At 40.3% G+C, this 47,548-nt stretch carries 48 protein-coding genes and 2 pseudogenes (1 of these 50 cut by a window edge); 34 read left to right on the top strand and 16 right to left on the bottom strand.

Translation table 11 applies throughout. The annotated features are described in order from the left end of the window. Positions 1 to 106 precede the first annotated feature (106 nt). The 5 genes and pseudogenes from ACY8D0_RS27380 to ACY8D0_RS27360 all read left to right on the top strand — a co-directional run. A pseudogene (locus ACY8D0_RS27380) lies at positions 107 to 526 on the top strand (sigma-70 family RNA polymerase sigma factor); the annotation flags it as partial. Further along, complete coding sequence (locus ACY8D0_RS27375) at positions 501 to 1,535, top strand: DUF4179 domain-containing protein (protein WP_462413609.1); 1,035 nt, start codon at positions 501 to 503, stop codon at positions 1,533 to 1,535. The pseudogene ACY8D0_RS27380 and the gene ACY8D0_RS27375, both read left to right, overlap by 26 nt. Before the next feature lie 357 nt (positions 1,536 to 1,892). Further along, on the top strand, positions 1,893 to 2,015 hold the full coding sequence (locus tag ACY8D0_RS27370; protein ID WP_462413628.1) for a DUF6440 family protein: 123 nt from the start codon (positions 1,893 to 1,895) through the stop codon (positions 2,013 to 2,015). A gap of 288 nt (positions 2,016 to 2,303) precedes the next feature. Then, positions 2,304 to 2,895, top strand: a pseudogene (locus tag ACY8D0_RS27365) (GNAT family N-acetyltransferase). A 509-nt stretch (positions 2,896 to 3,404) separates the two neighbouring features. Continuing rightward, on the top strand, positions 3,405 to 4,562 hold the full coding sequence (locus tag ACY8D0_RS27360; protein WP_462413608.1) for a hypothetical protein: 1,158 nt from the start codon (positions 3,405 to 3,407) through the stop codon (positions 4,560 to 4,562). A gap of 304 nt (positions 4,563 to 4,866) precedes the next feature. Here the strand turns inward: ACY8D0_RS27360 and ACY8D0_RS27355 are convergent, their stop codons facing one another. From ACY8D0_RS27355 to ACY8D0_RS27345, 3 genes are all read right to left on the bottom strand, one after another. Continuing rightward, complete coding sequence (locus ACY8D0_RS27355) at positions 4,867 to 5,700, bottom strand: NAD(P)H-binding protein (protein ID WP_462413627.1); 834 nt, start codon at positions 5,698 to 5,700, stop codon at positions 4,867 to 4,869. Between the two features lie 49 nt (positions 5,701 to 5,749). After that, complete coding sequence (locus ACY8D0_RS27350) at positions 5,750 to 7,171, bottom strand: MDR family MFS transporter (RefSeq protein WP_462413607.1); 1,422 nt, start codon at positions 7,169 to 7,171, stop codon at positions 5,750 to 5,752. A gap of 110 nt (positions 7,172 to 7,281) precedes the next feature. Continuing rightward, positions 7,282 to 7,677, bottom strand: coding sequence for an ArsR/SmtB family transcription factor (locus ACY8D0_RS27345; protein WP_462413606.1), 396 nt, complete (start codon positions 7,675 to 7,677; stop codon positions 7,282 to 7,284). A 160-nt stretch (positions 7,678 to 7,837) separates the two neighbouring features. Between ACY8D0_RS27345 and ACY8D0_RS27340 the strand changes: the two genes are divergently transcribed. The 4 genes from ACY8D0_RS27340 (at position 7,838) to ACY8D0_RS27325 (ending at position 10,057) form a co-directional block, all read left to right on the top strand. Beyond that, positions 7,838 to 8,197: a winged helix-turn-helix transcriptional regulator gene (locus ACY8D0_RS27340; protein WP_462413605.1), complete on the top strand. Its 360-nt coding sequence runs from the start codon at positions 7,838 to 7,840 to the stop codon at positions 8,195 to 8,197. A gap of 67 nt (positions 8,198 to 8,264) precedes the next feature. Further along, positions 8,265 to 8,519 (top strand): hypothetical protein, encoded by a 255-nt coding sequence (locus ACY8D0_RS27335; protein ID WP_462413604.1) that lies wholly within the window; start codon positions 8,265 to 8,267, stop codon positions 8,517 to 8,519. Positions 8,520 to 8,732: 213 nt separating this feature from the next. Then, positions 8,733 to 9,719 carry a DNA/RNA non-specific endonuclease gene (locus ACY8D0_RS27330; protein WP_462413603.1) on the top strand — a complete coding sequence of 329 codons (987 nt, stop codon included), beginning with the start codon at positions 8,733 to 8,735 and terminating at the stop codon, positions 9,717 to 9,719. 209 nt (positions 9,720 to 9,928) lie between these two features. Beyond that, positions 9,929 to 10,057: a hypothetical protein gene (locus tag ACY8D0_RS27325; RefSeq protein ID WP_462413602.1), complete on the top strand. Its 129-nt coding sequence runs from the start codon at positions 9,929 to 9,931 to the stop codon at positions 10,055 to 10,057. Positions 10,058 to 10,170: 113 nt separating this feature from the next. Here ACY8D0_RS27325 and ACY8D0_RS27320 read toward each other — a convergent pair whose 3' ends face one another. Next, positions 10,171 to 11,499, bottom strand: a complete 1,329-nt coding sequence (locus ACY8D0_RS27320; protein ID WP_462410066.1) for an IS3 family transposase — start codon at positions 11,497 to 11,499, stop codon at positions 10,171 to 10,173. Positions 11,500 to 11,774: 275 nt separating this feature from the next. Next, on the bottom strand, positions 11,775 to 13,220 hold the full coding sequence (gene hpaB / locus ACY8D0_RS27315; RefSeq protein WP_462413601.1) for a 4-hydroxyphenylacetate 3-monooxygenase, oxygenase component: 1,446 nt from the start codon (positions 13,218 to 13,220) through the stop codon (positions 11,775 to 11,777). Positions 13,221 to 13,433: 213 nt separating this feature from the next. Between hpaB and ACY8D0_RS27310 the strand changes: the two genes are divergently transcribed. Both ACY8D0_RS27310 and ACY8D0_RS27305 read left to right on the top strand, forming a co-directional pair. Beyond that, complete coding sequence (locus ACY8D0_RS27310; protein WP_462413600.1) at positions 13,434 to 14,276, top strand: aldo/keto reductase; 843 nt, start codon at positions 13,434 to 13,436, stop codon at positions 14,274 to 14,276. A 98-nt stretch (positions 14,277 to 14,374) separates the two neighbouring features. After that, positions 14,375 to 15,034 (top strand): DUF429 domain-containing protein, encoded by a 660-nt coding sequence (locus tag ACY8D0_RS27305; protein ID WP_462413599.1) that lies wholly within the window; start codon positions 14,375 to 14,377, stop codon positions 15,032 to 15,034. Positions 15,035 to 15,149: 115 nt separating this feature from the next. On the opposite strand, the gene ACY8D0_RS27300 is transcribed toward ACY8D0_RS27305, so the two are convergent. Further along, on the bottom strand, positions 15,150 to 15,452 hold the full coding sequence (locus ACY8D0_RS27300; protein WP_462413598.1) for a hypothetical protein: 303 nt from the start codon (positions 15,450 to 15,452) through the stop codon (positions 15,150 to 15,152). A 431-nt stretch (positions 15,453 to 15,883) separates the two neighbouring features. Between ACY8D0_RS27300 and ACY8D0_RS27295 the strand changes: the two genes are divergently transcribed. After that, complete coding sequence (locus ACY8D0_RS27295) at positions 15,884 to 16,258, top strand: hypothetical protein (RefSeq protein ID WP_462413597.1); 375 nt, start codon at positions 15,884 to 15,886, stop codon at positions 16,256 to 16,258. A gap of 246 nt (positions 16,259 to 16,504) precedes the next feature. Here ACY8D0_RS27295 and ACY8D0_RS27290 read toward each other — a convergent pair whose 3' ends face one another. Then, the gene (locus tag ACY8D0_RS27290; RefSeq protein WP_462413596.1) at positions 16,505 to 17,182 is read right to left on the bottom strand and encodes a DUF421 domain-containing protein; all 678 of its coding nucleotides are present in this window, start codon (positions 17,180 to 17,182) and stop codon (positions 16,505 to 16,507) included. Positions 17,183 to 17,413: 231 nt separating this feature from the next. Between ACY8D0_RS27290 and ACY8D0_RS27285 the strand changes: the two genes are divergently transcribed. Continuing rightward, positions 17,414 to 17,554, top strand: coding sequence for a hypothetical protein (locus ACY8D0_RS27285; protein ID WP_462413595.1), 141 nt, complete (start codon positions 17,414 to 17,416; stop codon positions 17,552 to 17,554). A gap of 97 nt (positions 17,555 to 17,651) precedes the next feature. On the opposite strand, the gene ACY8D0_RS27280 is transcribed toward ACY8D0_RS27285, so the two are convergent. Continuing rightward, positions 17,652 to 18,089 (bottom strand): hypothetical protein, encoded by a 438-nt coding sequence (locus ACY8D0_RS27280; RefSeq protein ID WP_462413594.1) that lies wholly within the window; start codon positions 18,087 to 18,089, stop codon positions 17,652 to 17,654. A gap of 125 nt (positions 18,090 to 18,214) precedes the next feature. On the opposite strand from ACY8D0_RS27280, the gene istA reads away from it, so the two are divergent. The 5 genes from istA (at position 18,215) to ACY8D0_RS27255 (ending at position 23,646) form a co-directional block, all read left to right on the top strand. After that, on the top strand, positions 18,215 to 19,774 hold the full coding sequence (istA, locus tag ACY8D0_RS27275) for an IS21 family transposase (RefSeq protein WP_462413593.1): 1,560 nt from the start codon (positions 18,215 to 18,217) through the stop codon (positions 19,772 to 19,774). Continuing rightward, complete coding sequence (gene istB, locus ACY8D0_RS27270; RefSeq protein WP_462413592.1) at positions 19,771 to 20,538, top strand: IS21-like element helper ATPase IstB; 768 nt, start codon at positions 19,771 to 19,773, stop codon at positions 20,536 to 20,538. The genes istA and istB overlap by 4 nt, the downstream gene beginning before the upstream one ends. 879 nt (positions 20,539 to 21,417) lie before the next feature. Continuing rightward, entirely contained in the window at positions 21,418 to 22,281 is an 864-nt protein-coding gene (locus ACY8D0_RS27265) for a hypothetical protein (protein ID WP_462413591.1), read from the top strand. A gap of 292 nt (positions 22,282 to 22,573) precedes the next feature. After that, positions 22,574 to 23,341 carry a putative protein N(5)-glutamine methyltransferase gene (locus tag ACY8D0_RS27260; RefSeq protein WP_462413626.1) on the top strand — a complete coding sequence of 256 codons (768 nt, stop codon included), beginning with the start codon at positions 22,574 to 22,576 and terminating at the stop codon, positions 23,339 to 23,341. 107 nt (positions 23,342 to 23,448) lie between these two features. Next, positions 23,449 to 23,646, top strand: coding sequence for a helix-turn-helix domain-containing protein (locus ACY8D0_RS27255; protein ID WP_462413590.1), 198 nt, complete (start codon positions 23,449 to 23,451; stop codon positions 23,644 to 23,646). A gap of 168 nt (positions 23,647 to 23,814) precedes the next feature. Here the strand turns inward: ACY8D0_RS27255 and ACY8D0_RS27250 are convergent, their stop codons facing one another. Beyond that, complete coding sequence (locus tag ACY8D0_RS27250; protein WP_462413589.1) at positions 23,815 to 24,240, bottom strand: SRPBCC family protein; 426 nt, start codon at positions 24,238 to 24,240, stop codon at positions 23,815 to 23,817. A 227-nt stretch (positions 24,241 to 24,467) separates the two neighbouring features. On the opposite strand from ACY8D0_RS27250, the gene ACY8D0_RS27245 reads away from it, so the two are divergent. The 3 genes from ACY8D0_RS27245 to ACY8D0_RS27235 all read left to right on the top strand — a co-directional run bounded on the left by ACY8D0_RS27245 (position 24,468) and on the right by ACY8D0_RS27235 (position 27,984). Next, positions 24,468 to 26,534: a peptidoglycan D,D-transpeptidase FtsI family protein gene (locus tag ACY8D0_RS27245; RefSeq protein ID WP_462413588.1), complete on the top strand. Its 2,067-nt coding sequence runs from the start codon at positions 24,468 to 24,470 to the stop codon at positions 26,532 to 26,534. A 124-nt stretch (positions 26,535 to 26,658) separates the two neighbouring features. Next, positions 26,659 to 27,582, top strand: a complete 924-nt coding sequence (locus ACY8D0_RS27240; protein WP_462413587.1) for a GNAT family N-acetyltransferase — start codon at positions 26,659 to 26,661, stop codon at positions 27,580 to 27,582. A 51-nt stretch (positions 27,583 to 27,633) separates the two neighbouring features. Next, positions 27,634 to 27,984: a VOC family protein gene (locus ACY8D0_RS27235; protein WP_462413586.1), complete on the top strand. Its 351-nt coding sequence runs from the start codon at positions 27,634 to 27,636 to the stop codon at positions 27,982 to 27,984. A 414-nt stretch (positions 27,985 to 28,398) separates the two neighbouring features. On the opposite strand, the gene ACY8D0_RS27230 is transcribed toward ACY8D0_RS27235, so the two are convergent. Further along, positions 28,399 to 31,431: an efflux RND transporter permease subunit gene (locus tag ACY8D0_RS27230; protein WP_462413585.1), complete on the bottom strand. Its 3,033-nt coding sequence runs from the start codon at positions 31,429 to 31,431 to the stop codon at positions 28,399 to 28,401. Between the two features lie 176 nt (positions 31,432 to 31,607). After that, positions 31,608 to 32,480, bottom strand: a complete 873-nt coding sequence (locus ACY8D0_RS27225; protein ID WP_462413584.1) for a TetR/AcrR family transcriptional regulator — start codon at positions 32,478 to 32,480, stop codon at positions 31,608 to 31,610. 159 nt (positions 32,481 to 32,639) lie between these two features. Between ACY8D0_RS27225 and ACY8D0_RS27220 the strand changes: the two genes are divergently transcribed. From ACY8D0_RS27220 to ACY8D0_RS27190, 7 genes are all read left to right on the top strand, one after another. After that, complete coding sequence (locus tag ACY8D0_RS27220) at positions 32,640 to 34,151, top strand: MDR family MFS transporter (RefSeq protein WP_462413583.1); 1,512 nt, start codon at positions 32,640 to 32,642, stop codon at positions 34,149 to 34,151. Positions 34,152 to 34,326: 175 nt separating this feature from the next. Continuing rightward, positions 34,327 to 35,085, top strand: coding sequence for an alpha/beta fold hydrolase (locus ACY8D0_RS27215; RefSeq protein ID WP_462413582.1), 759 nt, complete (start codon positions 34,327 to 34,329; stop codon positions 35,083 to 35,085). Position 35,086: 1 nt separating this feature from the next. After that, positions 35,087 to 35,671, top strand: coding sequence for a TetR/AcrR family transcriptional regulator (locus ACY8D0_RS27210; RefSeq protein ID WP_462413581.1), 585 nt, complete (start codon positions 35,087 to 35,089; stop codon positions 35,669 to 35,671). A 132-nt stretch (positions 35,672 to 35,803) separates the two neighbouring features. Continuing rightward, positions 35,804 to 36,868: a hypothetical protein gene (locus ACY8D0_RS27205; RefSeq protein ID WP_462413580.1), complete on the top strand. Its 1,065-nt coding sequence runs from the start codon at positions 35,804 to 35,806 to the stop codon at positions 36,866 to 36,868. A gap of 133 nt (positions 36,869 to 37,001) precedes the next feature. Then, complete coding sequence (locus ACY8D0_RS27200; protein WP_462413579.1) at positions 37,002 to 37,550, top strand: sigma-70 family RNA polymerase sigma factor; 549 nt, start codon at positions 37,002 to 37,004, stop codon at positions 37,548 to 37,550. After that, positions 37,543 to 37,962, top strand: coding sequence for a PadR family transcriptional regulator (locus ACY8D0_RS27195; protein ID WP_462413578.1), 420 nt, complete (start codon positions 37,543 to 37,545; stop codon positions 37,960 to 37,962). Before ACY8D0_RS27200 ends, ACY8D0_RS27195 begins: the two co-directional genes overlap by 8 nt. After that, positions 37,959 to 39,227, top strand: coding sequence for an FtsW/RodA/SpoVE family cell cycle protein (locus ACY8D0_RS27190; RefSeq protein WP_462413577.1), 1,269 nt, complete (start codon positions 37,959 to 37,961; stop codon positions 39,225 to 39,227). Before ACY8D0_RS27195 ends, ACY8D0_RS27190 begins: the two co-directional genes overlap by 4 nt. 175 nt (positions 39,228 to 39,402) lie before the next feature. On the opposite strand, the gene ACY8D0_RS27185 is transcribed toward ACY8D0_RS27190, so the two are convergent. The 3 genes from ACY8D0_RS27185 to ACY8D0_RS27175 all read right to left on the bottom strand — a co-directional run bounded on the left by ACY8D0_RS27185 (position 39,403) and on the right by ACY8D0_RS27175 (position 40,808). Next, positions 39,403 to 39,624 carry a hypothetical protein gene (locus ACY8D0_RS27185; protein WP_462413576.1) on the bottom strand — a complete coding sequence of 74 codons (222 nt, stop codon included), beginning with the start codon at positions 39,622 to 39,624 and terminating at the stop codon, positions 39,403 to 39,405. Between the two features lie 152 nt (positions 39,625 to 39,776). After that, positions 39,777 to 40,289: a DUF1259 domain-containing protein gene (locus tag ACY8D0_RS27180; RefSeq protein WP_462413575.1), complete on the bottom strand. Its 513-nt coding sequence runs from the start codon at positions 40,287 to 40,289 to the stop codon at positions 39,777 to 39,779. Positions 40,290 to 40,397: 108 nt separating this feature from the next. After that, positions 40,398 to 40,808, bottom strand: coding sequence for a ribosomal maturation YjgA family protein (locus ACY8D0_RS27175; RefSeq protein ID WP_462413574.1), 411 nt, complete (start codon positions 40,806 to 40,808; stop codon positions 40,398 to 40,400). Positions 40,809 to 40,942: 134 nt separating this feature from the next. Between ACY8D0_RS27175 and ACY8D0_RS27170 the strand changes: the two genes are divergently transcribed. From ACY8D0_RS27170 to ACY8D0_RS27155, 4 genes are all read left to right on the top strand, one after another. Beyond that, a complete protein-coding gene (locus ACY8D0_RS27170; RefSeq protein ID WP_462413573.1) occupies positions 40,943 to 41,455 on the top strand; it encodes a hypothetical protein in 513 nt (170 codons plus the stop codon). Further along, entirely contained in the window at positions 41,448 to 42,488 is a 1,041-nt protein-coding gene (locus tag ACY8D0_RS27165) for an alpha/beta fold hydrolase (RefSeq protein WP_462413572.1), read from the top strand. The genes ACY8D0_RS27170 and ACY8D0_RS27165 overlap by 8 nt, the downstream gene beginning before the upstream one ends. A gap of 26 nt (positions 42,489 to 42,514) precedes the next feature. Further along, positions 42,515 to 42,700, top strand: coding sequence for a hypothetical protein (locus ACY8D0_RS27160; RefSeq protein ID WP_462413571.1), 186 nt, complete (start codon positions 42,515 to 42,517; stop codon positions 42,698 to 42,700). A gap of 226 nt (positions 42,701 to 42,926) precedes the next feature. Further along, a complete protein-coding gene (locus ACY8D0_RS27155; protein WP_462413570.1) occupies positions 42,927 to 44,465 on the top strand; it encodes a flavin-containing monooxygenase in 1,539 nt (512 codons plus the stop codon). 293 nt (positions 44,466 to 44,758) lie between these two features. On the opposite strand, the gene ACY8D0_RS27150 is transcribed toward ACY8D0_RS27155, so the two are convergent. Together ACY8D0_RS27150 and ACY8D0_RS27145 are read right to left on the bottom strand one after the other, a co-directional pair. Next, positions 44,759 to 44,941: a DUF1272 domain-containing protein gene (locus tag ACY8D0_RS27150; RefSeq protein ID WP_462413569.1), complete on the bottom strand. Its 183-nt coding sequence runs from the start codon at positions 44,939 to 44,941 to the stop codon at positions 44,759 to 44,761. Positions 44,942 to 45,405: 464 nt separating this feature from the next. Beyond that, positions 45,406 to 46,398: an LLM class flavin-dependent oxidoreductase gene (locus ACY8D0_RS27145; RefSeq protein ID WP_462413568.1), complete on the bottom strand. Its 993-nt coding sequence runs from the start codon at positions 46,396 to 46,398 to the stop codon at positions 45,406 to 45,408. Positions 46,399 to 46,633: 235 nt separating this feature from the next. On the opposite strand from ACY8D0_RS27145, the gene ACY8D0_RS27140 reads away from it, so the two are divergent. Continuing rightward, positions 46,634 to 47,275, top strand: a complete 642-nt coding sequence (locus ACY8D0_RS27140; RefSeq protein ID WP_462413567.1) for a cupin domain-containing protein — start codon at positions 46,634 to 46,636, stop codon at positions 47,273 to 47,275. A 155-nt stretch (positions 47,276 to 47,430) separates the two neighbouring features. After that, positions 47,431 to 47,548, top strand: partial view of a GGDEF domain-containing protein gene (locus tag ACY8D0_RS27135; RefSeq protein WP_462413566.1) — the 5' end (the start) only. Its footprint extends 965 nt past the window's final position; the window shows 118 of its 1,083 coding nt (coding positions 1-118); its start codon is at positions 47,431 to 47,433; its stop codon lies off the right edge, out of view.

The following is a 47,548-nucleotide window of genomic DNA, read 5'->3' as shown; positions in this document are numbered from 1 at the left end:
AGTAATAAAAGCAATAAATGGAGATAAACGGGCCTTACTGCTTTTACTGAAGGATGAACAGGAAAAATTATATCGAATTGCTTATACATAGGTAAGAAATGAAGAGGATGCAGTGGATGTGTTTCAACAAACGATCTTACTTGCAATAGAGTCGATCCATCAGCTCAAAGAGCCTAAGTATTTTTCCACTTGGTTGATAAGAATTTGTATCAATTTATCTATCAATGTGTTACGGAAAAATCAAAAAGTGATTCCCATCGGAAATATAAAAGTAGATGATGCTGTTGGTAAGAACGTGTCCATTGAAGAAAAACTCGACTTACTTGAGGCAATCTACAAGCTCGATGAAAAATACAAAACCGTGCTTATTCTTAGATATTATCACGACTTAACATTAGAACAAATTGCAATAAATATAAGTGAGCCTTTAGGTACGGTGAAAACTAACATTAAAAGAGGTTTAGAAAAGCTGAAGCCATTTTTAAAAGGGGCGTATGTAGATGATAGAACAAGAGAATCAAATTAAAACAGCTTTAAACCAAATTTCTGTGCCGCACGCTAAATTAGACTCTATTATGGATAATGCGTTTCAAGGGGAAAAGGCCCGGAGAAAGAAAGGGGTAGTTCCTTTTGTAAAATATATAGCTGCTGTTGCTGTGGTGGGTGTACTTACCTTCTCATCAGCCTTGGCATCCCCAACCTTTGCAAAATTTGTCACCCAGATTCCTGTTATCGGCAGTGTATTTCATTTTCTTGCTTTTGAGAAAGCCTATTACAAAGAATATAAAGACCTTAGTACAGATTTGGGAATGGTAGAGAAAAGCAACGGAATAGAAATGGTTATTGATCAAGCGATTTACGACGGAAATGTGGTGACTCTTTCCTATGTGTTACGAACAAATAAAGAGTTTAAAAAACAGCCGATGTTTGAAAGTTTACCGGTTGTTCAAGGGAATTTTAGTAATGCGGGTTATGGTACAGAGTTTGTAAAAGACGTTGGCTATGTAGGAGTTATGACATTATCCATGTTTGAAGATAGTAGAAAAACGGTCAACCTGGCATGGGAACCAAAGTCGATTTCGTTTGGTAATAAAACAATAAAAGGAGACTGGTCATTCAAATTTTCTCTTAAAGAACTCCCTAGTATTCATATTCCAATTAATAAAGAAGTGAGTGAAAGTGGTGTAACGGTTCGTTTAATTGATGCAGAAAAAACGGATGTGAATTTATCCATCCATTATTCCCAAGTGATTGACACTAAACTTTTAGACAGTTCAGAATACGTGGAAGCAGAGCTATATGCCATCGATAATTTAGGTAATGAATACAAGGTACCTTACAATGGCGGAGAAGGCATTGCTGGCAGTGATTCAAGCGAAGATCTCATGTGGAATGCAACCGTTCATGGATTAGACAAAAAATCTACTTCGATTACGTTCTACCCGTTTGCTCATATAAGTGGAGCTCCGTCAGGCCCAAACGAAACTAATTCTAATAGGATTGATTTTGATCCTATTACTGTCAATTTAAAATAAGAGGATTTATGTGAAGAAATGTATTTATAGTAACGGGAGCGTTCCTTAAAGAGGTGGCTGCAATTTAAATGCAGCTTTTCTTATTGAACGATAGGGTGAGTTGAGAAGGAATTTTTAGTTAACAAAAATGCTCAATAATAGGGCGTAATTCTTTAGTCAATGCGTCTTAAAGGGCCAGATTCTTGAGTAATAGCTTTAAATTGAGTGGCATATATTTGTTGAAATTAAGGTGGCTATCAAGAATTGTATTTAAATTAATGAATCACTATAGCGATTACCGGATTAAGGGAGAGTGGGGTAATGGATAAAAATCGTTTTGAAATTATTTATACTCAAGGAAAGCTAGAATTTTTTTAGATTATTCGTGATAACCAGACGGGGGTTCTATACATGTTGAATACTAGTGCTGTTGGCAGTGGATTAACCGTTATGGTTGATCCGGAAGGAAAACCTTTGGTAGATGAGAATTTAAAAAAATAGTCGAGGATGAGTTAAAGTGGCCATTTGGTAAATGCCTTTTCCGGAAATCAGGCGCTTTTCTTTAGTAAGAAGGCGTCTTTTTTATATGGTCCTAAACAAAGAATTGCGAATATTATCACTTAAACTATGGTGCTTATGTTTAAGATGTGATGGTTACGGCAATCCCGTTTTCTTATTGTAGTAACGGAGCAGGTTAGTGTAATTACTAGCCCAAATATGTACAAATTTTAATTTTCAGATAATTATGTTATTATGTTTAAAATAGAAAATGATAGGAGAACGAGTAATATGTTTGATGAATTGGTAGGAGAGAAAATTCGAATTGTTCCAATGGACAAGAATCATATACAGGGTTTATATGAAATTGGGAATGATAAAATGATTTGGAGTCACTTAACAAAAGCTATTTATACATTAAATGATATGAAGTCTTTTGTAGAAGAAGCATTATACAAAAAAGAAACGGGAATGGAATTTCCATTTGTTGTTATACTTCGTGATACCGATAAAATTATTGGCTCCACACGATTCCTGGATATTTCCACACCAAACAAAAGTTTAGAAATCGGGTGGACTTGGTATACCCCTTCAGTTTGGGGAACACATATTAATACAGAATGTAAATACTTATTATTAAAATATTGTTTTGAATCATTGAAACTTATACGGGTTCAATTTAAAACCGATGAACGAAATGTTAGGTCGCAAAAAGCAATAGAAAAAATAGGTGGGGTAAAAGAAGGAATTTTAAGAAATCATATGATTCGTAAGGATGGAACCTTCCGTAATTCTTTATTTTACAGTGTTATTGAAAGTGGAATGGGTGTCGGTCAAAAATAATTTAGAAAGTATATTAGAAATTCCTCAAAAACAGATATAATTTGAGGGAATAACTCATTATTTGTGAACCAATGTACTTAAACGAACGGGTGGTGGATTGGAGCTTATACGCTTTTAATGTTTGAGGAGGAGAGAATCCTTCGATCCTTTTATCTGATTCATAAAGCTCCCAGGCTTTTGATAATAACAATATAATTTCCTCCGTTTCGGTTAAATAAGAGGAATTATTGCCTTGATTTTTGAAATGGAAACGTGCAGATATTGAACTATCGGGGCAGGTTAGTTTTGAAAAAACTTTATTGTGATTTCCCGTTTTCAGCAACTTGTATTAGAATTAAACAATTCTGCAAAACTAAAAAATGCTTGTCACTGCAAGGATCGTACATAAACAAAATGCTGTTTTGTTTAATTTTTCAATAAAAAAATAGCTAGTTATATGCGTAATTTCTATTAATCTACTTATTTTCCACTATTTACACATGGAAATTATATTGGTAATTTTGGTAAATTAATATAGGAAAATATACATATAAAAGGGGCAGCTTAGAAATGAAAAAAGTATTATTTACTTTACTTTCTGTGTTTTTAGTCGCATTAGCTGGATGTAGTTCATCTGGAAACACGGGAGAAAAAAAGGCAGAAGCAAAGAGTGCATCAAGTACTAAGGAATCCGCAGAAACTGAGGAACAAATCGGAGAAGATACACCACCTGAAATTTCTATAACAGGTAAAGTTATTCAACTCGGAAATGAATCATTATCAAAAACAACAGAGGGTTATCCAGATACAGTTATCGGGGATAAAGATGGATATACATACATTGTTGAACCTGTTTATACATTTGTCGGCCATTATGAAAATTACGGTACTATTAGAACAAAACGCCCTTATTTCGGTGTATTACTATCTGTAGTAAAAGATAACAAATGGTTAATGAAAGAGAAACAGATTGATCTTTCTACTGACATATGGCCAGAATATCCTCTTAATCCCGATGGCGTTCCTTATATTTATGGTATGGACCTCGCCTTTAAAAATAATGGCTCAGAGGTATTCGTAATATCAAGATGGTACACTGAGGAAAATTCAAACAATGCAAAGCAACAATGGAACAAAATCACTTTCACTCCAGAAGGAAAAGCTATTGCTGAAAAAGTTAATGAATTAAAATCAACAGTTAAAACTTATGGTGATACGGACGATTTGCCTTCATTTTTAAGTGGTACGGATGGATATTATCTTAAACAAAAGGATCAGGATATGATTCATATTTATAATACAGATGGAAAAAAAATATTTACTATTGATAAAGGTAAGTTTCCTGATCTGTTGTTCATTAATGAACATGAAGGTTTAGCTTATGATGGTGAGTCCGTATATGATATAAACGCAAAAGACCTTTTATGGAATGACGACGGATCCAAAGTAAACGTTGAAACTAAGAGTGCAGACACTCGTTTAACAACAAATGGTTATACCTACTCATTAACCACTTTAAATGGAGTTAGTACATTGGTTCTTGAACAAATAAATAAGGATTCTGTAAATGTCCTTAGTTCAATGTCAATGCCATCAGATTTGCCTATTGCTAAGGCCTCCCTTTCTATGGATAGTAAAAATATATATGTTTACACTTTGGTCGATTTTAAAGGTGCTGCAACGATTCAGCGTTATACAATTCCACAAGTTAATCAGCAAAAGAATTGAGTGACATCTATTTCAATAGATGTAGGTACTAAGAACCTTGATTTATATTCAAGGTTCTTTTTATTTTCAATTAAAGTAAAATCTTCTCTAAAATGATTACTCTGGACACAAGATTGTGAAAGACTGTACTTAAGCTAACGGGTGCGTTCCTTTAAAATCCGGCTGCCTTTACGGTGGCCATACTTTATTGAACTAAAGAAGCAGGTGTGTGGAAAAAGGACTAGGGGTAGCGTCAGGAAAATGCGGATTTACAACGTTATTCCCACACTATAAAACAAACTACCCATAGAATGGGTGGTTTGTTCTAGATAAGCCCTTTAATTGCTTCTTTTAATGGGGTTAAAGGATGCCTTAATACTCGCTCAAAAGTGGAAGGATTTGCTTTATTTTCTCCATTATTACCTTTCAATGCATAGTCTTGATAACTGGTTGCTAACATTAAACCCAACTCTGTAATATCTGTTTTTGAAATGGTATTTACAAATGTATTTTTATCGGTTTCATGGATATAGATCGATTGCTCGGTTATGTCTGCAATAGCTGATGCTAATTCTTTAAAATTATATGGTTCTCCTGTTAATTCTAAAACAGGCTCAAATCCACCTTCAGCTATAACTCTTGCTCCAGCTTCTGCATATTCTCGCTTTAATGCCCAAGCTAGTTTTCCTTCACGAGAATAATAGGGGAATTCTTTTGTTTTTGCTGCGGCACTTAAAAAGGGAGCTATAATTTCTAAATACCAATTGTTTCGTAAAAATGTGTAAGGGATTCCGGAACTTTTAATCCATTCTTCTGTTTGTGAATGATTGATCTCTAAACCAAACTTGGAATATTCTAATCCATGAAGACTGGTATAGGCAATGTATTTAATACCATTCATTTTTGCAGCCTCCACCACATTCTTTTGTACGTTAGGTATGCTTATAGAAACAAATAGTAAGCGGTCTATGCCTTCTAAAGCTTTTATCATGGAATCAAGATTGTTGTAATCAGCTACTCTGATAGTAAAACCTTGTTCAGCTAATGGCTTGCCTTTTTCTTCATTTCTTACAAGCGCAAAAATTTTTGCATCAGGTCTAAATTCTTTTAAATATTTTAATGCATAGCTGCCATAGCCACCAGTAGCACCCGTTACCATAATGTTCAAAATAATTCCTGCTTTCTCATTTGATTTTTATAATATATGGTTAATATTCCTCATTAACACTACGTAAAGCTTTTGTATGATTCATCAATAAGCTAATGATAAAACCGATGATTGCGACAATCATTAAACTCCAAAATACATTATTGGCACCGCTGGCAATAGCATTTGAAATCTCACTCAATTGTTTTGGATGAGAGGAATGTGCTGAATAATGGTTTATACCACTTGTTAAAATACTAATCGCCACTGCGGTTCCAATGGCTCCATTAACTTGTAATAGCGTATTTAATGCTGCTGATCCATGCGCATATAATTCAGGAGGAAGTTGGTTTAATGCATGTGTTTGTGCACCTGTCCAAACAATCGCCATACTCCCCATTAAGAACATGTGTAATGCAACAATTAAACCAATACTTGAGTTTGGTGTTAACCTTGTAAAAAAGAACAAGGTAATCATCATGATGATTAAACCAGGCATGACTAATACTTTGTGACCATACTTATCAAAAATTTTACCGGAAACCATTTGTAACGCTCCGTTAATCGCACTGCCAGGTAATAGCATTAAACCTGTAACAAGAATAGATAACCCCGCGCCTGTCTGCAAGTACATTGGCAAGATAATCGTTGTACCCATTAACACCAACATACAAATTAAAACAAGTAGTAAGCCCATCACAAATACTGGATACTTGAATGCATTTAAGTTTAGAACCGGTTCTTCCGTATTTTGTCTTTTCACGAATAACGCGAGTGAGATTAAACCAATCATAATTGAAAGGATCACAATAGGATTAGTCCATGATTCTCCGGCCTGACCAAATCCATAGACGATACTGCCAAATCCAACTGTAGATAGAACACCTGAAATCATATCAATACGCTGTTTTTTAACTTCTGTTACGTTTTCTAAATTTTTATAAGCGACGAACATACCAATTAAGATAAAAGGTAATAATAACCAGAAAATAAATCGCCAGGACATATATTGAATTAAGATACCGCTAATCGACGGTCCAATTGCAGGGGCAAAAGATAATACTAAACCCATTGTGCCCATTGCTGAACCACGTTTTTCCATTGGAAATATAACAAGTACAGTGTGAAACATTAAAGGTAATAATAAACCCATACCTGCTGCTTGAAGAATACGGGCAAACATGAGCATTTCAAAGTTGACTGATAAGGCACCAAGTAATGTACCAATGGCTAAACTTGTCGTTGATGTGAAGAATAGTTTTCTAGTTGTAAACATTTGAATGAAAAGTCCTGTAAAAGGCATGATGATACCAAGTGTTAATAGATAGCCTGTTGTAAGCCATTGAGCTGTAGACGCTTTTACTTGAAATATTTCCATTAAACTCGTAAGTGCAATATTTAAAGATGTTTCACTGAAAAAACCCACAAAAGCACAAATTAGTAAAGCTGCTAATATGGCACTTGTATTATATTTTTTTGACATTTTTTATAAGCTCCTTATATTGAACATTAAAAATTCTGTATTTCCAAAAATATAGAAATATACTTTAAAAAATTATTCTATGTTGGATATCGACATAGAATATTTTTATACTAAAGTGGAACTGTCATTACTTCAGGGACGAACTGATCAACGAGTTCTTTATTTAAACTATAGTTAATAAACGTGCCGTGTTTTTCTCTAATCAAAAGACCACAATCCGATAATTGTTTCAAATGATGAGATAGTGTAGAAGATGGTATACCATTAAGTTCACTACCAAGGTCAGTACAACACATCGATTTTCCTCTACCGAGATGAAGTAAAATTTGATAGCGTGTTTTATCACCTAATGCTTTATGAATTTTTACAACTTGGTCAATATCCATTAATGACATCTCCTTTGGTAACCTTGTCACCAGTTCGCCGCGATGCAAACGGAAGCGGGATTTGAATGATTGATTTGTATCCTCTCCTCTATTAGTTATTTCATATTTCAGCTCTTCCATAGGGGTAAGGAACTCCCATATTCTCGGACTAAAAGTTATCCCGATTGAGTAATTTGGTTACATGCTCTAGAATATATTCATTGCTTGTATTTTTGAAGAGGGCAATAATAATGGACGTAGTACATTTTTTTGTACTTAACAGGAGAAAGCAGGTGAAACTGTGGCTAGGATATGTGGGGATGGATTTGAAAAAGAGTGTATAAATGAGAATAGAGAACTATATGGTATTGCCTATACCCAGAACATACTCTCCGGACGTTGGAAATATCTCATTCTTTGGTATTTAAAGGACAAAGAGCGTCGTTATAGTGAAATCAAAGCTTTTTTATGGGATATTTCACAAGGTTCTCTTACAAAGCAACTTCGAGAGCTAGAAAGAGATGGCCTAATTAATCGCCATGTTTATCCAGAGGTTCCTCCTCGTGTAGAGTATTCATTAACCTCAAAAGGAAAAGAATTCATACCTATTATTGATCGGATGGAAGCGTTCGGAAAGAAGTTTGGGGAGCAAGCAGACTAAACAAAAGTGGTCACATCCATTGTTTACCCCAAAGAAATGATAAATTAAATTTGATAAAGTAAAAATTGTGGGACGAGCAATAGTTCTAAAGGCAGCTTTTACTTTTAAGATAAAAGAGAATATAAGCGGGGCTGGGGGAAGCTTTAATCAATTTGTTAAAAATAATGATGGAACCATAGTAATCACCTACTTCGATGGAAAGGTAGGGTATCCCGATCATCCTATCGAGGGAGATACGGTTCGAAATTCAGATGATAAAGTCATTAAGACAGAAGATTTGTTTCAGCAATCATTAGGGAATATTAATCTTTACTTCAATTAAAAACCGTCTCACGGCGGTCTTTTTTATGTCTTTTTTGGTTTTCCGGCAACGATTGATGCAGCGGTCAATTTGCTTTTTGAGCTAACGGAGCAGTTTAATGGAAAAAGGAGTTTTACATAACTTGGATATTAACATTAGGATTATATTTAAAGTGTTTTAGTAGTATAATAGTATCGGTGTTTCTACATATATCTACAAAAAGGGGGACAATTTATGAAGAAATTAACCTACTTATTTATGGCGTTTTTGTTAGTTTTCCTTGCAGCTTGTTCTGCAAATGAAACGACTAGCAAAGAGGAAAAAATCAAAATAAATAAAACTCAAGAAGTAAGCAAAAATAAAACAGCCACTGTTGAAAGCAAACCTGTCGATGAAGTCGAAAAAACGACTAGTGAAGGCGCAGTTAGTGCCACTAGTACCCCAGCGATCACAAGTGTTAATGGTGACTTTGACTACAGTAAATATACACTCATTACAGTAGATGGCGGAGATATGTCAGGTTATAGAAAGCCGAATGTCAGAGTGGATATCGGGTTTGGCGACAGGGAATATTGGGCTTTTACAAATGAATACGGCCAGCTAATTCGTGTGGAGGCCAAAAATGTTACACTCCAAAATCCGAATACAGAACATGTTCTATCGTCTGGCAGATACTATCCTGATGAAGCAAAGGTTCCTGGCACAGAGAGTCCAGAATTAGACCAAGGACATGTGATTGCTGACTCACTTGGGGGAGTATCTAACGCATATAACATTACACCTCAAGAAAGCACGCTCAATAGGCACGGCGATCAAGCTTATATGGAAAAAGTGATTCGAGATGCAGGTGGCTGCACGGATTTTGTAGCAGTCATTCAATATCCGGATACTAAGACGCAAACTCCCAGCCATTATAAATACACATATAAAATTCAGGGCAGAACCATAACAGATGAATTTGACAATGTAAACCCAGATGAAGTGAACAAAAATTTAGGGATTACGACAGACACGAGCAGTGCGCAACCGAAAACAGACAATGCAGCAGCAAACGAAACGGTAAGTAGTAATGAAGATGTTGGTAAGGTAGATACCAATCATAATGGAAGTGTTACGATCGCTGAAGCCAAAGCTGCTGGCTTTAAAATGCCCATTACGCGCGATTCATGGCTTTATAAATATATGGACGATCGAGATGGTGATGGACTAGTAGGTGAGTAAACCAATCGGATGTTTATTCACATCTAACACAAATATGATTTACAGGTATTTTTGACCGGATTGACGAAATTGAAACGGCAGTTCTATTTAGCTAAAGAAGCAGTTTTCCAAAAGAGTGTCTGCCAATACGGCAGACATTTTCTTCCTTGTCTGAGGACGGCGGCTCCTAGCATACTAAAGATATAATAATCATCAATTAGGGGGATATCATGAGCAAAGCAGAGGAATTAAAAAAGGAATTACAGGTCTTGACCGGTCGGCGTGATCGGATGCAACAGAACCTTTATGAAGTAGAAAAACGCATTAACGAAATTGTTAAGGAATTGAAAAAACAATAAAAGAATGCGAGCGCCCCCGCGGGTGTTTTTGACTTATTTATTTATAAAGGAAAATTTTTTAACTGGGTTGCTGTAAACTGGCACCCTTGTCAAGGACACTATAAAAAAAGAGATTAAGCAGCTAAAAGATGATCCCTATATTGAATAGGGGTCATTTTTTCTAAATTCCATTGATAGCGATAATTGTTATAGTAAACCATGTAATGATTTATTTTTGACTTCAGTTCCTTTAATGTTCTTGCAGATTTATAATCCACATCATCCTTCAGGTGGCCGAAGAAGGATTCTTGAGGGGCATTATCCCAACAGTTGCCTCTTCGTGACATGGATTGGCCCAAGCCATATTCCTTTAATAGCTTCTGGTATCTTGGGCTTGTATAGTGACTTCCTTGATCCGAGTGGATAAAGGCCTCTTCATGGATTGTAATTTTCTTGTTATTCATCAATTTATGGATTGTCTGGGTGGCGATGTCCAGTGTGATGCGATCAGACACATGGTAAGCTAGGATTTCATTGGTGGAGGCGTCTTTTACGGTCGACAAATAAGCCATACAATTCCCGTTATATGGAAGATAAGTGATATCCGTAAGTAACACTTTTCCAGGGATTCCTTGTTTGAATTCCCTGCTTAATTTGTTTGGGACAACTTGATGTTCTTTTGTTGCTTTTGCGATTTTTTTATAAGGATTGGGTTTTCGGTGAGGACAAACAATTCCATATTTCTTCATAATCCTCCGTATCTTTTTACGGCTGAAGTTAATATCAAACTCATTCTCCAAAATCATTTTAATGGACCGTGAGCCTTTCTTATATCCCCGCCGATTAAAGGCCTTTAGGATGATTTCTTTCGCTTCGAGGTCCAATTTTTCCCTTGCTTCCCTGGCAGAGGAAGCCTTTAAGTAGCTGTAAAAACCGGAACGTGAGACCCCTAGGAGATCACAGAAATACCTGGTCATCCCCTTGAATTCATGTTGGTCAATAGTCTCTTGGATTAAGTGATATGCTTTATTCGGGTTTAGATTTTCGCTTGCGTTTAGCAGCCTCCTTTCTGTCGTTTCGTACTTTTTTAACAGCTCCACCTGTCCTTCCAGCAGCTCGATTCTGGCTTTTTGCCTTTCAATCACTTCGGAGGGTGTGAGCTCACGCTTTAAGGGCCTGCCGGAAGCCGTTTTCCTCGAATCTGTAAGCCCAATCAAACCATTCTTATCATAAGCCTTTTTCCACCTGTGGGCTGATTGTTCAATTCGTTTTATTCCAATCATATCAACGTTGAAGCCGTTCTCCGCAAAAATCTGACGAGGGAGTTTGCCGGCCAAATATTCATCTATAAATCTATTCTTAAAATCGTCTGTATAGGTAATAGACCGCTCACTGACACGGTGTACATTTGGATTCTTTTTAAGTGTATTTATCTCTGTAATTGAAAAAGTTATTTTACTCATGTTGTCCCCTAGTCCCTTAATTCTGAAATTCAAGTATATAAAAAATACCTGCAGGTGAACACTCTTTTTTTCAAGTGTCCTACCTGCAGGTACCATTGTACTGGGCCTCTGCTTTTTATTTCCAGTGACAAAATTGGAGGGGTCTTGGCGGCAAAACCGGGGGTCCAGAGGCAAAGAATAGTCGGCAAGGCGGGGGCATGGCAACAACTGGTGATGGTTTTGGTTGGTGGATTTAAAACTAGAGGATTGTGCTTGGAAAAGTTGTACAGACATTCCTACTTGCTTAGATTTAAAAATTCTCTAATTTCTTCAACCTGTTTACCTTTTGGATAGCTTTTATATAAATTACCGGATAATCGAATAGGATCACCAAAAAAGTATCGTTCGTATTGGGTTTGCCTTGTACCAAACGAACTCATCGTAAGATCCCATGCCAAACGGAACAGTTTGACACGATCCTCGGCATTCAACCTATCTGCTTGAAGATATTGGTCAAGTTCTGAACGAATATCAGATTCAAATGACCCTTCTGTAGGGATGGTTATCATTCCGCTAGCCCCAATGATTTGGATAATTTCGCTGAAACGGGGATATATTTTTGGAAAGATGTTACTCGCCACTTGTAATGGAACCATACTTGGACGCATAAAGCCCCATTGATCCCATTCTGCATCATTTTCTGATTTCTCAAGTAGTGCTTTCATGGTTTCGAGACCAATGATGATTTCGGAGAGTTTTTCTTGTATATGTTGATACTCCCCAACATTAATCGTTTCGACAAGCAGCTGGGCAACTCCCAGAATAAATTCTGTTTTTACCATTTGTCTGGTGATCACTTGATGATAGGCATATTGGTAAAAAGAACTTTCAGCCAGGAAATCTGTCGCTGCTTCTACATTATCGTAATAAAACACGCGGTCCCATGGAACCAACACATTGTCAAAGACGACCACGGAATCCATTTCTTCATATTTAGAGCTTAACGGATAATTAAACGAAGAATCTCCCCCCACAAAAGATTCCCTACAGATAAATTTTAACCCTTTCGTATTGGATGGAATGGAAAAGGCGAACGCCTCGCTAGGGTCAAAAAACAATCTTGGTGCAGAAAAAACTAAAACTTCATCTGTTAAACCGCCTTGAGTGGCAAGTAAGCGGGCTCCTTTAATCACCAATCCTTTTTCGTTACGATCAATCACCTTAGCGGAGATGGGCTCATTGGAAAAGCCCAAATAGACCTGTGAACGATTCACTTGCGGCGTAATAAAGGTATGGGTAAATGAGAGATCGTGTTCCATGGCCCTTTCATATAAAGACTGAATGTTTTCGGGAAAACAATTTTCCCTGCCGCTTAAAAGGTCGGCGGAGGAGGCAAAACTCATGACAACTGTATTCATATAGTCAGGACTTCTTCCCATCATTCCATGAGTGTGTCTCGCCCAATGCTCGATCATTTTTCTTCTTCTTTTTAAATCCTCTTTCGTTTTGGGCTGCAAGTAAGAAAGTCCAATCGGATCTTCTTTTCCCGGCAAATGGAACGTCATCTCACTTTTTATATCCTGGGAATTTTGCAAATCATAGAGGGAAGCCTTGGACTTAAGAATGCCCTTAAAGGCAGGATGCTCCGAAATGTCCTCCTTGATTTTTTCTCCATCAAACCAAATTTCATTTTTCATTCCATTTAAACGTTCAATAAAATCATGGCCATTTATGATACTCATGTTCTACCGTCTCCTTATTGTGATGGTCGCAAAGAAATGTCCGAGTGAAGGTAGTATCATTTTATTAAATGACTTCATTGCTTGTTCTGTTTGGAAAAGCCTTGTTTGTAAAATTGGCCATTGCATCAGTTCAAATGGAACTGGAACACTCCTGCTGTCCAGCCGATTACAGGTATGGTAATCTTAAAATATAAATGAAAGGGGAAATGGAAAATGAGGAATTCTATACCAGAAATCATGCTAAACGATGGGCTAACCATACCGGTAATCGGATTGGGTACATACAGTCTTAAAGGCAGTAAAGGCGTAAGTGCAATCCAAAGCGCAATGGATCTAGGTTATCGTCTAATTGATTCTGCTTATAATTATGAAAACGAAGGGACGGTTGGTGCAGCTGTAAGACGCAGCTCTGTTCCAAGGGAAGAATTAATCATTGCCTCTAAATTGCCGGGCCGCTATCACGAATATGACAAGGCGATAACGGCCATCCAAGAATCGTTGTACCGTGCTAATCTTGATTATTATGACCTCTATCTAATCCATTGGCCGAACCCAAACCAAGGCCACTATGTGGAAGCCTGGCAAGCATTGATTGATGCAAGAAAATGGGGATTGGTCCGTTCTATTGGTGTTTGCAACTTCCTGCCTGAACATCTGGAGCGTCTCGAAAAAGAAACAGGCGTCCTGCCAAGCATGAATCAAATTGAGCTGCATCCGTTTTTCAATCAGGAGGATCAGCGAAAATCGCATGAAAAATGGGGTGTTGTGACTGAATCTTGGAGTCCTTTGGCGAAAGCAAGGGATATTTTGCAAAACGAAACGCTCCGGACGATTGCCAGTCAGCATCAAAAGACGATTTCACAAGTCATTTTGCGCTGGCATTACCAACTGGGGGCGATTTCGATTCCTAAATCTTCTTCCCCTGCAAGACAGCTGGAAAACATATCAATTTTTGATTTTTCCCTGACTGAAACAGAAATGATGATGATTGGGGAGTTAACCCGTCCTGATGGAAGAGTTAGTAATCAAGACCCCGCGATACACGAAGAATTTTAAGATTCAGAGAGGGTCCAGGGTCTTTGGTTTTGGAGGGAAGTGACTCGCTTTCCTCTTTTATTTTAGCAAACGTGTTCATTGGACAGAGGTGAAATATTATGCGGGTGATGGGGATTGATTTGGCGGGCCCAAGGAATCAAAGAGATACTTTTTTAACCGTCTTCGAAAAACAGGATGACAACCTACATTTGATCAAAATCCTGAATGATGTGAGTGACTTGGACATTTTGAATGAAATTTCCTGCCAAAGCCGTTTAGATGAATTGGTCATTGGGATCGATGCGCCCTTGTCGTACCAGGACGGGGGTGGGGACCGGCTGGCGGATAAGCAGCTAAGGCAGTATATTGTGTCTCTTGGCATGAAGCCGGGATCCATTATGCCTCCCACTTTAAATAGAATGGCATATCTAACGTTAAGAGGAATCAGACTCAGCAGGGAAATAGGGACCATCCAAACGGAAAACCCGGTTTCGATCGTGGAAGTCCATCCAGGTTCCGTCATTGGCTCTAGACTTATACAGGATGAAATGGAATATGTCTTGAATTATAAACAGGATTTATCCGCGAGGAAATATTTGAGGAACTGGTTTGAAACACAAAAGTTAACAGGCCTGCCGGCAACCATTGAAGAGGAGACCCATTCTATCGATGCCTGTGCCGCTGCGTTAGGGGCCTGGCATTGGAAGGACCCAGCTTTCGCACCAAAATGGATTTCTCGAGCGATTCCGCCTCTTCATCCCTATGATTATTGCTGTTAACAGGATTTCGACCTATTTGTCACAAAATTTTCCTGTTTTTTTGTGAGAGTTTTGTGACAAATAAACATGATGAAGGAAAAGAAGGGCGGAGGATTCCTCACGCCCTTTTATTGCTCTACTCGTTCATAGAACCATTGTTATTGCTAGAGTTACGGTTTTTAGCAGCAGCGTTGTTATTTCCGCCTGCTTCTTCGCCAACTTGATTACCAAGAGCACCGCCTGCAAGACCGCCTGCAACCGTACCAAGGGGTCCAAAAACGGAACCTATTGCAGCACCCACAGCACCGCCGCCAACCGTACCCACGGCTTCACCCACGTCACTGCCACCTTGATTAGTCGTGTTATTACTAGTTGAGTTCGCAGCATTGCTGCCACCTTGGTTATTGCTGTATTTATTGCGTTCGTTATTCTCAGCCATTCTAATACACCTCCTATATCTATTAAGGATGATGCAAAAAAGCTGGTTAGCATCGTTCCCAAATATAATGTACCCGCCCCAAAAGGTTTTATCCCCTAGAGGAAAAATGACGATCCGTAGATAGCAAATCCGCAGACGTTGGCGACTCGTGATACGATAAGTGGGCAAAAAGAATAAGAAAAACAACAACAATAAAAAAGTTTTTCGTCAGACCTTAAAATCCCTTAAAAGATTTATTTTGACCATGTCTTTTTCTGGGGGTAGGGTGTAAATAGATACTGAAATCACTTTGGCTCATGATCGCAGCCTAGTAACATTGAGTTGGAATAAATTCACAATTGTTTCATTTTTCTGCGAGTAACAACCGAATAACTGGTGGTAAAATTATATCAAGAGAATAAATAGTTAAGTCCTTAAAGGAGAGGTTCCCGATGTGGAAGACATGGTTTGTGATCTTGTTTTTTTCCATCTTTTTGGTCGGTTGTTCAGGCGGATCTTATGCCATACGTACCGGGGAGTTGACGAGTTCTACCAACTCGATGAGCGGCAATTATACCAAGTTTACGGGGTATTATTTTAGAGAGGTCAAGTTTGCCAAAGGAGATGAAATCCATTTTGATTATTCGGTGTTGACTAAGAGTGGTTCACTTGCAGCGACAGTCGTGGATTCATCCGGAAAGAAGATTGCAGATATCCATGACGATGAGACGATTAACATTCCCAAGGAAGATACGTATAAAATCCGTGTTAATGGAGACGGCCACAAAGGGAGTTTCAATATCATGTGGGATGTGGCCAAGAATTAAATTTATTGATCGCCTTTTAAATCGGTGAAGCCTCCATGTCCAGTGTTCCCGATACTGAGGTTATTATTTTAAAGCGCCGGTCTCTGTGAGGAAATCGCTGTCTTTTGGGAGGCTATGCTAAAAGTTTCTCCATGTATTGTGCATCTAGTATTAATGACCTGGCAGTTTCTTAAGGAAATGATCCGTGCATTTGGAGCCGTACGACTGGCAGTGCATAGGTATGGGCGTCGGGTATACAAGTGAACTTCACTCATTGTATTTCGTTATCTTAAACCCACGATTTTCCTCCCATTCTGCATAGAATATTTCCTTATAGTCGTTTATGTTGTTTTTTGATAACTCGTTCTGAAGCCATTTATCATCGTGTCCCGCTTCCTTCAGATTTTTTTTAATCAATTTACCATCCATGATAATAGCGTATGATAGGTTCACCGGTTTTTCAGGAATCTTTAGATCTTGGTTGGTAGGGGCTCCGTATTTATGTTTCGGAGCCACACTGATTTGTCCGTCACGTTCCAAGATGACATACTCCGCCTCATAGATCGAAAAATATCCTTTTTTTCTCATGAGCTGCTGTAGTTCATTTAAATCGATGTGGTTTTTTTTCAATTTATTATAAAGGATTTTACCCTTGTAAACGACAAACGTCGGTGTGCCTTCAAAGATGGTTCTAAGGAAGGATGACTTTTGTGTTGCGTATTCCACACAAAAAATAAGCACCCCCCATATGGCAATACTAAAGAGAATTTCCCCTAATCCGGTCTTGTCATCAAATGCGGCATCTCCCACGAGATTGCCCAATACCAATCCCGTAATAAAATCAAAGGGCGTAATTTGTGAAAACTGAAGCCTTCCCAAAAGTTTTAGCATAACTAGAAGGGCCAGAAATCCTACAGTCAATTCCAAAGCTAAGTCTTTGTACATGTGCAATGCACTCCTCGACAGCATGATGTTCTCAGTCTGTTTATTATTGCCAAGTTTTCCAAAACTATCAGGCACCGCAAAGTTCCTTGCTCAGAATTCTCCTTTAGAATTGCATACTTATGAACAAGGCAAACCAAACTATAAAAAGTGGGTCTAAAGTACTACTTTATTTTCTGCAAAGTAGCGGGTCCACTGGATTGTTTTTTAAATACATATTTTGGTGGTGAAGAAATGGCAAAGAATAAGAATAACCAACCGAAAAAGGGCAAGCGTGCCATGCCGAAAACAGATGTGGAATTTGCGCAAACCGGATTGGAACGAGTGGCCTTAAAGGCCCAAGAAAGGCATGGAAAAGAAACCAAAGAAAAATGAATGTAAAAGCAAAAAAATTGGACCTTTGAGATATCCCCTCAAGAGTCCTTTTTATTTTCATTATGATATGAAGCATATAAAAGTCCGCGTGCACAAATTATTTGGATGTGTTTTTTCCTTTCCTTTGCGGTTCAATAATGAGGCTCTGATACAAGTAATTAATAATGGCTACTGCTACACTCAAAAGAAAAAGCTGCTTGCGGCTCATTCTTTTCATTTTATAGATCCCCATTTTTTCCGCTATGGTTGTTGCTGGGTAGGCAAATAAGTAGTCAGCAATAATATTGGAGAAAAGATATAACCAGAATTTTTTAAACGTTAGTTTAAAAATCCACAAATTCATGATGGTAAAAGGACCAAATACAAATGACACGTCTGTTGCTAATTTTGGAAAGATCGGACTCTTTACTTTCCACCAGTTTAACGCCCGAGATAACTCACTTATAATCGCAATGATAAAGTTACTAAAAATAATGGTAGGGAGGAACCGTATGAATGAAGATTTACCAAACTTAAAGACAGATAACCAAGGCATAATGTAAGTGCTAGACTAAATTGAACAGTTTACGACAAATAACTTTGAACACTTATTTACTAAAACGATTCCTCACCTTATGATAGATTTTTATACTTCTATGATTAGGCGGAGGATTTTAAAAGGTGGATAAGTTTGAAATGTATATAGAAATTAGAGGAATGCTCAATCAGAAATACAGTATCTCTTCTATCGCAAAGAAACTCAATATATCGAGAAATACTGTTTACAAGTATATTCGTAAATCTCCAGAGGAAATGGCAGAATGGACTGCATCAACGATGACAAGAAGTAAGAAGTTAGACATTCATAAAGAATTAATCTTGCATTGGTTAAGAGAATATCCAGATCTAACCGCAGCTCAAGTTCAAGACTGGCTTAAGGAAAAATATCCAGAGTTCCAGATTGGCGAAAGTACAGTAAGAAGCTATGTAAGGTCCCTTCGGGATGATTATGAAATTCCGAAAGAAGCTAGCACAAGGGATTATCAAGCAGTGCCTGATCCTCCAATGGGAGAACAAATCCAAGTTGACTTTGGGTTTAAAACAGTTAAGAACCAATATGGCAAACCAGTAAAGTTAGTGTTCATTGTCTTTGTCTTGGCCCATTCAAGATATAAATACATTGAATTTCAAAACCGACCTTTCACGACAAAAGATGTTATTGCAGCTCATAGGAATGCATTTATGGAGTTCGGAGGTGTATCAAAAGAAATCTTGTATGATCAGGATCGACTAATAGTAGTGTCTGAGAATGAAGGAGATATTTTACTTACAGAAGAGTTTCAACAGTTTGTGAATGAAATCAAATTTGAAGTTAAACTCTGCAGAAAAGCTGATCCAGAAAGTAAGGGGAAAGTAGAAAATGCGGTCAAGTTCATTAAGACTAACTTCATTAATAATAGAGTATTTAATAATATTGATACCTGGAACGAGCAGTCACAGAAATGGTTAAAAAGAACAGGTAATGGCAAGATCCATAATGGTACAAAAAGAAGACCCGCCGATGTGTTTCTCGTCGAAAAGCAACACATGCGACAGGTCAACTTACTAAACAATATTAACAAACCTAGTATAACAAGAAGCGTTAGAAAGGACAATACAATCCTGTATCTGTCTAACAGATACTCTGTTCCGTTAGGAACATTTCAAAAGTATCCAGAAGTACAGTATTATGTGACAGATGACAATAAGATAGTAATCTATGTCAAGGATTCTGGGGAAATACTGGCAACACATTACATTAACCCTGATAAAGGAAAACTCATTCAAAATACTTCCCATAAAAGAGATAAGTCAAAGGGAATAAAAGAACTAGTCGAAGTCATTAGTGAGCATTTTACAAATAAAACACAAGCAACTATTTATCTAAATGAGTTACGAAACAAGTACCCTCGTTACATCCGAGACCAGCTTAGTCTAATAAAAAAATGTATCGAACTTGGGTCTATAGAAGTTATAGATGAGGCACTAGCACTCTGCATGGAGAGACGACTCTTTAGTGCGAATGATTTTCAGGATGTCGTTTCTCTCTTTAAACGACAACGCCAAATGGACAGTGTAAACGCCAGCGATCAAGAGATTGACACAGATTATAACGACATCGCTGAGTCAACACTCGTTGACACTGAGGCTAAACAGCGTCCGTTGGAAGATTATTTCACAATCATGGAGAGTGTAAAATGAAGCAAATCAAATATTTACAAGACTCGCTTATCTCATTGAGGTTGGTGGAAACCTCAAAAAAGCTGCCATCTCTATTGGAAGAGGCTGAAAAGGAGCAGCTTAGTTATGTAACTTTCTTAAATAAAGTAGTGGAATATGAACGAAAAATGAGAGAAGAAAAAAACATGGAGAAACGATTGAAACTCGCAGCTTTCCCATGTATTACTCCGTTGGAGGAATTTAATTTAGACGAACAAGAATCCCTAAGTTTAAAGCAGTTTAATCAATTAAAAGAATTAGCATGGATTGAACAATTATTTAATCTTATTCTATTGGGACCGCCAGGTGTGGGTAAAACACACATGGCGGTTGGATTAGGATTAGAAGCTATTAAACGGGGCTATAGGGTCTCTTTTATATCAATGGGAGATTTGGTTCATACCTTGAAAACTATGGACATCACAAGGAAATCTCAAACCAGGATTAAGAGAATAAAAGAATCACATTTAGTTATTATTGATGATTTGATGTACGCAGCAATGGATCCAAGGGAAGCTAATTTATTTTTTCAATTGGTTAATGACCTGTACAATAACTCATCGATTATCTTAACTTCTAATCGTTCTCCAAAGGAATGGACCGAACTCCTGGGGGATGTCGGTGTGGCCACAGCTATTTTAGATCGCCTTATTCACAGGGCAGAAATAGTTCATTTTAATGATTCAAGTTATAGGATGAAACATCGTGAAACAATTTTTAAAGCTGAAAGTGTTCAAAATAAATAAGCAAAATTGTTCAAATGTACTTGACGCTTACACATAATTAGGATTAAATACATTTTCCACTTTTCTTTCAAGGTAAAGCCCCCTAATATGGAACGATTTCGGCGAATAAAACTGATTACCTCTTCATTATTTCCTTGGTATTTTTACCAGTCCTAACCTCTAGTATCCATTTTTCTAAATGCTGTTTCATAACCGTATAAAAAAGAGCGACCTATTAGGTAGGCCGCTTCAATATTAGCGTTAGGTGTTTCCACGGGTTGCACCATTTTGTCGATATATGGTACTTAAATGGGCTAGACTTCCGAAATTCCTGGGGCATGTTTGAAAGTTTTTACGAACTCCACGAGACAAGTTTCACATAAGTCAAATTTCCATTTCTCTTCATCATACATCGAGCCATATGAAAAAGATATGTTAAAAGAATGGTATAGCTCATCCTCTAGACCATATTCAGTTAATTGATCCGTTCGACCACATTTGTTGCATGTGATTGATGTAGGTATTTTTTTTGTTATTTTAATTTCTCTGTATTGTTTCATTCTCACATCTCCCATCCAAATTCATCATCAATTAATCATAGTTCTAGAATATCCCTTGAAATATCTTTTTTCAAATAATAATAGGAAGCGTGTAAATTTCATTAGAAACAATTCGTCTTTTTATAGATTTCCACGTTTGCCACTAACCAAAAACGCTTGTCCGCATAGTATGTAGTTGAAGGGTTGGATAACCTTTCCAATCAATAAAAACATAAGGGGGTGTTTTTTATGCAAAGGTTCTCAGCATCTAAAATTGAGTTAGCTGTAAACGAAGCTGAAAATTTGGGATTAACTGATTTTATGGTACAAGACCCACCGATGAGTGCGACGGGGCACCGATGTGGATGTGGAACAGGCCGCCAGAGTGGACGTCGTAGTGACCGTGGAACAGGCCGCCGGAGTGGACGTGGAACAGGTCGCCGAAGTGGACAACGTGGAACAGGTCGCCGAAGTGGACAACGTGGAACAGGCCGCCGGAGTGGACGTGGAACGGGTCGCCGAAGCGGTCAACGTGGAACAGGCCGCCGGAGTGGGCGTGGAACGGGTCGCCGAAGCGGTCAACGTGGAACAGGCCGCCGGAGTGGGCGTGGAACAGGCCGCCGGAGTGGACGTGGAACGGGTCGCCGAAGCGGTCAACGTGGAACAGGCCGCCGGAGTGGACGTGGAACAGGCCGCCGGAGCGGACGTGGAACGGGCCGCCGAAGTGGACAACGTGGAACAGGCCGCCGGAGTGGACGTGGAACGGGTCGCCGAAGCGGTCAACGTGGAACAGGCCGCCGGAGCGGACGTGGAACGGGCCGCCGAAGTGGACAACGTGGAACAGGCCGCCGAAGCGGACGTGGAACGGGTCGCCGAAGCGGTCAACGTGGAACAGGCCGCCGGAGCGGACGTGGAACGGGTCGCCGAAGCGGTCAACGTGGAACAGGCCGCCGGAGTGGACGTGGAACAGGTCGCCGAAGTGGACAACGCGGAACAGGCCGCCGGAGTGGGCGTGGAACAGGTCGCCGAAGTGGACAACGTGGAACAGGCCGCCGAAGCGGACGTGGAACGGGTCGCCGAAGTGGACAACGTGGAACAGGCCGCCGAAGCGGACGTGGAACGGGTCGCCGAAGCGGTCAACGTGGAACAGGCCGCCGGAGTGGGCGTCGTACAGGCAGGGGTTCTTTTTAATAAGACCTCCTGTTGTCGCCTTCAAAAACTATAATAATCCTCCTCATATTTGCTGTGATGTAAATTCACAGCTTTTTTCTGTACATAATAGCTAGGATATATATTATACCAATTTTGCGTGGAATAGTGGGCCTGGCTTGAATCATCACATATTGATTTTTCCAACATTGACCAGGACATTACGAATTAGTTATACACTATAAACAACGTAAATTTTACAGCTGGTATAAAAAGAAGGATTTTTCTATTAAAACAAGAATATAGGATAAAAACCTTGAAGCGGTGAAATAGATGGTACGGCAAAATATATTGATGTTAAATAATAAATTGAAAAAAGGATCATCAAAAGGCTGCAGAGGTCGGGGTGTGTTTTTGCTGAAGAAGAAACAGCGTTACTAATCTCAGAGGCTGGCAGTATAGAGGAATTAATGAAAATGGTGGAAACACGAACCAGTGGCTTACCATTAGAATACGTGCTTGGGTTTAAACAATTTTGTGGACTGCGAATAGAAGTGGACCAGGGAGTGTTTGTGCCACGCCAACGAACGGAGTTTCTGGTTCACCAGGCAAAAGCTCTTACCAACACGGGTGATATTGTGGTTGATTTATGTTGTGGGACAGGTGCTGTGGGGGCTGCAATAGCAACCGACTTCCCTGCAATTTTTTTGCACTCTGTTGATTTGGATCCTATCGCTGTCCGATGTGCTTCCCGCAACCTATTCAACATTGGAGGACATGTTTATGAAGGTGACTTGTATCATGCATTGCCTGATTCGTTGAAAGGTCGGGTGAACATGATAGTTGCCAACGTACCTTATGTTCCTTCAGATGAAATCGAGTTTTTGCCACAGGAGGCACGCCTATATGAACCAAAAATGGCACTTGATGGGGGAAAGGACGGGCTAGACTTACAGCGCAGGGTAGCTAAAGAAGCCCCCCGCTGGCTTGCTCCTGGAGGACATCTATTGATAGAGACAAGCGAAATGCAGTCATCAAAAACCTTTGACATTTTCTCTAAAGCGGGACTATTGACCAAAATAGCCAGAGATGAAGAAAGAGATGCTACGGTTGTAATTGGAAAAAAGTCCCAATAAAGTAATGATAATATAACGGCCGCCAAGGATTTATTTAAGTAGTTCAACCGTATAGGGATGAGCATTTCTTTTTAATGAGAAATGCTTTTATTTTTTGACGGTTTGAGGTGGAGGATATGGCCATTATTATTCATATTGATGTGGTGCTAGCAAAGAGAAAAATGAGCGTAACGGAGCTCTTGGAAAGGGTTGACATCACGATGGCGAATCTTTCTATTCTAAAGAATGGTAAAGCAAAAGCGGTTCGTTTTTCGACATTAGCGGCGATATTTTGGAGGCCAAAAAGCGACGAAGAAGTTCAATAAAATCAGACAACAATTTATTAAACGGAAGTCGATAGAGAAACGGCCACTATTTCGATTAATAATAAAATAAATGGGAGTTGCTCTGGTATGGAATCGACCATAAACACAGGCACTCGCCACTTATTTTTGTATACAAAAAAATCATATGTGCATGTCTGATTTGCTTTTTTAATGGTGCGTTTGTTCTGCATACTTTTTGAAATTATCTAAAATGGCCTGCCAGCCTTGATGTTGAACCTCAATTGGATTCTCAGGTTCAGCATCAAAAGTTTGCATTACGTGGGTTCTGTTTTCTTGACCTTTAAAAGTAATCTGGACTTTCCTTCCATCTTCCAATGTATAAACAATCAGCTCGTGGGATAACACTTCATCATAAATGCCGCCAAAATCGAACCCAAAACTGCCATCTTTGGCTTCCATTCTTGAAACGAATTTCCCGCCTGCCCTTAAATCATTCTCAGCATAGGGTGTGTGCCAGTCTTCTGAAGCGTTGTTCCATTTGGTTATATGGGCTGGTTCTGTCCAATATTCCCATACCTTGTCAACTGGTGCAAGAACGGTTGTTTCGACTGTAATCTTTTTTGAAGTCTCCACTCTTTTTACCTCCTCCATAATTGGGATATATAGTACCTATTTTTTTATACCACAACTTACTAAATTATACATTAATTGAAATAAATTGAAAATGTTCAACTTGGAATACCCGTTTCCATAAATAAGATTTCTATTGATTTGCCATTATGGAATATTTTTGAAACCAAAACACAGCTTCAATCGTTTAACATATATGCCCAAAAATATATAAAGAGGTTGCTATATTCATGGAATTAAAGAGAAAAAATATCACGCCCTTTCGCATCAATCTGCTCTTTTTAATTGTTTTTCTGCTCTTTTCCGTTATTATCGTGCGTCTTGGCTATTTGCAAATTGTTTATGGAGAGGAGTATAAACGGGAAATTTCCCGAACGGAAAATGTGTATGTCCAAAAACCGGTTCCGAGGGGCAAAATCTTTGACCGCTACGGCCATGTCATCGTCAATAATTCAGCGGTCAATACCATTATTTACACGAGCGAAAAAAATACCAAAAACGAAGAGAAAATCAAGGTGGCCCAACAATTAGCAAGATTCATAGAAAAGGATACGAAAAGTCTGACGGAGCGGGATTTAAAAGATTATTGGATGATAACTCGACCTGAACAAGCAAGGGCTAAACTTTCGAAAGCGGAACTCAATAATGAAAAGTTATCTAACAAGGAGCTCTACAACTTGCAACTCGAGAGAATTGATCCAATAAAAGATTTGGGTGAAATCAATCAGAATGAATTAGAAGTAGCTGCCATCTTCCGTGAAATGTCCAGCGGCTATGCCTTGACCCCGCAAATCATCAAAAACGAAGGGGTGACAGAAGCGGAACTGGCTGTGGTAAGTGAGAACTTGGATAATCTCCCTGGGGTGGATGTCATTACCGACTGGAACAGGGACTACCCTAATGGCGATTTGTTTCGGTCCGTGTTAGGGAATACCTCATCGTCCAAAGAAGGGCTTCCCAGCGATATGCTGGATTACTACTTGGCAAGGGGCTATCAACTGAATGACCGGGTAGGAAAAAGCCAAATTGAATCTTATTATGAAGATGTCCTGCAGGGACAGAAGGAAAAGATCCAATACATAACCGATAAAGCCGGCCGCAGTATGGATTCCCAAATTATTAACAGCGGCAAACCAGGAAAAGACCTGGTTTTGACCATCGATATGGAACTGCAAAAACAAGTGGAACAAGTTTTGACAAGCGAACTGATTTCCGCCAAAAATAATGGCGGCGGGCCGTTTTTGGACAGTGCGTTTGTGGTCATGATGAACCCTAAAACTGGTGAAGTTCTGTCGATGGCGGGAAAAAAGCTGGAAAACAAAGACGGGCAATGGAATGTGAATGATTATGCCCTGGGAACGATTACTGCTTCCTATGCGGTGGGGTCTTCGGTCAAAGGAGCCACGGTGTTAACGGGGTTCCAAACGGGTGTCATCCGTCCGGGGTATCAAATATTCGATGAGCCGGTTTATATCAAGGATACTCCTGTTAAAAAATCCTATACGAATATGAATATGATCGACGATCTGACTGCTCTAAAAATGTCATCCAACGTATATATGTTTAAAACCGCCATTAAAATAATGGGGGCCGAGTATCAGCCAAATATGAAACTGCCTAATAGTTCGGCTGCCTTTCAAACGTTTAGGTACTATTTTAACCAGTTTGGGTTAGGGGTTCGAACAGGAATTGATTTGCCAAATGAATCAGCAGGGCTGCCGGGTGAAACTTCCATTCCGGGTAAAGTGCTGGATTTAGCCATTGGCCAGTATGATACGTATACGCCGATGCAGTTGGCCCAATATATTTCTACCATCGCAAATGATGGCTATCGAATCAAGCCAACGATTTTAAAAGAAATTCGCGAACCCGGTATGGGCAATGAGTTTGGGTCGGTTTACAAAGCTTTCAATCCCGTGGTTTTGAACCAGATTAGTATGGATCCCGCACATATTAAAAGGGTACAGGAAGGATTCCGGAAGGTTTACCAAGAAGCAGGAGGGACCGCAGCCTCTTATTTTAGCCAGCCTCCGTTTAATACGTACAATATTGCTGGAAAAACTGGAACAGCCGAATCGTTTTATTATGATCCGGTTAAGAAAAGGATTATTACCAATGTGCCGACCTTTAATTTAACCCTGGTTGGTTATGCACCGTTTAATGATCCTGAAATTGCGTTTGCCATTGTGGTGCCGTTTACCCAAACAGATTCTCATCCTGTTAATAAAAAAATCGGCCAGGGGATTTTGAAGGCTTATTTTGATTTAAAAAGCGGCCGCTCCCAAGTGCAGCAATAGATTATTAGAACAGCAGCTGATATTTTAACTAGGTTAAATGCCTTTAAATCACTGGGAGAAATCAAAAGAAAAAATTAAGTTATTTGTTAGTTTTCGAGGAAATTAACTTAAAGGAGATCATAGGATGAGTTTACCATTGAAGATTCGTCACCCTAAACAAGAAGATGCCCAGGCGGTGTGTGATCTCGTTATTGCCTGCGACATGGAAGATTTCGGAGCACCGGATTTTGACTTGGCAGAACTATTGGATATGTGGGAAGGCTTTGACCTCCAACATAATGTGTGGATCATTGAAGATGATACCGCGCATATTGTCGGTTATGCATTCCTTGAAGAGGATAGTGAAGAGAAAATATTTAGCTATGGTTTTGTTTTGCCTTCCAAAAGAGGTAGAGGTGTGGGAGTTAAGCTTCTGGAAACGATTGAAAATCGGGCAAATGAATTATTCCTTTCTTCAGGTAAGCCTAAGCGTCTTCAAAATCTAATCCCAACTGCTAGGATGGATGCCCAAAAACTATTAAAATCACGAGGATACAAACCAGTTCGTTATTTCAAACGGATGTGTATATCGATGGAGAATGTACCTGCTAAACTGCAGCCTTCAAACGGGATTGTGATTGAGACCTTTATCAAGGGGCAGGATGAACAGCAAGTGTATAACACCTATGTAGAATCGTTTTCGGATCATTGGGATTTTGCGGCCCCTTCTTTCGAAACGTGGGTTAAACAAACGAACCGGTCAACATTTGATCCAAAATGGTGGTTTGTTGCCCGCACTCTAACAGGTGATTTGGCTGGCATTGCTTTGTGTCGTATGCGGGAGGATACATTATTTGTGAGTCAACTAGGTGTCAAATCCGCTTATAGGGGAGCAGGATTAGGATTGGCTTTATTGCAACATGTTTTCCATGCCGCTTACTTATCAGGACAGAGAACGGTTTCGCTGGGTGTCGATTCAGCCAGTCAGACCGGAGCTGATCAATTATATAAAAAAGCAGGTATGAGAGCGGTACATGATGTGACTTTATGTGAAAAGATAATTAGGTGAGACATGGAAGCGTAAGGTAAAATCCTAATAGAAGAGGAATGGAGGAAACCAATGAGCCCAATATTAGATGAGATAGGCACAATCTTTATACCTGTTAGTCATATTGAAAATGCACGAGATTGGTATTGTGACATATTGGGAATCCCTCCTGAGGGTGAGGTTCTATTCGGTCATTTATATGTCATTCCATTGAATGGAACAAGTATTGTGCTAGATAGCAAAATCTATTCAGGGGATGTAACTTTTAAGGCTCCGGCCTTTCATTTTAATACCAGGAATATAGAGGAAGCATTTCAATATATGAAGTCAAAGAATGTGGAGTTAACAACAGAAATTCAACATAATCACTGGTTTAATTTTAAGGATCCGGATGGCAATCAGCTCATGGTTTGTAAATGTTAAAGAACTTTAAGGATCTTATTGAATTAAGTATTAGCCTAGTCTAATGAAAACGTTACTCCTTTTATTGGGGATTGGAAACACTGTTTAATAAAGGGCGGAACATATTAAGCAAGCTCAATATGTAGGGTCCTTTTTTGTACATCAAAAGTATCCATTACTTGGGTTTTGCTTCATTACCCTTAATTCCTGATATATTGGGATTTTTCCTGATAAAATTAAATTTTTCCCGATATAATTATATTTTTACTGATATATTTAATTTTCGGATCTACTTAGAATTTGTTTAAAAAGGTATTATTGTAAGGCAAGGCTTTTCACTAAAATAGCAATAGCATTTTATCCTTTTTGTCTGAATATAAAATGAGAGGGACGTTTCTTGGACTTAAGTTAAGCACAAGAATGTCCCCAATTATTTTATTGACTTAAAGTATCTGATGATTGATTGCTCTGAAGTCTTTGTTTTTTGAATTTCCGGAAATGGAATAATTCATAGAATGTTGGAATGACGATCAAAGTCAGTAGGGTGGACACGATTAGTCCAAAAATGACCACTACTGCAAGTCCTTTTGAAACCAAGTTTAAGCTCATAGCCGATTCATGGGTGACCAGAAGCGGCAGCATAGCGAATACGGTGGCAAGGGCTGTCATGAGAATCGGCCGCAGCCGTACGGCCCCCGCTTCTAAAATGGCTTCGCGGATGGTCATTCTTTCTTCATTGTGACGGATTCGGTCAACCAGCACGATGGCATTGGTGACCACGATACCGACGAGCATCAGCATTCCGATACCGGAGGAAATATTGATGCTGGAGTGGGTAATCACCAATCCTAACAGCGAACCAATCGCTGCCAGCGGCAACGAAATCAAGATGGCAATGCTTGCCCGGAATGACTTTAACGTCACAAGCAATATCATAAACACGATTCCAATAGAAAACATCGAAAGTTTGGCAAGTTCCATTAATTGATCGGACGACTGCATGGAGGAACCGGTCAATTCTGCGCTTGTCCCTTTGGCAAACGTATCATCTTTGTTCAAGGTCAGAAGCTGCTTTTGAATTTGGCCAGCTACGTCCACCATTTTGTCTGGGTTAACTTGAGCCGTTACTTGTAAGTAGTGATGGCCGTCTTTTGTAAAAATGGTGCCTTGCTCCTTAGTTTCTTCTACCTTCGCTATGTCTGATAGAGGCACTGGTCCATTTGGCGTCATCAGCTGCAGATTTTTTAGATCGGCTGCCGTTTGGATCTCTTTTAATGCGCCGAGTTTTACCGCAGTGGTACGTCCATCAATTTTAATGCTTCCAATCACAGCAGGTTGGATCATCGCATAAACCGACTGGGAGATTTCCTGTGCGTTAGCAACTTTTGAATCGACCTGAATGGTAACAGTTGGCTTTGTATTTTGATCGTTGCTTTCTACCTTTTCCACACCGTTAATGTTCTCAATTTTTTCTTTCACGATTTCCGATGCTTTCTTTATGTCGTCATCATTCTTGCCGGTGACATCAATCGAGACAGTTGTTTTATTCGTTCCTAGCAAACTTGCTGTATCTGCTGTCAGTTCCGCATTAGGAAACTCATTTTTTGTTTTACGAATGTCTTTTACAAATTTAGCGGAATCTGTCCCTTCTTTAGGGAAAACCATAAAACGAACGACGTTAGCATCCGCTAGATTGCCGTATTGGGCAGCTTCCTCATTGGCTCCTGCCACTGTAATATGGGTTTTTACCCCTTCTTTCTCTTCTAGAAAGCTTTCCATTTTCGCAGCTCCGTCTTTTATTTCGCTAAATGGAGTTCCGTTGTGATAGCGAAGACCGATTTCAATATACGCGGAATCCTTCTGGTCAACAGACCCTTTTGGCATGCTTGCAAATAATCCAACGGACCCAACCACAACGAGAATGGCTATTAAAATCGGCAGCCATTTATGGTTAAGCGACCACTTTAGTAGGGATGGGAAGAATGACTTTGTCTTATGTTCTTGTACCTTTACCTTCTTCATCATGCGGCCGCTAAGTGCTGGAACCACTGTCAACGAGACAAGCAGGGAAGAGAGTAAGGAACAGGAGATGGTAATCGCAAACGGCGCGACAAGATCTCTTAATCCTCCCGAAACAATCAGCATTGGAAGGAATACCGCCACTGTTGTGAGGGTGGAGGACGTGATGGCAGCTCCTACTTCTTTTACGGCCTCTACCATAAAGGCAGGGGTTAATTCGTTATCTTTCTTTCTGCGATAGATATTTTCTACTACCACGATACTGTCATCCACAAGTCGTCCGACGGATACGGCAATTCCACCGAGCGTGAGGATGTTTAAGGTAACGCCAAAGAAGGAAAGCAGAACCATCGTGATACAAAGGGACAAAGGGATGCTGACAATCGTGATTAGGGTCATTCGGAAACTGCGAAGGAATAACCAGATAATCACGGTGGCAAATAAGGCTCCGGTCAAGACTTCTCTCGTCATTGAATTGATGGAGTCAAGAACGGTGTCCCCTAAATTCATCACGATGGTTGCTTGCAGTGTTCCCTTGTAGTCTTTATTGATTGTTTTCACCGCAGCTTTTACTTGTTTGCCAAGCGTTACGGCATTAGAGGTGGAGTCCTTCTGAATCACCACGTCGATTGCATTCTTCCCGTTCAAGTGAATGATGCTTTCGGTATCTTTTTGCATCGTAATATCGGCAACATCCTGCAGTTTGGTGCTGGTGTCTAGTTGGATGTTTTTAAGTTCATCGAGTGTTTCTAATTTTCCTGATACAATAATGCTTGTTGCTTCGTTGTTAAGCGTTTGTTCGCCTACCGCTACCGCAGCGTTTTTCCCTTGAAGGAGCGTATATAATTTTTCAAGCGGGAAATTGGCTGCCGCTAATTTGGCAGGGTCGACCTGGATCATAACTTGTTGATTTTTTCCGCCATTGACGATAACATTGCCGACCCCTTTAAGGTCTTGGAACATCGGCATAATCTCGTTTTCTATGAGATTTAGTTCCTTATTTCCAATTTCCTTATCAAAGGTAAGTCCTAATTCCACAATCGGAATTTCAGAGGTGTTGAGGTTGACTACGTAAGGTTTCATGACCCCATTGGGGAGATTCACCATCGAAATTTTTTCTTGAATTTGCTGTTTTGCTTCTTTTACGTCAATCTTCGATTCAAATGTGACGGTCAACTGGGTAAAGTTATTTCCTGTTTGTGCCACCACACTTTGTTTTCCTTTGACGCCATTAATGGCCTTTTCAATTGGCTGTGTGACCTGTTCGTCCATGCTTTTGGCATCGATACCGTTTCCGACAACTGAGATGGTTACGTACGGTTGATCAGCAGCGGGCATCAGTTCCATCGGAATCGTGGTGTAACTAAAAATTCCAAAGATCATCGAGGCGATTACCGCAAAAGCTAATGCCGCTTTGTTCCGCAACGCCCATTTGGTAAACCAAGTCATTTAAAATGACCTCCCTAGTACTAAAGTAATAAATGCAGGTAAATTATACCTTTTTTAGCGCGAAGTTACTAGGAGATTTTTCTTATTTTACAAATAATTTCCTTTTATTAGAAAAGTATATCTAAATAGAAATAAAAAGGCTGCCGAAGTTTGCTCGGCAGCCTTGATAGTTCTGACTATTTCATTTTCAAATAATACCAAACCATGTTGGTAAATTTGTGAACCTGTGATTCGATTGGTGTTTCGTTGAATAATTCATAAAACGGTTTTAACAGTGGCTGGATGACAATCTTGCGTATCCGGTCTTTTTGCAATTCTTCCATAATGGCGTCGAATAAATCTTGCTGTTCATCATTGAATGGGTACCCCCGCGGAAGCTGATTGGCTAACTCTATTAATTCGGGAATGGTCACCATCTTTTTGTCCACATTGGTGCGGAGCAAATCAATGGCAGAATAATTTAATATGGCCCGGTTATTTTTAATCATATCCGGAATGATCAGTTCAATATAAGATAAAATCGCATGGACTAATTCATGCAGGGAATACGGACTGTTCGTAAATTTGATCGTAAACAACATATGCTGCAGCATGCCATAAAACAGTACGGTCAGTTCAAAAGCGTATTCGCGGATTTCTTCTCTAAAAACCTCAATCAGACGGTTCGCCAGCCATTCCATTTCGTAGACTCGATGCTGCAGGACCAGCTTTTTTAGCTCGGTTTCATTTGAATGTAAAATGGCCTCAAATAATCCACTCAAATTGCGCTCCTCATTTAGCCGAATCAAAATGGTAATTTGCTCGATAAAAACTTGGCGGTCCTTTTTATCTTTGCCGACTTGCACGGCAATTCGCTGTTGGCTGGCGTCATACCGGAGGATTTCTAGAATATCGGCGATGCAGTCATTTTTTGAAGTGAAATAATTATAGAACGTCCCTTTGGAGATATTGGCTTTTTCAATGATTTCTTGAATGGAAGTTTGCTGGATTCCTTTTTCTACAAATATCTTTAGGGCAACGTCCGCTACTTTTCTTTTTCGATTATTCATGCCGGCCTCCTGTTATCTCTATGTATCCAAGTATAATTTGACCTTTCACGAAAAACAATCCTTTTATACCAAAAGTACAAAATGGTTGCGCGATTTATACTTTCGGTATAAAATAACTCAAGTAAACAAAATCAGGAAGGCAAAAGGGGAAGAGAAAGAATGGATTCAGCTTTACAACCTAAAAAGACACCCTATTTAATGATTGTGATCTTATTTGTGGGTGCATTTGTGTCATTTTTAAATAACTCGTTATTGAATGTGGCGCTTCCATCGATCATGAAGGACTTGGACATCGCGGATTATTCTACCGTGCAATGGTTGTCCACTGGCTACATGCTAGTCAGCGGCGTATTGGTTCCTGCTTCCGCGTTTATGATCACGAGGTTTACGAACCGGGGGCTGTTTATTACCTCAATGGCAATCTTTACTGCAGGAACAGCACTATCAGCCTTTGCACCCAACTTTGGTGTGCTGCTTACAGGACGGATGATTCAAGCGGCAGGCTCTTCCGTAATGGGACCTTTGTTGATGAATATTATGTTAGTCAGCTTCCCGCGTGAAAAACGCGGTGCCGCTATGGGCGTTTTTGGCTTGGTTATGATTACGGCTCCGGCAATCGGACCTACTCTTTCCGGATATATCGTGGAATATCATGACTGGCGCGTGCTTTTTGAAATGATCCTGCCATTGGCCGTGATCAGCTTGCTTCTTGCTGTTTGGAAGCTTGAAAACGTGATGGAGCAAAACAAAAAAGCAACGGTTGATTACTGGTCGGTTATATTATCTTGTATCGGTTTCGGGGGTCTATTGTATGGATGCAGTACGGCCAGTTCCGATGGCTGGACAGATGGAATTGTCTTAACCACTTTAATCATAGGCGGCGTTGCATTAATTTCCTTCATTGTCCGCCAATTAAAATTGGAAAAACCTTTATTGGATTTGCGAGCTTATAAATACCCGATGTTCGCGCTTGCGTCCGTTATCGCAATCGTGAATGCGGTGGCCATGTTCTCAGGTATGATTTTAACACCGGCGTATGTGCAAAGCGTCCGTGGCATCACACCGTTTCATTCTGGTTTAATGATGCTGCCTGGTGCCATTGTGATGGGGATCATGTCACCCATCACGGGTAAATTGTTTGATAAATTCGGTCCGCGGCTATTAGCGGTAGTAGGGCTCGTGATAACGGCCATTTCCACTTACATGCTGGCGCACTTGCAGATTGATTCCAGTTACGCTTATATTATTCTCGTTTACTCTTTGCGCATGTTTGGTATGTCCATGGTGATGATGCCGATTATGACAAATGGCTTGAACCAGCTGCCAAACCGGTTAAATCCGCATGGAACTGCCATCAACAACACAGCGCAACAAGTGGCCGGTTCGATTGGTACGGCGGTGCTGGTAACCATTATGAATTCTGTTACAAAATCAGAGGCAAAAGACCTCATGAGCAGTATCGATCCAACTACATTGACGGCAGCGTCCACGGCAGCTTTAACACAGAAAGCTTTGTTAGCAGGAATTCAATATTCCTTCTATGTAACGTTCGTGATTAATATCATCGTCTTGGTAATGGCATTGTTTGTGAAACGTGTGGATACTAGTGCTGAGGCTGTCAGCAAACTAGAGGAACAAAACCAGCCTAGTTCAAAGCCGGCGATTAACTAAATAAAAACTAAAAGGTTCGAAAACACGAGTGATTGAAAGTGTTTTCGGATCTTTTTTTTATGAATCGATAAATAGAGAAAGTAGATGAATATATTTTGCACTTTTTCATTGACTAAACATTCATTCAATAATAAAATTAAAGTGGAAAATAAAGGTAAAATGAGGAGGGCTTAGGATGGATTTGTATTACGAAATTTACGGTAACGGTCAGCCTGTTGTTCTTATTCACAGTGGTGGTGCTGATTTGCGGGACTGGACCTATCTTGCCCCACGATTAGCCCAACATTATAAGGTAGTGGCTTTTGATGGACGCGGGGCAGGTAAATCCCCGACACCGCCCAAAAACGGGACATATGTGGAAGATGTCCGGGCACTTATGGATGAACTAGGGATGGATCAGGCGACCATTATCGGCCATTCAATAGGGGGCCAGATTGCAACTGAATTTTCTCTACAGTACCCTGAAAAAGTGTCCCGTCTTATATTAATCGCACCTTCATTAACTGGTTTTCACCATTCAATGGAATTTGAAGTGCATTCGAAGCAGATTCTTCAGGCTGCCCCCAACATTGATAAGATGTTAGACATCGCACTTGATGCACCCACATACCAAGTCGTGATCCATAGTCCACACAAAGACCTTACCATTCAAATGCTTCGCCATCATTTCCAACGTATGTTTCAGTGGCCGCCCGATTTTTGCATGAACTGGGCCCAACCCCCAGCGATCGAAAGATTAGGCGAATTGGAACCGAAAACCTTATTTATGATTGGGAAGAAGGATCTGGCCGATAATTTTCGTGTTGCAGAATATTTTCAAGCCGCACCAAAAGTACGCTTCATTGAAATAGACGATGCTGACCATATGCTGACACTCACTCACGCTGAGGAATTGTATCAGGAAATCACCACTTTTATGGAGGAAGGAATATAACATGCCACGGACACCTGAAGAGAATGATCGGATACGCCAACTTTCACAGCAAAATATTCGAGCTGCAGCCATGGAGTTATTCATAAAGCAAGGCTACTATAGTACCTCCATTAGTGATATCGCCCAACAAGCCGGCATTTCCAAAGGGTTGCTTTACAACTATTACAAAGGAAAAGAACAACTGCTATCTGAAATGGTAGACATCAGAATCAATGAAGTCGTTGAAGTGATGAAAGGAGCGGCCAGGCTCAAAACTCCTAGTGAACAACTTCGATCTATTGCCGAAGGGGCAATAGATCATATCCAAAAGAATCCCGAAGTCCATCGATTTTATTTGCACCTGCAAACCCAGCCGGAATCCGATGAAGAACTGTTTAAATACAGCCGGCTGATTATGAAAGAAAATGCCAGGATGTTTGAATGGCAATGTCAAATCTTTGAGAAAATGGGCGTAAAGGACCCTATCCAGCGGTCTTTATATTTTTCATCTGTTCTTCAAGGCATTATGCTGATGATTTCCACTTATCCGCAAAAGTTCCCGATTGATGAGTTGAAAAATCAAATCATTCAAGAGTTTTGTCAGTAGTCCTTTCTACCATATGAAAAGGCTTGGATAAAAATTTCCAAGCCTTTTTGTTTGAAGATTTTCGGAGCCGTGACTATCCTTTTGATAAATTTGTAACAATAACTCATAAAAGACAAAAGGAGTGATCCCGGTTTGTTTGGTTTTTTGGCTTTTATCGGATTTGTAGGATTTTTTGTTTTCATTGTATTAGGCATTATCGCCTTTTTTAAAAAGAACGGAAAGGCAAAAAAACAGTTCATCATCGCTTTGGTTTCATTCGTCGTATTCGTTATAGGCATAGTTAATTTAGATTCATCGGACACTACGAAAACAACAAAAACAACGGACACTAAAAAAGAAGTGACGGAAGACAAAGAAACGAAAAAGAATCCTTCGACGCTCGCTGAGGTTCAGGCAGTGATCACAAAAGGAATGTCAGACAAAGATTTTAAAAAAGCGGAAGATAAATTGGTCGTGGAGCGGCCCAAAAGCATATCTGTCGGTAATGGAAATGTAGGCTATGTCTTGCAGGCGAAAGACGGAATCCTCGTTGCATCCACTGATGGGGATACCATATTTGATGTGGCCACCTTCTCGACGATGGACGAAGTAGACCAGTATGAAAAGAATATGTTAGCCCAAGCGGAAGCTTCCAAAAAAGAACAAGCCCAGAAAGAGTATGAGGCTTCGAAAATTCAGGTGAATGGCAGCGGGGATACCGCATCGGATCTGTTCAAATTAAAGAAAGGGTTTGCCATTTTTGAAGGCACACACAATGGAAGCGAGAATTTTATCGTAAAGCTGCAGGATGAAAACGGCGGAAATCTTGAGCTATTAGTCAATACCATTGGCCATTACAAAGGGAAGACCTTTGCCCAAATACCTTCCAGTGGTAACTACTACTTGAATATCAATGCGAGTGGGGCTTGGAATTTCTCTATCACCCAGCAGCCTCCGGTGGATATTCCAGATGCTCCAACCACTATCCAAGGAACTGGCGACGATGTCGTGTTCTTTAATGCTAAGAGCGGCAATTATAAATTTAACTTCACCCATCAAGGAGAAGAAAATTTTATTGTAAAATTAAATGGCTCGGGCTTGATGGTGAATGAAATTGGCGCTTACAATGGTTCCATGCGTCAAAAGCTGTCCACTGATGGATACTACCTGTTACAAATCGTGGCAGATGGAACTTGGACAGTAACCATTGAAAAATAATAAAATGAAATAAAGAACGTTATAGAAAACAAAGACCTAAGGAAAACCTAGGTCTTTGTTTTATGGTGAAAATTTTTAAAGAGATAAAAACTTATTTTACTTGGTGGTCGTCTAATGGGGGAAGGGAGCAGGAATGGTGGAAGAAAATATATTGGACTACATACTGATCAATGACCGGGATGCGGCGATTGAGCAATTGATGGAACTGCATGGGCAGGGTTTGTTGTATCTGGTCTATTCCTATGTGGGGAACAAGGAATTGGCCCAAGATTTAACCCAAGAAATTTTTGTGAAATGCTATCAAAAATTAGATCAATACAACCAAAAATCGTCATTGAAGACTTGGGTTTGGCGGATAGCCATTAACCATTGCAAAGATTATTTGAAAAGCTGGCACAACAGGCATGTCATCGTCTCGGAAGAAAAGGCGATGGGGGGAGGAAGCCATAAGGAAGCAGTCGAAAACCAAGTCATTCAAAAACTGGAAGACGAACAGCTGGCCGTTGCGGTCATGAGCTTGCCCGACAATTACAGGGAAGTCGTCTACTTGTATTATTTTGAAGACCTCTCGATCAAAGAAATAGCCTACCTTACGAAAAACAATCAAAACACAATCAAAACGAGGCTGAAGCGGGCAAAAGTTTTATTAAAGGAATGTTTGGAGGCCGGGAAACATGGATGAGCGGTTAAAAAATTTAAAAAGGGCGTTAAAAAATAACGTGCTCCATGAATTGGATTTTACGGAAGACCATAAAAACAACGTTAGAAACCAGATAAAGAGGCTGAACCAATCTTCAGATGAGTCTGTTCTTTTGGCTGTCTTGCAGCTGCTGGTCCAACAAAAAACCGGATTTGAATTAAGCCGGCTGATTCGGGCAAGGGGAATCGAACGGTTTGAACAGGAGGAAGGTTTCTTATATATGCTGCTGCATCGGCTTGAGCAAAAAGGCTACATCCAATCGAGCTGGGCGGAAGGGGAAATCAAATTTTATCAGCTGAATAGCAAAGGAAAAAGGTTGTTAGGAAAAGTGGAAGGGAAAGAATACCGCGGACAAAGCATATTGCATGAACTGCTCGAGGGGGGACAGGGATGAATGCTTTAAAAGAAAGCTTTTTGCAGGAAGTGCTTCTCAATATCAAGTCAAAGGAGGCAAAAGAGTTAGTCCGTAAAGAACTTACCTATCATTTGAAGCAGGCAAAGTCAGAGATGGTAGCAAAGGGATTGCCGGAAGAGCAAGCGGAGGAAACCGCAGTTCAAAACATGGGCAGCCCAGCCAAATTGGGCCAGCATTTTAACAAGCTGTACCGCCCCAAAATCGATTGGATTTTGCTGTCTTTATTCTTAATTGCGATCATGATGGGGATACTACCGCAGCTCCATGCGAATGACCAATACCAAGGCAATTTTCTAATGAGGCAAGTCATTTATATTATCCTCGGGGCAGCGGTGGCATTCATTACCATGCGGGTGGATTACCGAAAAACGGAAAAGCTGGGTTGGTTTTTTCTGGTTCTTGGTTTAACGGTGATGCTGGCGTTAAATTTTGCAGCGAATGTCATCATAAATGGCCAGCGTTTTATTAGGATTGCCGGGTTTGTCATTAGTGGCACCACTGTCTTGCCGATCTTGCTGATGTTCTGGACTTCATACTTGTCCAAGAAAAAACCGAAGCTAGTTGTCATCTTCGGGGTTTATTTAATTACCGTGTTTCTGTTTACAATATTGCCAAGCCTCACGGATGCCGCGATTTATAGTGTCCTGGTTCTGGCTCTGTTCATGTGCAGTGCTCTTAACCGTAAGGTGATTTATACCACTGTTGGCGTTGGTTTTGGTTTGCTGGCGGCTTTCGTGGCTCTACTTTGGTATATGGCGAAGGACTATCAGCTTGTACGGCTTTTTGCCTTTTGGCATCCGGAGGACTACGCGAATAATGCCGGATACATGTACATAAAGATAAGGGAGCTGATGACGGAAGGGGGCTGGTTTGGCAATCAACAGCCAAAGTATGTACCGGATAGCATGACAGATCTTGCTTTTGCTAATATTGCCTACTATTTTGGATGGGTAGTTGCCGGAATTCTGTTGGTCGTTCTTGCCTCGCTGCTAGTTAGAATGCTGTTAGTCTCACTGCAGATCAAAGACCGTTACGGCAAGCAGCTGATGGTGGCGGTGTGTTCGTTATTTTCGGTTCAGGTTATCTATAATATTGGGATGATTCTTGGGTTCTTGCCAATCGTCTCGATTTCCTTGCCGTTTATCAGTTATGGCATGACCCCGACGCTTTTGAATTCATTGCTGATTGGGATCGCTTTAAGCGTTTATCGGCGAAAGGATTTTGTGGTTATGGAGAGGGCATGAATAAGAGTTCTGAAAATCTATGTGACCTAACTTCATGAAAAAACAAGGTTACGGTCACGTAGACGGGTTCTATGTGACCCAAATTGATAAAAAAGCATGATCACGGTCACGTAGAGAGGTTCTACGTGACCCAATTTTATGTAAAAGTACTTTCAGGGTCACGTAGAAATAGGCTCTATCTTTTTTTCTTTTTCGAAGGATCGGCCGCCGCCTGGTTCTTTTTGACCACTACCTTCTCGATGACCACCTGTACATGATAGTGATCTTCCTCGTTGGTTACACTGGATACTTTTCCTTTTTTTCCTTTTATCTTTACTTCTTCCCCAACAGTTGGAACCCGTTTAACAAGCTGACTTAATAATAAATTTTTATTTTCATAAAAATAAACCGCATACATCGTATCACACCCATTTCATAAGTATTGGCCAAATGGCATCTTTCCTACAAAATATTGGATGCTCCTTAAAAATAGACCAGGAAAACGAAAAGTTTTTCCAACAAAAAAGACAAGGACACTGATATATATACCAGTGTCCTTGATTTATTCCGTTAGAATAAGCCAGCTTCCCTGGCTGCTGCGATGCTGTTTCTCGCAAATACAAACGGGTCCCCGACATTTTCCCAGTGCATATACATTAAACGCGGCTCATCAAAAAGCCAATGGTTGTGAACAGCCGTCACGGTGATGCCCCGTCTGCGCAATGCAGTAAGGAATGGATTAATTTCTCTTTGCAGGATAACCGTTTCACCCAAATTGAGTGTTCTTCCGCCAATATTGTTTTCAAACGAAAGAGCAAATGGCAGGGAGAGAGGCGAGCGGGTGCGGCGTCCTAAAATGGTTGCTCTAATGTTTCTCAACCGCTGCACCACACAGGCAGGGGAAGTAGCGATGACATCGCCGCCAATAATATTGGCCAATTGCTGGCATGTGGAAGTGCCGATACCGGCAACAGCTTGTCGGTCATTGCTTCGGTCTCTGCTGCTGCTTGATCTCTTGTGTTCTGAAGATTCATCCCGATTCCGATGACTGGAACTACTTAGGTCATAATCTCTTCTGGACATGATACCACCTCCTTGTCCGATAGAATCACTGACAGTGTATTCTGTAAAGTCGGACAAGGTTGTGCTCATGAATCAGGGGAATAGCCCTTTTTGTACCTATCTATTTCTTCAGTTTTTAAATACCCACTTATCAATCAAAGAAGCGGCTAAGATACCAATAGTATAACGAAGCAAATCAACCCAAAGAAACCCATGCCCTAGAATCAGTGCGCCAAGAACGGTGCCGCGAATTTGATTCATCCAGTCGGCTTGATACAACTGGGAAAATTCGACGCTGAAACTGAACGCAAAGCTAAGCAGAAAGGAAAAGGATAGGCTTTGATTTGCCAACAGGAATCGGAAGCCAAAATAGACCATCATGGCCCATATCGTATCACCGGCATTTTCCGCGATAAATACCGGCAGCAAATGGGCCAATTTTCTCGAAGCAAGGCCCAGGACAATCAAAAGGAAGACGACCATCAGATAGGAATTTCTTATTTTAAAAGATTTGGTATTTGATCGTTTGGATATCGGCAAGATAATCCCTCTCTTGAAAAAATTTACTAAAACAGGCTTAGGTATATTCTACAATTTTATGCACATATATTAGCTGCTTGTCTATAATATATCGATATATTTATTGAATCATATAAAAGAAAGGAAGTGTGACGATGACGGAAAAAGAGGCTCAACAGCTAAAGGAGTTTTTTGCAAACCTAAAAAAAGCAGGCTTTATGGTTGAGCAAAAGGTGAATCAACAGATTCAAGAACTCTTAAATAAAAAAGAACTCGTACAGCTTGCTGACATCCATTCTGAATGGATGGGCCACAATCTAAAAGCTCTTCACGAAACAATGGAAACCCTCGCGGCTCTTTTACATCTCCCCACCAAAAATGATATCGCCAATGCCGCCAAACTGATTATCCAAACGGAAGATAAAGTCGATCAACTCGAAGAGCATTTTCACAAACTGCATGACTTGGTTAAGAAATTAGTAGATAAACATCATTTATGCCAGGATGTTAAACAAGATGCTTCAGACCCAAAGGAAGATCCTGCTGATGCCAAAACCGATATTCTTGATGAATTAATGGAGAAGAATATTGAAATCATTGCCAAGTGCCTGTCCAAGAAAATGAAGAAAGCGAAAGCCAAAAAGAGGCATAAGAAAAATCATGGTTAATCCATTGCTGGGGATGGAAAAACAGCGGTGGGAGGGATTTTTGAAGGGGCTGATTTCCTCCCCGCCGGAGTCGAATCTTACACCAAGAACAGCGATTTGGAAAAAAAACAAGGCTACGCTGTGGTACTATCCCGCTTCGGAAAAGAAATATAAGATTCCGCTGTTTCTCGTATATTCGATGGTGAATCAGCCCTTTATTCTTGATTTGGGACCAGGCGTTAGTGTGATTGAAGGATTTGTCCAGGCGGGTTTTGATGTTTATTTAATTGATTTTGGCATACCAGGCTATGAAGATAAGGATTCCACATTAAATGATTATGTGACGAATTATATCCAAAAAGGGGTTAGGCGGGCACTCTACCACTCCAATGCAGAGGCCGTAACGGTGATCGGCTATTGCATTGGGGGAACACTCGCCGCCATGTACGCAGCGATTGCGGAAGAACCTATTAAGAACTTGATTTTGACTGTTGCGCCTTTTGAATTTTCCGCCTTTCCGATTTATGATAAATGGATCGAAGCGGTGCGTAATGATGAACTCCATGTTGACCCTGTCCTGGAGGCCTTGGGGTTAATCCCCGCGCCATTCATTGAGGCGGGTGTCCGCATGATTACTGCCCCGGTTTACTACAGTCATTACCTTTCACTCCTAAGCCGGGCAGACGATCCAAAATCTGTCGAGAAGTGGCAGCGGTTTAATCATTGGACAACCGGCCATATCCCATTCCCGGGTGCTGCGGCCAAACAGTTAATGGACGATTTTATCAAAGAAAATAAATTTTTCAGTGGGAAAATCCAGATTGAAGGGAAGAATGTCGATCTTGGTAACGTACAGGCCAATTTACTCGTGATTGCCTCCAAGTTCGATCGGCTTGTGCCCCAGGAACTCATTTTACCCATCATGGATTATGTGGCAAGCCCGGATAAAACCTACCACCTCCTCGAAGGGGGCCATGCAGGGGTTTCCTTAAAGGGAGGAATTCCTGCCTATTTAAAAGAGTGGATTCATGACCGGTCTGAGCCCATTTTTTAACAAAAGATGTTTGGGGGGATGCTCGGATGTGTACCATCTATCATTTGTCACTTTGCGGATACTTCAATGATTGTGATGATGAATGGGAGTTTTACTGTGACCATGATGAAATAGGCAATGATTCCATCGATTGCGAAAATGTTGACCAAGCGTGGATGGGGATTTCGAAACTGGTTTACGGTGACTTTGTAGACTGGCTATACAAACTATAAACACGTATGCTGAAGCCAAAAAATACATTTTTTTGGCTTCTTTTTCGTTTATTTCACGATATTCTCTTAATGGTCCTCAACGACATCCCGGCCGGTTGGTATTTTCTTATTGATATATCCAGAAAACTCGGAATATAATTTATGTATCTGTAACCGGTTCTTCACACGTTAGATGTGCAAATGTGAGGTCCATAGATTTCCAAAGAGAACGGGAGTGAGGGGACTTGTGAAAATAAGAGACCATGATTTTCTAGAGGAAAAGGCAACTAGTCAAGCAAAGGTCATTATCATCGGCTCCGGCTTTGCGGGGATTGCGGCCGCAGTCCGGCTTCTGCAGGAAGGGGAACAGGATTTTCTTATCCTTGAACGCGGGAATGAAGTGGGCGGTGTTTGGCGTGACAACCAATATCCCGGTTGTGCGTGTGATGTAGAATCTCACCTTTATTCCTTGTCATTTGCCCCGAATCCCGCGTGGAGCAGGAATTTTTCGCAGCAGCGAGAAATTTTTGCCTACTTAAAAGATGTTGCCAGAAAGTTTGAACTGAAGGAACATATTCGATTCCAACACGAAGTGAGAAGAATGGATTGGGATCACACCAACGGGGAGTGGATCATACAAACGACAGGAGGGAATTTCCAAGCACTCTTGGTAGTCGGTGCTTTTGGTGCCCTCAGTGATCCGGCCATACCTCATCTTAAGGGAATGGAAACATTTAAAGGAGAAACCTTTCATTCCGCCACTTGGCCCAAAGATTTCGATCCGAAGAGCAAACGTGTGGCCGTGGTCGGAACGGGAGCCTCAGCCATTCAGTTTATACCGGAGATTCAACCCGATGTGGCCTATATGCATGTTTTTCAAAGAACACCTGCATGGGTAATCCCGAGGATGGATGGACCCATCAGTGAGTCTAAGCAAAAACTGTACAGTCGTTTTCCTTTGCTTCAAAAATCAACCCGGTTGAAAATTTTCTTGAAACGGGAGTTGCTCCTCCTCGGTTTCCGCAATCCGAAGAACATGAAGGTCGTGGAAAAAATGGCCTTGAAAAACATACATGATGCCATAAAGGACCCGGTACTAAGGGAAAAGCTCACCCCCAATTATAGGATTGGCTGCAAGCGAATTCTTCTTTCCAATACTTATTATCCGGCCCTTGCCCAAGATAATGTTTCGGTCAATACAGCCGCCATCGCAGAAGTCACTGAGGATGGGATTATTGATTCCAATGGAACCAAAGCGGAAGTCGACACGATTATTTTCGGCACCGGATTTCAGGTTACGGATTTGCCTTTTGCCCATCATATTTATGGACGCAAGGGGCATTCGCTTGCAAAGGAATGGGAAGGCAGTCCCAAGGCCTATATGGGGACAACCGTTGCGGGTTTCCCAAATTTGTTTCTTCTTCAAGGCCCTAACACAGGGCTAGGGCATACTTCGGTTATCCTGATGATAGAGGCCCAGGTCAATCATATGATGAAAGTAATACATCATATGAATCAGAATAAACTAGATATCATGGAACCGACCCCGGCTGCTCAACAGCGTTTTGTCGAGCAATCAGAAAAGTCCATGAAGGGCACCGTTTGGACCGCAGGCGGCTGCGCCAGCTGGTATCTTGACAGTACTGGAAGAAATTCCACGTTATGGCCCAGCTATGTTTACTCGTATCAGAGGTTGGCGGCGAAATTCAAAGCGAAGGATTATATGGGGAGACGTTTATCTGCGAATACTGGAATGGATGGGTCTTCACTGAAAAGGGCTGAATAATTAATACGAATTCGTACTAGGGTTCATGGTTGTAGTACGGATTCGTATTTTAAAAAACAAAATGGTCCTATAAACGTAACGGGATCCATTTTGGGAGAGAAAATCGAAATTAACAGTGCCTTTCTCTCCCTAAATCGTAATCGTTTTAGAAGTTTAATTAACAAGACTTTTATTATATAAAACAAATGATTTTTACCAATTTTATTTTAAGTTGGTACAATAATAGTAATGAACTATAAATAGATAGTGTACAGTAAAAAAGGGATAATCCCTGTTTAAAAACTTTAAAGAGATTAAACTTTTTGTGGCTTCCTAGGTCTTTTTACAAGTTCTCCTCCACAATTTGGACAAATACTATTCATTTCTTCAGTGCATGGAGCGCAAAAAGTACATTCATAGACACAGATAAAAGCGGGAGAATTGTCATCAATAGAATCGTTACAACTTTCACATTTTGTTCGCATTTCTAATGCCATATTATTGGATGCTCCTTTCTGATTTAATTATAGGATGATTTTACCATCTTTACAGGTCCAATAAAAGTGATAGTTTTTATATTAATAGTGGGGACAATGTGCGGGTTGTCTTTTTATAAGACAATATAACAATATTGTCGTCTTACGAAACAAATTGCGTAACAGTAAAATTTTAAGCCGATAATTTCTTTTATCGGCTTTTTGTTTTAGGAAAATAGTTTGAATAACCGGATAATGAACAGAGTGATTTTCCGCTGAACAATAACTATTGTCCAGTTGTCAATTTGCTTGTTATTTACCTCGTTAAATGATGCACTAAATATCTATAAACGTTGATTTAATAATAAAAAAGCTGAACTAATCGCTAGACGAATTAGTCTGGTGATTGATACTCTATTTGTATTGTTTCTCATCCTTAACGGAACCCCGTTACTATAAACGAACAGATTTAAAATTTTCCTTTATCAAAGGAGGGTTTTGGATAATAATTCATAGGTTCTCATTTTATCCTCAAAATGAAAGACATTATTGATAATCATAAATTCATCGGTCTGGTATCGTTCACTTAGCCGAAGAATTTCATCCTTCACCTTTTTAGGCGTTCCAATAATTGTCCGTTTCCGATTTTCTATTATTCTTGCCCGTTCTTCGTTTGTTAAAGAGGCAGCCTTGGCTTCCTCCACAGACGGAATCCTTGTGTCGTTCCCCTTTTCAACAGCCAACAGCCACAAATCTTGGCTTAAAGCCTGTTCCTCAGCTTGTTCCTGGGAAGGAGCACAGACGACAAAGATGCAGACATTTGCTTTCGGCTCCGCGAGAAGAGGGGAGGGTTGGAAATTTGTAAAATATTCGTTTAATGCCCGTTCTCCGTTCACTGGGGTAATAAAATGTCCGTAGGTAAAAGCTGTGCCGGTTTCTGCAGCCAACCTTGCGCCACGATGAGAGATTCCTAAAATCCAAATATCAGGCGCACCAGTTGTGACAGGGAAAGCTTGAACGCCATGGTACGGATGACCTTCCGGCAAATCGTTTAGAAAAAATCCTTGCAAGTCCTTCACTTGTCTCGGAAATTCATTCAAGCTTTTTCTCATTCCGTCTGTCAACGCTAAGCGGGTGGTTGCAGAACCGCCGGGAGACCGTCCGATTCCTGCATCAATCCGGCTCGGAAACAATGCTTCCAACACCTTGAAGTTTTCCGCAACCTTATATGGGCTGTACTGAGGCAGCAAAACCCCGCCGGACCCAACACGGATTCTTTTTGTATGGGATGCGATATGTGAAATCAAGACTTCCGGAGAGGAACCTGCCAGTCCATTGGTATTATGATGTTCTGCCACCCAAAACCGGGTATACCCCAACTCCTCCGTCATTTGCGCAAGCTTCACGGTTTTTTGCAAAGCGGTGCTTGCTGAGTCTTCTTTTGTTAAAACAGATTGATCAAGAACACTTAATTTCAATCATTAAACCTCCAATTATCAATCAGCCTAATAACGATAAATCCCTATTGATAGAGTACCAAAAATGATGGACAGGTACTCACTTTATGAACAGATTAAAGCTTCGCTATTGTATTTAAAGGAATTGAAACCATTTTATCGAAATATTATTGGAGAAGTATTGGAGAGCAAATTTAAAGGTATCCAGCTTCAAAAAGATATTTCTTAAGACTGTGAAGAAAGAAGGCTTGTCATCGTGCCATTAATTAAAATGAGTTCTCTGCTGCCACAGTGGGCTGAGATGAAATACTATGAAATTATCAGACTTAAGGCAGGAGAATCCTATGATTTCACCAGCTACGAAAACAATTTAAAAGAAAAGTGGATCCTATGTGAAGGACTTTGTGAACTCTCCATAGATCATCGCACCATTAAAGCTCATCCGGGAGACCAATTCGACTGGAATAGTGATGATTTTGATACTTGCCGGATGAAAGCTGCCTCAAGTGAAATCATTTTGGTCCGGATGTGCGGTGTTTGGGGAGAGGAACGGGGTGGTTCTGGCTTATTCAGCAAAGAGTCTGTTATGGAACCAAGTAACCATGGCGACCCTGTTGATTATCCAAGGAATACAAAGTTCGATAATCATTATCACGATTGCGATGAATACTACATTTTTTATGATGGCATAGGGGTGGTCGTAACAGAAGGGAGGCAGTTTATTGTCTCGGCCGGTGATTGCATCCTAACAGGAAGAGGACAGCACCATGATATCCCGCTGGTGGTGGAGCCGCTAAAAGCGGTCTTCTTTGAAACCACACTCGCAGGCCAAAAACGCCGGGGTCACCTCTGGAACCACACCCACGGGATCCCTGACCCAGATCCCCAACGAATTTAGTACGTATACTTTAGTGCGTTAAAGGGGTGGGGGACAGGCCCCCACCCCTTTAACGTGTTAATTCGATAAGATTTCACAGACCATTCTATTATGGTAGAATGGCTATGCTAAAATGGATTTAATTATTATTTTGATTTGGGTGTGGAATAAGACTGATGTTTAAAGACCTTTTTATTCATGCGTGTATAGTCATAACTTTCCTGTTTGTGGGTGGAAGTTTATTTAAAAGCAACCCTAAAATAAATACGATTCGGCAAAAGTTTAAATTAGGTG

Source organism: Neobacillus camarae (assembly GCF_054950115.1).
The sequence above is the reverse complement of the archived record's forward strand: the minus strand, read 5'-3'. Positions and strand labels throughout refer to the sequence as shown.

Bases quoted from the DNA above. Each gene is read 5' to 3' on its own strand.
- ACY8D0_RS27180 (WP_462413575.1), bottom strand. From the start codon at position 40,289: ATGTCCAGAAGAGATTATGACCTAAGTAGTTCCAGTCATCGGAATCGG.
- ACY8D0_RS27375 (WP_462413609.1), top strand. From the start codon at position 501: ATGATAGAACAAGAGAATCAAATTAAAACAGCTTTAAACCAAATTTCT.
- ACY8D0_RS27185 (WP_462413576.1), bottom strand. From the start codon at position 39,624: ATGTATGCGGTTTATTTTTATGAAAATAAAAATTTATTATTAAGTCAG.
- ACY8D0_RS27240 (WP_462413587.1), top strand. From the start codon at position 26,659: ATGAGTTTACCATTGAAGATTCGTCACCCTAAACAAGAAGATGCCCAG.
- ACY8D0_RS27360 (WP_462413608.1), top strand. From the start codon at position 3,405: ATGAAAAAAGTATTATTTACTTTACTTTCTGTGTTTTTAGTCGCATTA.
- istB (WP_462413592.1), top strand. From the start codon at position 19,771: ATGAAGCAAATCAAATATTTACAAGACTCGCTTATCTCATTGAGGTTG.
- ACY8D0_RS27325 (WP_462413602.1), top strand. From the start codon at position 9,929: ATGAGCAAAGCAGAGGAATTAAAAAAGGAATTACAGGTCTTGACCGGT.
- ACY8D0_RS27350 (WP_462413607.1), bottom strand. From the start codon at position 7,171: ATGTCAAAAAAATATAATACAAGTGCCATATTAGCAGCTTTACTAATT.
- ACY8D0_RS27150 (WP_462413569.1), bottom strand. From the start codon at position 44,941: ATGGCATTAGAAATGCGAACAAAATGTGAAAGTTGTAACGATTCTATT.
- ACY8D0_RS27285 (WP_462413595.1), top strand. From the start codon at position 17,414: ATGGCAAAGAATAAGAATAACCAACCGAAAAAGGGCAAGCGTGCCATG.
- hpaB (WP_462413601.1), bottom strand. From the start codon at position 13,220: ATGAGTATCATAAATGGCCATGATTTTATTGAACGTTTAAATGGAATG.
- ACY8D0_RS27230 (WP_462413585.1), bottom strand. From the start codon at position 31,431: ATGACTTGGTTTACCAAATGGGCGTTGCGGAACAAAGCGGCATTAGCT.
- ACY8D0_RS27165 (WP_462413572.1), top strand. From the start codon at position 41,448: ATGGTTAATCCATTGCTGGGGATGGAAAAACAGCGGTGGGAGGGATTT.
- ACY8D0_RS27190 (WP_462413577.1), top strand. From the start codon at position 37,959: ATGAATGCTTTAAAAGAAAGCTTTTTGCAGGAAGTGCTTCTCAATATC.
- ACY8D0_RS27225 (WP_462413584.1), bottom strand. From the start codon at position 32,480: ATGAATAATCGAAAAAGAAAAGTAGCGGACGTTGCCCTAAAGATATTT.
- ACY8D0_RS27300 (WP_462413598.1), bottom strand. From the start codon at position 15,452: ATGGCTGAGAATAACGAACGCAATAAATACAGCAATAACCAAGGTGGC.
- ACY8D0_RS27280 (WP_462413594.1), bottom strand. From the start codon at position 18,089: ATGCCTTGGTTATCTGTCTTTAAGTTTGGTAAATCTTCATTCATACGG.
- ACY8D0_RS27330 (WP_462413603.1), top strand. From the start codon at position 8,733: ATGAAGAAATTAACCTACTTATTTATGGCGTTTTTGTTAGTTTTCCTT.
- ACY8D0_RS27320 (WP_462410066.1), bottom strand. From the start codon at position 11,499: ATGAGTAAAATAACTTTTTCAATTACAGAGATAAATACACTTAAAAAG.
- ACY8D0_RS27200 (WP_462413579.1), top strand. From the start codon at position 37,002: ATGGTGGAAGAAAATATATTGGACTACATACTGATCAATGACCGGGAT.
- ACY8D0_RS27210 (WP_462413581.1), top strand. From the start codon at position 35,087: ATGCCACGGACACCTGAAGAGAATGATCGGATACGCCAACTTTCACAG.
- ACY8D0_RS27195 (WP_462413578.1), top strand. From the start codon at position 37,543: ATGGATGAGCGGTTAAAAAATTTAAAAAGGGCGTTAAAAAATAACGTG.
- ACY8D0_RS27305 (WP_462413599.1), top strand. From the start codon at position 14,375: ATGCGGGTGATGGGGATTGATTTGGCGGGCCCAAGGAATCAAAGAGAT.
- ACY8D0_RS27235 (WP_462413586.1), top strand. From the start codon at position 27,634: ATGAGCCCAATATTAGATGAGATAGGCACAATCTTTATACCTGTTAGT.
- ACY8D0_RS27295 (WP_462413597.1), top strand. From the start codon at position 15,884: ATGTGGAAGACATGGTTTGTGATCTTGTTTTTTTCCATCTTTTTGGTC.
- ACY8D0_RS27160 (WP_462413571.1), top strand. From the start codon at position 42,515: ATGTGTACCATCTATCATTTGTCACTTTGCGGATACTTCAATGATTGT.
- ACY8D0_RS27215 (WP_462413582.1), top strand. From the start codon at position 34,327: ATGGATTTGTATTACGAAATTTACGGTAACGGTCAGCCTGTTGTTCTT.
- ACY8D0_RS27310 (WP_462413600.1), top strand. From the start codon at position 13,434: ATGAGGAATTCTATACCAGAAATCATGCTAAACGATGGGCTAACCATA.
- ACY8D0_RS27290 (WP_462413596.1), bottom strand. From the start codon at position 17,182: ATGTACAAAGACTTAGCTTTGGAATTGACTGTAGGATTTCTGGCCCTT.
- ACY8D0_RS27345 (WP_462413606.1), bottom strand. From the start codon at position 7,677: ATGGAAGAGCTGAAATATGAAATAACTAATAGAGGAGAGGATACAAAT.
- ACY8D0_RS27245 (WP_462413588.1), top strand. From the start codon at position 24,468: ATGGAATTAAAGAGAAAAAATATCACGCCCTTTCGCATCAATCTGCTC.
- ACY8D0_RS27355 (WP_462413627.1), bottom strand. From the start codon at position 5,700: ATGGTAACGGGTGCTACTGGTGGCTATGGCAGCTATGCATTAAAATAT.
- ACY8D0_RS27220 (WP_462413583.1), top strand. From the start codon at position 32,640: ATGGATTCAGCTTTACAACCTAAAAAGACACCCTATTTAATGATTGTG.
- ACY8D0_RS27170 (WP_462413573.1), top strand. From the start codon at position 40,943: ATGACGGAAAAAGAGGCTCAACAGCTAAAGGAGTTTTTTGCAAACCTA.